Annotated in this window: 20 protein-coding genes (1 of these 20 only partly in view); 11 read left to right on the top strand and 9 right to left on the bottom strand. The window is 69.8% G+C overall.

Going from position 1 to position 52,225, the window contains the following annotated elements; translation table 11 throughout:
• From NE2_RS36910 to NE2_RS03540, 6 genes are all read left to right on the top strand, one after another.
• A partial coding sequence (locus NE2_RS36910) for a non-ribosomal peptide synthetase (protein ID WP_373862214.1) occupies window positions 1-12,702 on the top strand: 12,702 nt, incomplete at its 5' end.
• Window positions 12,648-35,915 (top strand): non-ribosomal peptide synthase/polyketide synthase, encoded by a 23,268-nt coding sequence (locus NE2_RS36905; protein WP_233429640.1) that lies wholly within the window; start codon window positions 12,648-12,650, stop codon window positions 35,913-35,915. The genes NE2_RS36910 and NE2_RS36905, both read left to right, overlap by 55 nt.
• 218 nt (window positions 35,916-36,133) lie before the next feature.
• The gene (locus tag NE2_RS03555; RefSeq protein WP_063023778.1) at window positions 36,134-36,901 is read left to right on the top strand and encodes an ABC transporter ATP-binding protein; all 768 of its coding nucleotides are present in this window, start codon (window positions 36,134-36,136) and stop codon (window positions 36,899-36,901) included.
• Window positions 36,886-38,463, top strand: coding sequence for a hypothetical protein (locus NE2_RS03550; protein ID WP_063023776.1), 1,578 nt, complete (start codon window positions 36,886-36,888; stop codon window positions 38,461-38,463). The genes NE2_RS03555 and NE2_RS03550 overlap by 16 nt, the downstream gene beginning before the upstream one ends.
• 324 nt (window positions 38,464-38,787) lie before the next feature.
• A complete protein-coding gene (locus NE2_RS03545; RefSeq protein ID WP_146165344.1) occupies window positions 38,788-39,171 on the top strand; it encodes an alpha/beta fold hydrolase in 384 nt (127 codons plus the stop codon).
• A 7-nt stretch (window positions 39,172-39,178) separates the two neighbouring features.
• Window positions 39,179-40,213, top strand: a complete 1,035-nt coding sequence (locus NE2_RS03540; protein ID WP_063023849.1) for a GlxA family transcriptional regulator — start codon at window positions 39,179-39,181, stop codon at window positions 40,211-40,213.
• Here NE2_RS03540 and NE2_RS03535 read toward each other — a convergent pair.
• Window positions 40,176-41,291 carry a GDSL-type esterase/lipase family protein gene (locus NE2_RS03535; RefSeq protein ID WP_063023772.1) on the bottom strand — a complete coding sequence of 372 codons (1,116 nt, stop codon included), beginning with the start codon at window positions 41,289-41,291 and terminating at the stop codon, window positions 40,176-40,178. The two genes, NE2_RS03540 and NE2_RS03535, sit on opposite strands and share 38 nt — an antisense overlap.
• A gap of 104 nt (window positions 41,292-41,395) precedes the next feature.
• Here NE2_RS03535 and NE2_RS03530 point away from each other — a divergent pair, with 104 nt between their 5' ends.
• On the top strand, window positions 41,396-41,878 hold the full coding sequence (locus NE2_RS03530) for a MarR family winged helix-turn-helix transcriptional regulator (protein ID WP_233429637.1): 483 nt from the start codon (window positions 41,396-41,398) through the stop codon (window positions 41,876-41,878).
• A gap of 183 nt (window positions 41,879-42,061) precedes the next feature.
• Window positions 42,062-43,810: an MFS transporter gene (locus NE2_RS03525; protein WP_084493734.1), complete on the top strand. Its 1,749-nt coding sequence runs from the start codon at window positions 42,062-42,064 to the stop codon at window positions 43,808-43,810.
• Between the two features lie 30 nt (window positions 43,811-43,840).
• On the opposite strand, the gene NE2_RS03520 is transcribed toward NE2_RS03525, so the two are convergent.
• From NE2_RS03520 to NE2_RS03490, 7 genes are all read right to left on the bottom strand, one after another.
• Entirely contained in the window at window positions 43,841-44,239 is a 399-nt protein-coding gene (locus NE2_RS03520; RefSeq protein ID WP_030517167.1) for an NUDIX hydrolase, read from the bottom strand.
• Window positions 44,240-44,283: 44 nt separating this feature from the next.
• Window positions 44,284-44,874, bottom strand: a complete 591-nt coding sequence (locus NE2_RS03515; protein WP_167356696.1) for a hypothetical protein — start codon at window positions 44,872-44,874, stop codon at window positions 44,284-44,286.
• A 31-nt stretch (window positions 44,875-44,905) separates the two neighbouring features.
• On the bottom strand, window positions 44,906-45,706 hold the full coding sequence (locus tag NE2_RS03510; protein ID WP_030517169.1) for a family 1 encapsulin nanocompartment shell protein: 801 nt from the start codon (window positions 45,704-45,706) through the stop codon (window positions 44,906-44,908).
• A complete protein-coding gene (locus tag NE2_RS03505) occupies window positions 45,703-46,755 on the bottom strand; it encodes a Dyp-type peroxidase (RefSeq protein WP_063014213.1) in 1,053 nt (350 codons plus the stop codon). Before NE2_RS03505 ends, NE2_RS03510 begins: the two co-directional genes overlap by 4 nt.
• Before the next feature lie 64 nt (window positions 46,756-46,819).
• Entirely contained in the window at window positions 46,820-47,146 is a 327-nt protein-coding gene (locus NE2_RS03500; protein ID WP_030517171.1) for a cupin domain-containing protein, read from the bottom strand.
• 133 nt (window positions 47,147-47,279) lie between these two features.
• Window positions 47,280-47,786, bottom strand: coding sequence for a dihydrofolate reductase (locus NE2_RS03495; RefSeq protein ID WP_063023766.1), 507 nt, complete (start codon window positions 47,784-47,786; stop codon window positions 47,280-47,282).
• Window positions 47,783-48,595 (bottom strand): thymidylate synthase, encoded by an 813-nt coding sequence (locus NE2_RS03490; RefSeq protein ID WP_030517173.1) that lies wholly within the window; start codon window positions 48,593-48,595, stop codon window positions 47,783-47,785. Before NE2_RS03490 ends, NE2_RS03495 begins: the two co-directional genes overlap by 4 nt.
• Window positions 48,596-48,666: 71 nt before the next feature.
• Here NE2_RS03490 and cobF point away from each other — a divergent pair, with 71 nt between their 5' ends.
• The 3 genes from cobF to NE2_RS03475 all read left to right on the top strand — a co-directional run bounded on the left by cobF (window position 48,667) and on the right by NE2_RS03475 (window position 51,529).
• On the top strand, window positions 48,667-49,419 hold the full coding sequence (cobF, locus tag NE2_RS03485; protein ID WP_063023845.1) for a precorrin-6A synthase (deacetylating): 753 nt from the start codon (window positions 48,667-48,669) through the stop codon (window positions 49,417-49,419).
• 131 nt (window positions 49,420-49,550) lie between these two features.
• Window positions 49,551-50,513 (top strand): DUF456 domain-containing protein, encoded by a 963-nt coding sequence (locus NE2_RS03480; protein WP_063023764.1) that lies wholly within the window; start codon window positions 49,551-49,553, stop codon window positions 50,511-50,513.
• A gap of 149 nt (window positions 50,514-50,662) precedes the next feature.
• Window positions 50,663-51,529 (top strand): Fpg/Nei family DNA glycosylase, encoded by an 867-nt coding sequence (locus NE2_RS03475; protein WP_030517176.1) that lies wholly within the window; start codon window positions 50,663-50,665, stop codon window positions 51,527-51,529.
• A gap of 1 nt (window position 51,530) precedes the next feature.
• Here NE2_RS03475 and NE2_RS03470 read toward each other — a convergent pair whose 3' ends face one another.
• On the bottom strand, window positions 51,531-52,225 hold the final stretch of the coding sequence (locus NE2_RS03470; protein ID WP_063023762.1) for a carboxylesterase/lipase family protein. 811 nt of this gene lie beyond the right edge of the window; only the last 695 of its 1,506 coding nucleotides appear in the window; the start codon falls outside the window, past its right edge; it ends in the stop codon at window positions 51,531-51,533.

Here is a 52,225-nt window from a genome sequence, read left to right as displayed (position 1 = left end):
CTGGTCGAGGCGGGCGTGGGCCCCGAGGCGCGGGTGGCGCTGGGACTGCGCCGCTCGACGGACCTGGTGGTCGCCATGTACGCGGTGCTCGAGGCCGGTGGCGGCTATGTGCCGCTGGACCTGGATCAGCCCGCCGACCGCATCGGCTACGTCCTCGACACCGCCGAACCGGTCTGCGTACTGACCACCTCGGTGAACGCGGCCGACCTCGAGGCCGGTGACCGTACGGTCCTGTGCCTGGACGAACTGGACCTCGCGGACTACTCCGACGAGCCGCTGACCGACGCGGACCGTCTCGCCCCGCTGCGTCCGTCGAATCCGGCGTACACGATCTTCACCTCCGGCTCGACCGGCCGCCCGAAGGGCGTGACCGTCCCGCATTCCGCGGTGGTGAACCAGATCCGCTGGATCACCGGCGAATACGGCATCGGCGCCGACGATGTGGTGCTGTTCAAAACGCCCGCCACCTTCGACGTCTCGGTGTGGGAGTTGTTCGCCCCCCTGTCGGTCGGTGGCCGGATGGTCGTGGCCACCCCCGACGGGCATCGCGATCCGCGTTATCTCGCCGATGTGATCGCCGCCGAACAGGTCACCATGACCTCGTTCGTGCCCTCGATGCTCACCGTCTTCTCCGGTGCGGTCGACAGTTCCGCGCTGGCGTCGCTGCGGGCGTTGTTCGTTGCCGGTGAGGCCTTCACCTCCGATGCCGTCGAGGCGTTCCGGCGGGTCGGCACGGCACAGCTGTACAACCTGTACGGCCCCACCGAATTCACCGTGCACGCCACCCACGCCGGGGTGGCCGACGGCGTCCGCGGGGCGGTGCCGATCGGTTTGCCGGTGTGGAACGCGCAGGCCTACGTGCTGGACGCGCGGCTACATCCGGTGCCGCCGGGTGTCGCGGGTGAGCTGTATCTGGCCGGCGATCAGCTGGCCCGCGGTTATCTCGGCCGTGCCGACCTGACCGCCGACCGGTTCGTCGCGAATCCGTTCGCCGACTACGGCTCCCGGATGTACCGCACCGGTGACCTGGTGCGCCGCGGGGCCGACGGTGCGATCGTGTACCTGGGCCGCACCGACTTCCAGGTGAAGGTGCGCGGTCTGCGCATCGAACTCGGGGAGATCGAATCCGCCCTCGTCGCACACGAATCCGTGGCCCAGGCGGTCGCGGTGGTGCGTTCGGACGCGCGCCTGGGCGATCAGCTCGTCGCCTACGTGGTGCCGGCCGGCGGCGTGGTGGACCTCGAGGTGCTGCGCGCACATCTGGCGCAGCTGCTGCCGTCGTACATGATTCCGGCCGCGATCGTCACGCTCGACGCGATGCCGCTGAACCCGAACGGCAAATTGGACCGGCGCGCGCTGCCGGAACCGGTGTTCGCGGCCCGCGAATTCCGGGCGCCGTCCACGCCGGTCGAGGAGATCGTGGCGGCGACCTTCGCCGACGTACTCGGTCTGGACACCAGCGAGCGTCCGGTCGGTGTGGACGACGACTTCTTCGATCTGGGCGGCAACTCGCTGATCGCCACCCAGGTGGTTGCGCGGCTGAGCGCCGCGCTGAACGCCGAGGTCGGCGTGCGCACGGTCTTCGAGGCGCCCACTGTGGCCGGCTTGGCCGCGCGCGTCGAATCCCAGGTGGGATCCGGTGTGCGCCAGGCACTGACGCCTCGCACGCGCCCGGAGTTCCCGCCGCTGTCGCTGGCACAGCAGCGGATGTGGTTCCTCAACCGCTTCGACACCGATTCGGCGACCAACAACATCCCGGCCGCTGTGCGGCTGACCGGCGAACTCGATATCGACGCGCTGCGTACCGCGATCGCGGACGTGGTGGCCCGGCACGAATCGCTGCGCACTATCTATCCGTCCCACGAGGGCCTGGCCTACCAGCAGATCCTGCCCTCGACCCGCGCCGTGCCCGACCTGGACGTGGTCGATACGACCGAGGCGGATCTGCTCGACGCGCTGACCGAATTCGTCGGCCGCGGTTTCGACGTGACCGCGGTGCCGCCGACCCGGTTGCGGCTGTACCGCGTCGGCGAGGCCGATCATGTGCTGGTCGTGGTGGTCCACCACATCGCCACCGACGGGTTCTCGATGACTCCGCTGGTGCGCGATCTGATGACCGCCTACCTGGCCCGCACCGCGGGATCGGAGCCCGGCTGGGCGCCGCTGCCCGTGCAGTACGCGGATTACGCGCTGTGGCAACGGGAATCGCTCGGCTCGGAGGACGATCCGCGGTCGGTCATCTCCGAACAACTCGGCTACTGGCACAACGCGCTCAACGGCCTGCCCGACGAATTGCGGCTGTCGACCCGCCCGCGGCCGGCCGTCGCCACCTACGAGGCCGGGACCTACCGCTTCCGGGTGCCGGGTGAGCTCGTCGACGGGCTGAGCCGGGTCGCCCAGGGACAGCAGAGCACGCTGTTCATGGTGGTGCACGGCGCCTTCGCCGCGTTGCTGGCGCGGTTGAGCGGCACCGATGACATCGCCGTAGGTATTCCGGTGGCCGGTCGCGGTGAGCGAGCCCTCGACGACCTCGTCGGCATGTTCGTCAACACCCTGGTCCTGCGCGCCCAGGTCGACCCGGGCGCGCGGTTCACCGAACTGCTGGCCCAGGTCCGCGAGCGCGACCTGTCGGCCTTCGCCCACGCCGACGTGCCGTTCGAGCGCCTGGTCGAGGTGCTCAACCCGGCCCGTTCGCAGGCCCGGCACCCGCTGTTCCAGGTGATGCTGTCCTTCCAGAACCTCGGCCGCACCGCCCTGGAACTGCCCGGGCTGACGGTCGCCGAACTCGGAATCGACGCGCAGACAGCGAAATTCGACCTGCAGCTGACGTTGAGCGAGGGGCCGGTCGGCGCCGGGGCCGCCGCCGGCGGTACCGGTGCGGACGCCGCGATGGACGCCGAGCTGGTCTTCGCGACCGATCTGTTCGACAAGGCGTTCGCGGAATCGTTCGCCCGTCGCTTCCTGCGCGTGCTGCAGGCCGTGGCCGCCGATCCGTCGGTCGCCGTGGGCGCCCTGCCGATTCTCGACGCCACCGAACACGCTCTGGTGCTGCGGCATTGGAACGACACCGAATTCCCCATCGACGCCGCCCTGCCGACGGTGTCCGACGATGCCGCCGCGACGCTGGTCTCGCTGTTCGAGGCACAGGTCGCGCGCACCCCGGACGCGACCGCGGTGATCTTCGAGGGGACGAGTCTGTCCTATGCCGAGTTCGCCGCCCGCGTGCGCAGGCTCGCCCGCTGGCTCGTCGACCAGGGGGTCGGACCCGAGTCGCTGGTCGCCCTGGGTATGCGACGTTCGATCGATCTGGTGGTCGGCATGTACGCCGTGGCCGCCGCCGGTGGCGCCTACGTGCCGCTGGATCCGGATCATCCGGCCGAGCGCACCGAGTACATCCTCGACACCGCCCGCCCGGTCTGCGTCTTGACCTCGGGTGCCGGCCTGCGCGAAAACGTCTCCACCGCAAGCGATATCGCACCCGAGGTGCGTATCGACCGGCTCGAGCTGTCCGGATATTCGGACGCGCCGCTCACCGATGCCGACCGGACCGCGCCGCTGCGTCCGGGCAATACCGCCTACGTGATCTTCACCTCCGGCTCCACCGGCCGCCCGAAGGGCGTGGCCGTTCCGCACACCGCGATCGTGAACCGCCTGGTGTGGATGCACGCCCAGTACGGCCTGGCCGCCGACGACGTGGTGCTGCAGAAGACACCGGCCACCTTCGACGTGTCGGTATGGGAGTTCTTCTGGCCCTTGCAGGTCGGCGCGCGCCTGGTGGTGGCCCGGCCGGACGGCCATCGCGATCCGGCCTATCTCGCCGAGGTCATCGTGCGCGAGGGCGTGACGGTCACACACTTCGTGCCGTCGATGCTCGCGGTCTTCGTCGCCGAGCCGGCCGCGGCCGAATGCACCGGTCTGCGCAACGTCTTCGCCTCGGGTGAGGCGCTGCCCGGCACCACCGCGCAGCAGTTGCGCCGCCTGACCGGCGCTCGCCTGCACAACCTCTACGGCCCGACCGAGGCCGCGGTCGACGTCACCTATCACGAGGTCGTCGACGCGGACGTGGCGTCGGTGCCGATCGGTGCGCCGGTGTTCAACACCCAGGTCTACGTGCTGGACGCGCGGCTGCAGCCGGTTCCGGTGGGTGTCGCGGGTGAGCTGTATCTGGCGGGCGCCCAGCTGGCGCGCGGATATGTGGCCCGCCCGGATCTGTCCGCGGACCGCTTCGTGGCCAATCCCTTCGGGGGCGGTGCGCGCATGTACCGCACCGGCGACCTGGTGGTCTGGACCGAGGCCGGTGAGCTCGAGTATCTGGGCCGCACCGACTTCCAGGTGAAGGTGCGCGGCCTGCGCATCGAGCTGGGTGAGATCGAATCCGCGCTGACCGCCGTCGCATCGGTGGGTCAGGCCGTGGTGGTGGTGCGCTCCGACGATCGCACGGGCGACCAGCTGGTCGCCTACCTGATCGCCGCGCCGGGCGCCGAGATCGCGGTGGACGCCGTGAAATCCGCACTGGCCGAACAACTTCCGGCGTACATGGTGCCGGCGGCCTTCGTGGTGCTCGACAGCTTCCCGCTCAACGCCTCCGGCAAGTTGGATCGCAAGGCGCTGCCGGCGCCGACGTTCGCGGCCAAGGTGTTCCGCGCGCCCAGCACCTCGGTGGAACAGTCCGTCGCCGATGTGATCGCCGAGATTCTCGGCCTGGACCGGGTGGGCCTGGACGACGACTTCTTCGAACTGGGCGGCAACTCGCTGCTCGCCACCCAGGTCGCGGCCCGGCTGGGCGCGGCGCTCGACACCGAGGTCGGGGTCCGCACCCTGTTCGAGTCCTCCACGGTGGCGGCCCTGGCCGCGCGCTTGGAAACCCAAGCGGGACAGGGCGGGCGGCTCGCGCTGACCGCGCAGCCGCGGCCCGAGCCCGTCGCGCTGCCGGACGGTGAGACCGCGCAGCTGGTGCCGCTCTCCCCGGCCCAGCAGCGGATGTGGTTCCTCAACCGGTTCGACAACCGCACCGCGGTGAACAACATCCCGGTCGCGATCCGGCTGACCGGCGCGCTGGACCGCGAGGCCTTCGCCGCGGCCGTGCGTGACGTGGTCGCGCGGCACGAATCGCTGCGCACCGTGTACCCGGAGGTGGCCGGTGACGGCTACCAGCGGGTGCTGTCCGCGCACGCCGCCGGTGTCGAACTCGCCGTCGAATCGTTGGACGCCGGCGAATTGCCCTCGCGCGTGGCGGAATTGGTCAACGTCTTCTTCGACGTGACCGCCGAGGTCCCGTTCCGGGCCACCCTGCTCGAGCTCGGCCCGCGCGACCACGTGGTCGTGCTGGTCATGCACCACATCGCCGGGGACGGCTTCTCGCTGCGCCCGCTGCTGCGCGATGTGGTCGCCGCCTACTCCGAGCGCTCGCGCGGCGAGTCCCCGCAGTGGGCGCCGCTGCCGGTGCAGTACGCCGACTACGCGCTGTGGCAGCGCGAGGTGCTCGGCGCCGAGGACGATCCGGAATCGGTCGCCGCCCGCCAGATCGCCTACTGGTCCGAGCAATTGCGCGATCTGCCCGAGCAGATCGAACTGCCGGCCGATCGTCCGCGCCCGGAGATCGCCACCAATGCCGGTGCGACACACGAGTTCTCGGTCGACGCCGATCTGCACGCGCGGCTCACCGACTACGCGCGCGCCCACGGCGTGACGCTGTTCATGCTGATGCACGCGGCCCTGGCCACCTGGGCGGCGCGGTTGTCGGGCAGTACCGACATCGCCATCGGCACGCCGATCGCGGGCCGCGGTGAACGCGCGCTCGACGATCTGATCGGCATGTTCGTCAACACGCTGGTGCTGCGCACTCCGGTGCGCCCGGACGCGACGTTCGCCGAACTGCTCACCGAGGTGCGCCGGACCGACCTGGCGGCCTTCGCCAACGCCGACGTGCCGTTCGAGCGGCTGGTCGACGTGCTCAGCCCGGTGCGTTCCCAGGCGCATCACCCGCTGTTCCAGGTGGCGTTGACCTTCGAGGCCACCGGACAGCGCGACGCCACCACGGCCGCCCTGCCCGGCCTGGATCTCGCGGTCGTCGACGCCGATCCGGGAATGGCGAAATTCGATATCCAGCTGACCGTCGGCGACGCCGCCGACGGCGCCGGGCTGGCGCTGTCGTGGACCTACGCCACCGATCTGTTCGATCCGGAGACCGTCGCCGCCTTCTCCGACCGCCTGCTGCGGATCCTGCGCAGCGTCACCGAGGGCAGCTCCACCGCGGACAGTGTCACCAAGACCGTGGCCGCCGCCACGGTGGTGGGCGATATCGATCTGCTCGGCGAGGGCGAACGGCTGGACGTCTCGCAGCGCTGGGTCTCGGCGGGTGCGGACGGCGGCACCGGGCGGTTCGCGGACCGGGCCGTGACGCTGTCGGATCTGTTCGACGCCGCGGTTGCCGAGCACGGCGACCGGGTGGCGGCGAAGTTCGGCGCCGACCAGCTCACCTACGAGGAGCTGGATCGGCGCGCGAACCAGTTGGCGCGCAGGCTGATCGCCGACGGCGCCGGCCCCGAGACATTGGTCGCGGTGGTGCTGCCGCGCTCGCTGGATCTGGTCGTGGCTCTGCTGGCGGTCGTGAAGTCCGGCGCGGGTTATGTGCCGATCGATCCGAGCTATCCGGCCGAACGCATCGCCTACGTGCTCGCGGATTCGCGTCCGGCCGGGGTGATCGTGGACGGCAGCACCGAGGTGGAGCTGCCGACCGGCCTGCCGACCGTGCTGATGGACGGATTCGGCGCGGAGACACCGGAATTGGTGGACGCGGGCGAGGGCCCGATCACCGATGCCGATCGCAACGCCCCGCTGTCGGCCAGCAATATCGCCTACGTCATCTACACCTCCGGCTCGACCGGACGCCCCAAGGGCGTGGCGGTCGCGCACCGCAACGTCGTGCGGCTGTTCGCCAATACCGATCGCGAATTCGGCTTCGGCGCCGAGGACGTGTGGACGATGTTCCACTCCTTCGCCTTCGACTTCTCGGTGTGGGAGATCTGGGGCCCGCTGCTGTTCGGCGGCACGCTGGTCGTGGTCGACTACTACACCTCGCGCTCGCCCGAGCAGTTCCTGGAACTGCTGCGACGCGAACGCGTGACGGTGCTCAACCAGACCCCGTCGGCGTTCTATCAGCTGGCCGAAGCCGATCGCCTGGCCGGTGGGCAGCCGCTGGCCCTGCGCTACGTGGTCTTCGGCGGTGAGGCGCTCGAGCTGCGCCGGCTCGCGGACTGGGTGGCCCGCCACGGCGACACCGCGCCGCGACTGGTCAACATGTACGGCATCACCGAGACCACTGTGCACGTCTCGCACCGGGTGCTCGACGCCGAAACCATCGCCGCGGCAACGGGTTCGGTGGTCGGCCGTGCCATCGCCGGACTGCGGGTGTACGTCCTCGACGACCGGCTGCATCCGGTTCCCGTCGGCGTCGCCGGCGAGATGTATGTCGCGGGTCCGCAATTGGCGCGCGGCTACCTGGGCCGCCCGGATCTGACCGCCGCCCGCTTCGTCGCCGATCCGCTGGGCGAGCCCGGAACGCTGCTGTACCGCTCCGGTGACGTGGCGCGCTGGAACCGCTTCGGGGAACTGGAATATCTGGGCCGCGCCGACGACCAGGTCAAGGTGCGCGGCTTCCGCATCGAACTCGGCGAGATCGAGGCCGCGGTGCTGGCGCAGCCGGGGATCGCGCAGGCCGCGGTCGTCGTGCGCGAGGACCAGCCGGGCGACCAGCGCATCGTCGCCTATGTGGTGCCTCCGGCCGGTCGGACCGAACCGGCGCTGGACGTCGTGCGCGACGGTGCGGCCGAACGGCTGCCCGCGTACATGGTGCCCTCGGCATTCGTGGTGCTGGACCGCATTCCACTGACCGTGAACGGCAAACTGGACCGGCGCGCTCTGCCCGCCCCCGCGGTGCAGTCGCGCGCCTTCCGGGCCGCGGAGACCCCGGTGCAGGAGATCGTGGCCGCGGTCTTCGCCGAGGTGCTCGACGTGGAACGGGTCGGGCTCGACGACGACTTCTTCGAGCTCGGCGGCAACTCGCTCATCGCCACCCGCGTCGTCTCCCGCGTCGGGGCGGCGCTGGGGACAACGGTGGGTGTGCGCGCGCTGTTCGAGGCCTCGACCGTGGAGTCGCTGGCCGCACGGCTGGAAACCCACACCGGCGGCGAGGCGCGCCCGCGCCTGATCGCGCGCCCGCGCGCCGCCGCGGAACCGGTGCCGCTGTCGTTCGCGCAGCAGCGCATGTGGTTCCTGAACCAGTACGACACCTCCTCGGCGGCCTACAACCTGCCGCTGGTGGTCCGGCTGTCCGGTGAACTCGACACGGCCGCACTGGAATTGGCCGTCTTCGACGTGGTGCGCCGGCACGAGTCGCTGCGCACCCGCTATCCGGAGCACGGCGGCACGCCGATGCAACTGGTGGTGCCGGCCGAGCAGATCGTGCTGGATCTGCGCGCCTACCCGGTCTCGGACGCCGATCTGACCACCGCGGTGACGGATTTCGCCTCCGCGGGATTCGATGTCGCCGAACAGGTTCCGCTGCGCGCCCGGCTGTTCCAGGTGCACAGCGACGAACACGTGCTGGTCGTGGTCGTACACCACATCGCCGCGGACGGGTTCTCGATGACCCCGCTGGCGCGCGACGTGATGACCGCCTACACCGCCCGCACCCAGGGCAGCGCCCCCGGCTGGGCGCCGCTCGAGGTGCAGTACGCCGATTTCGCGATCTGGCAGCGCGAGGTGCTGGGCTCGGAGGACGATCCGCAGTCGCTGCTGGCCCGCCAGGTCGACTACTGGCAGCGCTCGCTGTCCGGAATTCCGGAAGAGCTGGCCCTGCCCGCCGACCGCCCGCGCCCGGCGATCGCCTCGCTGCGCGGCGCCGAACTGCATCGCACCCTGACTCCGGAACTGATCGGCGCGCTGGAAGGCGTTGCGCGCGAACAGGGTTCGTCGCTGTTCATGGTGATGCACGCCGCCCTGGCGGTGCTGCTGGGACATCTGTCGGGCACCGACGACATCGCCGTCGGCACCCCGATCGCCGGCCGCGGTGAGGCCGCGCTCGACGATCTGGTCGGCATGTTCGTCAACACCCTGGTGTTGCGGACCGGCATCGACCCCGACGAGTCGTTCACCGGACTGCTGGAGCGGGTCCGCCACACCGACCTCGAGGCCTTCGGCAATGCCGACGTGCCGTTCGAGCGGCTGGTGGAACTGCTGGCGCCGGAGCGCTCGCAGGCCCGCAACCCGCTGTTCCAGGTGATGCTGGCCTTCCAGAACCTCGACCGCGCGAGCCTCGAGCTGCCGGGCCTGACCGTGTCCACGGTCGAGCGGGAGGAGAACATCGCCCGCTTCGACCTGCAGTTCACGCTGTCGGAACGGGTCGGCGACGCCGACGGCGCGGCCGCCAACGGCATGGCGTTGAACCTCGTCTACGCCACCGATCTGTTCGACGAGCAGACCGCCTCCGAGATCGCCGATCGCTGGATCCGGGTGCTGCGGGCGGTCGCCACCGATCCGCGCATCGCCGTCGGCGCGGTCGACATCCTCGAGGCCTCCGAGCGCGCCGACCTGCTCGCGCGCACGGGCGGCCCGGCGGTCGCGGCGTCGACCCTGCCGCAGATGCTGGCCGAGGCCGCGACCCGCGACCCGCAGGCTCCCGCGGTGATCGCCGACGGGCGCACCCTCACCTACCGCGAACTCGACGAGCGGTCGAATCGCCTGGCGCGCTTGCTGATCGAGCGCGGAATCGGGACCGAGGACCTGGTCGCGGTGGCCGTACCGCGCTCGGCCGAGAGCTATCTGGCCGAATGGGCGGTGACCAAGTCGGGTGCGGCGTTCGTGCCGATCGACCCCGCGTACCCGGCCGACCGCATCGATCACATGGTCACCGATTCGGGTTCGCCCGTCGGCCTGACCGTGGCCGCGGTGCGCGATGATCTGCCGGAGTCGGTGGACTGGCTGGTTCTCGACGAGATCGAGATCGACGGCTACGACGCCGCCGCGATCACCGACGCCGATCGGGTCCGCCCGCTGCGCGTCGACCATCCGGCCTACGTCATCTACACCTCCGGTTCCACCGGTGTGCCCAAGGGCGTGGTGGTCACCCATGCGGGTCTGGCGAACTTCCGCGCCGAACAGAACGAGCGCTACCGGCTCGACTCCGATTCGCGCGCACTGCATTTCGCCTCGCCCAGCTTCGACGCCTCGATCCTGGAATTCCTGCTCGCCGTCGGTGCGGGCGGTGCGCTGGTCGTGGTGCCGCCGGGTACCTACGGCGGCAGCGAACTCGGTGAGCTGATCGCCCGCGAGGGCGTCACCCACGCCCTGATCACCCCGTCGGTGCTGGCCACCCTCGATCCGGCCGATCTGGCCGGGATGCGGGTCGTCATCGCCGGTGGTGAGGCGGTCACCGCCGAGCAGGTCGCCAAGTGGTCGGTGACCCCCGACGGGTCGCCGCGCCGGTTCCACAACGCCTACGGTCCGACCGAGGCGACCATCGCCACCAACATCAGCGATCCGCTGGCCGCGGGCGATCCGGTCACCATCGGCGGTCCGATCCGCGGTATGCAGTCGCTGGTCCTCGACGCCCGGTTGCGGCCGGTTCCGGTGGGTGTCGCGGGTGAGCTGTATCTGTCCGGTGTGCAGCTGGCCCGCGGCTATCACGCGCGGGCGAGCCTGACCGCCGAGCGCTTCGTGGCCAACCCCTACGAGCCCGGACAGCGGATGTACCGCACCGGTGACGTGGTGCGGTGGAACCACACCGGTGAGGTCGAATACGTCGGCCGCTCCGACTTCCAGGTCAAGGTGCGCGGCTTCCGCATCGAACTCGGCGAGATCGACGCCGCGCTCACCGCCCACGACGCCGTCGACTTCGCGGTGACCGTGGGCCACACCCGCGGCGCGGGCGCCACCTCGCTGGTGTCGTATGTCGTCGCGGTCCCGGGTGAGCCGATCGATGTCGCCGATGTGACGGCCCACCTGGAACAGCGGCTGCCCGGCTACATGGTGCCCTCGTCGATCATGGTCATCGACCGGGTGCCGCTGACCCCGGCAGGCAAGCTGGATCGCAAGGCGCTGCCGGAGCCGGAGTTCGCCACCGACACCGCCTTCCGCGCGCCGCGGACCCCGGTCGAGCAGGCCATCGCCGAGGTGTTCGCCGAGGTGCTGGGCATCGAACGCGTCGGAATCGACGATTCGTTCTTCGCGCTGGGTGGTGACTCGATCGTCTCCATTCAGCTGGTGTCGCGGGCCAAGGCGCGCGGCGTGGTGTTCAGCCCGCGCGACGTGTTCGAACAGCGCACTGTGTCCGGACTGGCGATGGTCGCCGAATCCGCTGCCGGACAGGGTGATTCGGTGCCCGTGCTGGCCGAGCTGCCGGGTGGCGGTGTCGGCACCATGCCGCTGACTCCGGTGGCCCGGTTCATGGTGGAGCGGTCCGGTTCGTTCGGCCGGTTCCATCAGGCGCTGGCCCTGGAACTGCCGATCGGCATCGACCGGGCCGGATTGCTCGCCACCGTCGCCGCCGTCGTGGACCGCCACGACATGCTGCGGGCGCGGCTGCGCCGGCATGCGGGTGCGGAATGGATCGTGGAGACCGCCGCGCCGGGCGCCGTCGATATCGAATCACTGCTCGATCACACCGAATTCGACGCCGCCGCAACCGATTCGGAGCTGTTCGAGATCGCGACCGCGGCCCTGGACGCGAGCCTGGACCGGCTCGATCCGGAGGCCGGGGTGGTCGTGCGCTTCGCCTGGCTGGAGCCCTCGGCCGCCGACCGGACCGGACGCCTGATCGTGGTCGCCCACCATCTCGTCATCGACGGTGTGTCCTGGCGCATCCTGGTGCCCGACTTCGTCACCGCCTGGGGACAGCTCTCGGCCGGGCAGACGCCGGAGCTGGCCGCACCACCGACCAGTATGCGCACCTGGTCGCATGCGCTCGAGCGGGCGGCCGCCGAGCGCGACGACGAACTCGACTGGTGGCGTGCGGTCGTCGACGGTCCGGACCCACTGCTCACCGAGCGGCCGTTCGATCCCGCCGTCGATGTGGCCGGGGTCGCGGGCAAGGTCGAGGTCGAGGTCTCGCCCGAGGTCACCAAGGCCCTGCTGACCGCCGTGCCGGCGCTCTACCACGGTGGAATCAACGACGGCCTGCTGGCCGCGCTGGTGCTCGCCGTCGCGAAATGGCGTGCCGCGCACGCCGGTTCGGACGACCGGGCCGACAGTGCGCTGGTGCGCCTCGAGGGCCACGGCCGCGAAGAGGATGTCGTGCCGGGCGCGGATCTGTCCCGCACGGTCGGCTGGTTCACCGCGATCTTCCCGGTCCGCTTCGACCTGTCGGGGCTCGACATCGACGCGGCGCTGACCGGTGGCCCGGCGATGGGCCGGGTCGTGAAGGCGGTCAAGGAACAGCTGCTGGCCGTGCCCGACAAGGGCCTCGGCTACGGCATGCTGCGCTACCTGAACCCGCGCACCGCCGACCGGCTGCCCGAGCAGATGCCGGGCCAGGTCAGCTTCAACTACCTGGGCCGGGTCTCCGACAACGCGGTGCCCGAGGCGCTGCGCGGTTCGGCTGGATTCCCGCCCCGGAACTCGGCGAACTGGCCGGCGACTACGACGCGGACATGCCGGCGATGGCGCCGCTGGACATCAACGCCATCGTGGTCGGCGACCGGCTGACCGCGCGGATCGGTTATCCGACCACGCTGCTCGACGCCGACGCCGTGCGCGAATTCGGGCAGCTGTGGACGCGGGCGCTGGAAGCCGTTGCGCGGCACGCGGAATCGGCCGGTGCGGGTGGGCACACCCCGTCGGACTTCCCGCTGGTGCGCGTCGACCAGAGCGATATCGACGGCTGGGAGCGGCGTTTCGGCGAGATCTCTCAGGTGTGGCCGCTGTCCTCGCTACAGGCCGGTTTGCTGTTCCACGCCGAACTGGCCGCCGCCTCCGTCGACGTCTACACCGGTCAGGCCGTCCTCGACCTCACCGGCCGCGTCGATCCGGCCCGCTTGCGCAGTGCCGCACAGGCTCTGATCGATCGGTACGAGACGCTGCGCACGGCCTTCGTCACCGACGCACAGGGCCATCCGGTGCAGGTCGTGCTGGACGGCGTGCGGGCGACCTGGGCCGAACACGACCGCCGCGAGACCGGCGAGGCCGCCGATCTGATCGAGGCCGACCGGACCCGCCGCTTCGACCTGGCCGCGCCGCCGCTGATCCGGTTCACCCTGATCCGGGTCGCCGAGCAGCGCTGGTCGCTGGTCGTCTCGAACCACCACATCCTGCTCGACGGCTGGTCGATGCCGCTGCTCATGCGGGATCTGCTGGTGCTCTACGCCACGCACGCCGACTCCGGCGCGCTGCCCGCGGTGCGCTCCTACCGGCACTTCCTGGAATGGGTTGCCCAGCAGGATCATTCGGCCTCGCTGGCAGCCTGGACGGATGCCCTCGCCGGCATCTCCGAGCCGACCCTGCTGGCGCGCCCCGACGCCGGCCGCGAGATCACGGCGCTGTCGGACGAGTACGTCTTCGAACTCGACACCGCGCAGACCGCGCGGCTGACCGAATTCGCCGCGCGCCTCGGCGTCACCGCCAACACCGTGCTGCAGACGGCCTGGGGCATCGTCCTGGGCCGCATGACCGGCCGCGACGACGTGGTGTTCGGCACCACCGTCTCGGGCCGCCCGCCGGAGCTGGCCGGGGTCGAATCCATGGTCGGTCTGTTCATCAACACCGTGCCGGTACGGGTGCGCCTGGATGCCGCCGAATCCGCCGAGCAGCTGCTCACGCGGGTGCAGGGTGAGCAGGCGGATCTGCTCGACCACCACTACCTCGGCCTGGCCGATATCCAGGACGCGATCGGCGTCGGCGGACTGTTCGACACCCTGGTGGTGTTCGAGTCCTATCCGGTGGATGCCGAGGGCATTCAGCGCCAGGCCGCCGACATCGACGGTATGGCGGTGGCCGGACTCGAGGCCACCGACGCCACCCACTACCCGCTGAGCCTGATCGCCTCGCTGGGTTCCACCCTGCGGATCCGGGCCGGTTATCTTCGCGATCTGTTCGACGAGAACGCGGTGCGCCGCATCGCCGACCGGCTGCTGCGGGTGCTCACCACCATCGTGGGCGAGCCCGCGATCGGCGCCGGCGATATCGAACTGCTCGAGCCCGCCGAACGCGAACTCGTGGTGTCGCAATGGAATTCGACCGACCACGAGGTCGACGGCTCGGCCACCCTGGTCTCGCTGTTCGAGGCGCAGGTCGAACGCACGCCCGACGCCACCGCGGTGAGCTTCGAGGGGACAGGTCTGTCCTACGCCGACTTCGCGGCCCGGGTGCACGCACTGGCCCGCTGGCTGATCGAGCGCGGCGTCGGCCCGGACACCTTCGTGGCACTCGGTATGCGGCGTTCGATCGATCTGGTGGTCGGCATGTACGCCGTGGCCGCCGCCGGTGGCGCCTATGTGCCGCTGGATCCGGATCATCCGGCCGAGCGCACCGAATACATCCTGGCCACCGCGGACCCGGTCTGCGTGCTGACCTCCGGCGACGACCTCGAGATCGACACCGCGCAGGTGCGCATCGATCTGCTGGACCTGTCGGGCTACTCGATCGACCCGATCGCCGACACCGAGCGCCGCGGCCCGCTGCGCCCGGCCAACACCGCGTACGTGATCTTCACCTCCGGTTCCACCGGCCGCCCCAAGGGCGTCGCGGTGCCGCACGCGGCGATCGTCAACCGGCTGGTGTGGATGCAGGCCGAATACGGTCTCACGCCCGCCGACGTGGTGCTGCAGAAGACACCCGCGACCTTCGACGTGTCGGTGTGGGAGTTCTTCTGGCCCTTGCAGATCGGCGCGCGGCTGGTGGTGGCGCGGCCCGATGGCCATCGCGATCCGGCCTATCTGGCCGAGGTGATCGTCGGCGAAGGCGTCACCGTCACGCACTTCGTGCCGTCGATGCTTGCGGTCTTCGTCGCCGAGGCGGCGGCCGCGCAATGCACCACCCTGCGTCTGGTGTTCGCCTCCGGCGAGGCGCTGGCGCCCAAGTCGGCGCAGCGTCTGCGCGAGCTCACCGGCGCCGCGCTGCACAACCTGTACGGCCCCACCGAGGCCGCGGTCGACGTCACCTATCACGAGGTGACCGATGCCGATGTCGATTCCGTGCCGATCGGCCGCCCGGTCTTCAACACCCGTGTCTACGTGCTGGATTCGCGCCTGCGGCCGGTTCCGGTGGGTGTCGCGGGTGAGCTGTATCTGGCGGGCGCCCAGCTCGCGCACGGCTATGTGACGCGGCCGGATCTGAGTTCGGACCGGTTCGTGGCCAACCCCTTCTCGGCGGGCGAGCGGATGTACCGCACCGGTGACCTGGTGGCCTGGAACGAACAGGGTGAACTGGATTATTTGGGCCGCACCGACTTCCAGGTGAAGTTGCGCGGCCTGCGCATCGAGCTCGGCGAGATCGAGACGGCGCTGACCGGGCTCGACGAGATCGACCGGGCCGTCGTGGTGGTCCGCGGCGACCAGCACACCGGCGATCAGCTGGTGGCGTATGTCGTTGCCACGCCGGGCCTTCCGGTCGACGCCGAAGCGGTGCGCGAGGAACTGGGCCGGCAGCTGCCGGGCTACATGGTGCCCGCGCTGGTGATGGTGCTCGACGAATTCCCGCTCAACGCGTCCGGCAAGCTGGACCGCAAGGCGCTGCCCGCCCCGGTGTTCGAGGTGGCGGTGTTCCGCGCGCCGGTCACCCCGGTGGAGCAGATCGTCGCGGGCACCTTCGCCGAGGTGCTCGGCGTGGACCGGGTCGGTCTGGACGACGACTTCTTCGCCCTCGGCGGCAACTCGCTGATCGCCACCCAGGTGGCGGCCCGGTTGTCGTCGGCCCTGGACACCCAGCTGGGTGTGCGCGAGATCTTCGAGGCCTCCACCGTCGCCGGCCTGGCGGCGCGGGCCGAAACCCGTTCCGGCGCCGGTGGTCGCGCGGCGCTGGTGCCGCAGCACCGGCCCGAGTTGGTGCCGCTGTCGCTGGCGCAGCAGCGGATGTGGTTCCTCAACCGCTTCGATCCCGAATCCGCTGTGGACAACATCCCGGCCGCGGTGCGGCTGTCGGGCCTGCTGGACCGGCAGGCACTGCAGATCGCGGTCGCCGATGTGCTGGCGCGCCACGAATCGCTGCGCACCCGCTACCCCGAGGTGGACGGGACCGCGTACCAGGAGATCGTGCCGACCTCGAAGGTCATCCCCGATCTCACGCCGATCGACGTCACCGAAGCCGAACTGCCGCAACGGATTTCGGAGCTGGTCGGCACCGGTTTCGATGTCACCGTCGAGGTGCCGTTCCGGGCCCGGCTGTTCGAGGTCAGCCCGACCGAACACGTGCTGGCCCTGGTGGTGCACCACATCTCCGCCGACGGCTTCTCGATGGGTCCGCTGACCCGCGACGTGATGACCGCCTACGGTGCGCGCGTCGAGGGCGGCGAACCGGCCTGGGCGCCGCTGCCGGTGCAGTACACCGACTTCGCGCTCTGGCAGCGCGAGGTGCTCGGCCGCGAGGACGATCCGGAATCGGTGATCGCGGACCAGATCGACTACTGGCGCGACGCGCTGCGCGGACTGCCTGAACAGCTCGATCTGCCCGCCGACCGGCCGCGTCCGGCGGTCGCCTCCGGCCGCGGCGCGACGCACACCTTCCACATCGACGCCGACGTGCACGCCCGCCTGGCCGAATTGGCCCGCACCCGCGGGGCGACCATGTTCATGGTCACCCACGCGGCGCTGGCACTGGTGCTGTCGCGGCTGAGCGGGGAGGCCGATATCGCCATCGGCACGCCGGTGGCCGGCCGCGGTGAGCGCGCGCTCGACGATCTGATCGGCATGTTCGTCAACACCCTGGTGTTGCGGACCGAGATCGACGGCGGTGCGAGCTTCACCGATCTGCTGCAGTCGGTGCGCAGCACGGACATCGCCGCGTTCGGACATGCGGATCTGCCGTTCGAGCGGCTGGTGGAGATTCTGAATCCGGCGCGTTCGCAGGCGCGGCATCCGCTGTTCCAGGTGATGCTGTCGTTCCAGAACACCGGCCGCAGCGCCCTGGAACTGCCGGGACTGACGGTCAGCGGTGTGGAACTGCCGATCGATACCGCGAAGTTCGATCTGCAGCTGGTGCTCACCGAGGAGACCGCCGAGACGGCCGACGGCGCCACCGCTGCCGGCGGTATCAGTGCCGAATTCGTCTACGCCACAGATCTTTTCGACAACGACACGATCGCCGGCTTCGCCGATCGCCTGGTGCGGGTGCTGACCGCCGTGGTCGCCGAACCGGCGGCCCGGGTGGGCGACATCGATCTGCTCGCTCCCGCCGAGGCGGCGCGCGAACTGCGTGGCTGGAACAACACGGCACGTCATCTGCCGGTGCGCCGTGAAGGCGCCGCCACCCTGCTGGCCGATTTCCACGCCCAGGTCGAACAGACCCCGGACGCGGTCGCGGTGGTCGACCCCGAGGCCGGCGTCACGCTGACCTACGCCGAGTTCGCGGCGCGGGCCCGGCGACTCGGCCGGTATCTGGTCGAGGCCGGTGTGGGCCCGGATGCCCGGGTGGCACTGGGCATGCGGCGTTCGCTCGACCTCGTGGTGGCCGCCTACGCGGTGCTGGAGGCCGGTGGCGCCTACGTGCCGCTGGATCTGGACCAGCCGGGTGAGCGCATTCGCTACGTGGTCGACACCGCCGCACCGATCGCCGTGCTCACCACCGCACGCGACGGCGCGGACATCGACCGCGCGCTCGAGGGTGCGGCGACCGCCGTGCGCATCGACGAGCTGGATCTGTCCGGCTTCGCGGACGGCGAACTCGACGACACCGAACGGCGTACCCCGCTGCGGCCGGAGCACCTCGCCTACGTGATCTTCACCTCCGGTTCCACCGGACGGCCGAAGGGTGTGGCGGTCTCGCAGGCCGCGGTGGTGAACCAGATTCGCTGGATCACCACCGAATACGGCATCGGCGCGGGTGAGGTGGTGCTGTTCAAGACGCCGCCGACCTTCGACGTGTCGGTGTGGGAGCTGTTCGGCGCGACCGCCACCGGCGCGCGCCTGGTGATCGCCGCGCCGGACGGCCATCGCGATCCCGGCTATCTCGCCGAGGTGATCGCGGCCCAGCAGGTCACGATGACCTCGTTCGTGCCGTCCATGCTGTCGGTGTTCTCCGACAGCGTGCACGCCGGGACCGCGGCCGAGGTGTCCTCGCTGCGCACCCTGCTCATCGCGGGTGAGGCGTTCACCGCCGACGCCGCGCAGGCCTACCGCCGCATCGGCACCGCCGAACTGCACAACCTGTACGGCCCCACCGAGTTCACCGTGCACGCCACCGCCATGCCGGTCGCCGCGGATATAGCGGGAGCCGTGCCGATCGGCCTGCCGGTGTGGAACGCGCAGGCCTACATCCTGGACGCGCGGCTGCATCCGGTTCCGGCCGGAGTCGCCGGTGAGCTGTATCTGGCCGGCGCTCAGCTGGCGCGCGGCTACTTCGGCCGCACCGACCTGACCGCGGACCGCTTCGTCGCGAATCCGTTCGGCGGCAGCGGTTCCCGCATGTACCGCACCGGTGACCTGGTGCGCCGCGGCGCCGACGGGGCCATCGAATATCTGGGCCGCACCGACTTCCAGGTGAAGGTGCGCGGTCTGCGCATCGAGCTCGGCGAGATCGAATCCGCGCTCACCGCACAGGATTCGGTCGCGCAGGCGGTGGCCGTGGTGCGCTCCGACGAGCGGATCGGCGAGCAGCTGGTGGGCTATATCGTGCCCGCCGCCGGCGCCGGAGAGGTCGATCTCGACGCGATCCGCGCGCAACTGGCGGCGCGGCTGCCCTCCTATATGGTTCCGGCCGCGATCGTCGTGCTCGACGCCCTGCCGCTGAGCGCGAACGGCAAGCTGGACCGGCGCGCGCTGCCCGCACCGGAATTCGAGGCACGGGAGTTCCGCGCCCCGACCACACCGGTCGAGGAGATCGTCGCCGCCACCATCGCCGAGGTGCTGGGCATCGACACCGAGGCCCGGCCGGTCGGTCTCGACGACGACTTCTTCGAACTGGGCGGCAACTCGCTGATCGCCACCCAGGTGGTGGCCCGCCTGGGCCAGGCGCTGAACACCCGCATCCCGGTGCGGACCCTGTTCGAGGCGCCGACCGTGGCGGCGCTCGCCGCCCGGCTGGAGACCCACGCCGGGTCCGGTGGCCGCCGCGCCCTGGTGGCGGGACCGCGACCGGAGGAGATTCCGCTCTCGCTGGCACAGCAGCGGATGTGGTTCCTCAACCGCTTCGACACCGCCAGCGCGGTCAACAACATCCCGATGGCGGTCCGGCTCACCGGCGCGCTCGACGTCGACGCCCTGCGCGAGGCCGTCGCGGATGTGATCGAACGCCACGAGGTGCTGCGCACGGTCTACCCGGAAACCTCCGAGGGCCAGGGGGTGCAGGTGATCCTGCCCGCCGACCGCGACGCGGTGGAACTGGACGCCGAACCGGTGACCGAGGCGCAACTGCCCGAGCGGGTGCGCGAACTGGTTCTCACCGGCTTCGACGTCACCGCCGCGGTTCCGGTGCGCGCCAAGCTGTTCCGGGTCGAACATGCGAGCGGCAACGGCGCGGGTGAACCGGCGCCGGACTACGTGCTGGTCTTCGTCGTCCACCACATCTCCGGTGACGGCTGGTCGGTGCGGCCGCTGGCCCGCGATGTGATGCTCGCCTACGCGGCGCGCTCGCAGGGCGCCGCGCCGGGCTGGGCGCCGCTGCCGGTGCAGTACGCCGATTACGCCCTGTGGCAGCGGGAAACGCTCGGTTCCGAGGACGATCCGGAATCGCTGATCGCCCAGCAGGTGTCGTACTGGTCGCGGCATCTGGCCGGTCTGCCCGACCAGCTGGATCTGCCCGCCGACCGTCCGCGACCCGCGGTCGCCACGTATCGCGGCGGCGTGCACGAGTTCTCACTCGACGCCGAGCTGGTGCGCCGGCTCAACGCGCTGGCCCGCACCCACGGCGCCAGTCTGTTCATGGTCACGCACGCGGCCTTCGCGGCACTGCTGGCGCGGTTGTCCGGCAGTGACGATCTGGCTATCGGCACCGCGGTCGCGGGCCGAGGCGAGGCCGCGCTCGACGATGCCATCGGCATGTTCGTCAACACGCTGGTGCTGCGCAGCAGTGTCGATCCGGCGATGTCGTTCACCGAATTGCTCGCGCGCACCAAGGAATCCGATCTCGCCGCGTTCGGACATGCGGATCTGCCGTTCGAGCGGCTGGTGGAGATTCTGAATCCGGCGCGTTCGCAGGCGCGGCATCCGCTGTTCCAGGTGATGCTGTCGTTCCAGAACACCGGTGGGGCCTCGTTCGCGCTGCCGGATCTGGAGGTCAGCGGCCTGCCGCTGGATGTGCTGACCGCGAAATTCGATCTGCACCTGAACCTCACCGAGCGCTTCGCCGCCGACGGTTCCGCCGAAGGTATGTCGGCCGAATTGGCTTACGCCACCGACATGTTCGATGCCCGGACGGTCGCGGCCATCGCCGATCGCCTGGTCCGGATGCTGGACGCGGTGACCGCGGACCCCGCCGCCGCGCTCGGCGATATCGACCTGCTCGACACCGTCGAGCGGCGCACCATCGTCGACAACTGGAACGCCACCGCCTACGACGTCGACCGCGTCGTTCTCGGCCGGGCGGCCGGTACCGTCGCGCTGACGCTGGCCTCGATGTTCGATCGGCAGGTCGAACTCGATCCCGACGAGCCGGCGCTGACGTTCGAGGGGACAACTCTGTCCTACGGCGAACTCGCGGCCCGGGTGAACCGGCTCGCCCGCTACCTGATCGAGCAGGGCGTGGGCCCGGATTCGCTGGTGGCGCTGCATATGCGGCGTTCGCTGGAACTGGTCATCGGCATGTACGCGGTGACGGTCGCCGGCGGCGGCTATGTGCCGCTGGACCCCGACCACCCGGCCGAGCGCACCGAATACGTGCTGGCGACCGCGAACCCGGTCTGCGTGCTGACCACCGCGGACAGCCCGCTCGCGGCGCGGCCGGACGTGCCGGTCGTCGCGATCGACGGCCTGGAGTTGACCGCGTACGCCGACGATCCGGTGGCCGATGCCGACCGCGTCGCCCCGCTGCGTCCCGCGCACACCGCCTACGTGATCTTCACCTCCGGTTCCACCGGGCGGCCGAAGGGCGTGGCCGTCAGCCATGCCGCGATCGTGAACCGCCTGGCCTGGATGCAGGACGAGTACGACCTCTACCTCGACGATGTCGTGCTGCAGAAGACGCCCGCCACCTTCGACGTGTCGGTGTGGGAGTTCTTCTGGCCGCTGCAGGTCGGCGCGCGCCTGGTCGTCGCCAAGCCCGACGGCCACCGCGATCCGGCCTATCTGGCGGAACTGATCGACGCCGAGCGCATCACCACCGTGCACTTCGTGCCGTCGATGCTGTCGGTCTTCGTCGCCGCGCTGGACGCCTCCGGCGCCGACTGCACCACGCTGCGCCGGGTGTTCGCCTCCGGTGAGGCGCTGCCGGCGGTCACCGCCCAGCGCCTGATCGAGCTGACCGGCGCCCGGCTGCACAACCTCTACGGCCCGACCGAGGCCGCCGTCGACGTCACCTATCACGAGGTGACCGAGGCCGACACGGTCGCGGTGCCGATCGGCCGTCCGGTGTGGAACACCCGTGTCTACGTGCTCGATTCGCGGCTGCACCCGGTCGCCACCGGCGTCGCGGGTGAGCTGTACCTGGCCGGTGACCAGCTGGCCCGCGGCTATGTCGCGCGCGCCGATCTGACCTCGGATCGGTTCGTGGCCAACCCGTTCGGTAACAGTGAGCGGATGTACCGCACCGGTGACCTGGTGCGCTGGAGTGCCGGCGGCGAACTGGAGTACCTGGGCCGCACCGACTTCCAGGTGAAGTTGCGCGGTCTGCGCATCGAACTCGGCGAGATCGAATCGGCACTGGTGGCGGTCGACGCCGTCGCCCAGGCCGTGGTGGTCGTGCGCTCCGACGACCGGCTCGGCGATCAGCTGGTCGCCTACGTGGTGCCCGCGACCGGCGCCATCGTCGACCCCGACGCGGTGCGCACCGAACTCGGCGAGGCGCTGCCCGGCTACATGGTGCCCTCGGCCTTCGTGGTGCTGGACGCCTTCCCGCTCAACGCCTCCGGCAAGCTCGACCGCAAGGCGCTGCCGGCGCCGGTGTTCGAGGCCCGGCAGTTCCGCGCCCCGGCCACCCCGATCGAGGAGATCGTGGCCGGCACGTTCAGCGATGTGCTGGGTGTGCCCCGGGTCGGTCTCGACGACGACTTCTTCGAACTGGGCGGCAACTCGCTGATCGCCACCCAGGTGACCGCGCGCCTGGGCGCCGCGCTCGACACCCAGCTGGCGGTGCGCGACCTGTTCGAGGCGTCGACCGTCGCCGCCCTGGCCGCGCGCCTGGAGCAGGGCGCCGGATCCGGCCGGACGCGGCCGAAGCTGGTGGCCGGGCAACGGCCGCAACGGATTCCGCTCTCGCCGGCGCAGCAGCGCTACTGGTTCCTCAACCAGTTCGACACCACCACCTCCGCGGTGGACAACATTCCGCTCGCGGTGCGGCTGTCGGGCGCGCTCGACGTCGCGGCCATGGAACGCGCGCTCGGCGACGTCCTGGCCCGGCACGAGGTGCTGCGCACCACCTACCCGCGCTCGGCGGACGGACCGCACCAGGTGATCCTGCCCGCGACCGATACCGCGCCCCCGCTGGAGCCGGTGGCGGTGGCCGAGGACGAATTGCTCGACCGCATCATCGAATTCGCGATGACCACCTTCGACGTCACCGCCGAGGTGCCGCTGAAGGTCGCGCTGTTCCGGATCACCGGCGGGGACCAGTCGGCCGAGGAACACGTCCTCGCCTTCACCGTCCATCACGTCGCCGCCGACGGCTCCTCGATGGGACCGCTGGCCCGGGATCTGATGGCGGCCTACGCCGCACGCGTGCAGGGTGAGGCGCCGCAGTGGACGCCGCTGCCCGTGCAGTACGCCGACTACGCGCTGTGGCAGCGCGAGGTGCTCGGATCCGAGGAGGATCCGGAATCGCTGGCCGCCCAGCAGGTCGCCTACTGGACCGCCGCCCTCGGCGGACTGCCGGATCAGCTGGAACTGCCGACCGACCGCCCGCGTCCGCCGGCCCAGTCGTTCCAGGGCAAGGCGATTCGCTTCGAGATCGACCCGCAGCGCCACGCCCGCCTGCACGAGTTGGCGCGCGCCAACAACGCCTCGCTGTTCATGGTCGTGCACGCGGCGCTGGCCGTGCTGCTCTCACGCCTGTCGGGCACCGACGACATCGCCGTCGGCACCCCGATCGCCGGGCGTGGTGAGCGCGAACTCGACGATCTGATCGGCATGTTCGTCAACACGCTGGTGTTCCGTACCCGCATCGACGGCAACGCGAGCTTCGCCGAACTGCTCGCCGATGTGCGCGAGCGCGACCTCGAGGCCTTCACCAACGCCGACGTGCCGTTCGAGCGGCTGGTCGAGGTGCTCAACCCGGTGCGGTCCACGGCGCGCAACCCGCTGTTCCAGGTGGGCCTGTCGTTCCAGAACCTGGCCGAGACCGCGCTGGAGCTGCCCGGTCTGTCGGTGAGCGCGGTGAATTTCGATTCCCAGCTGGCCAAGACCGATCTGCACGTGACGCTCTACGACCGCTACGCCGAGGACGGTTCGCCGGCCGAGATCATCACCGAATTCGGTTATGCCATCGACCTTTTCGACGAGTCGACGGTGCAGGGCTTCGCGGACCGGTTCGTCCGGGTCCTCGATGCCGTGATCGCGGACGTGTCCGGCCCGGTCGGTGATATCGACCTGCTCGATCCCGCCGAGAACGAGCGCATCCTGCGGCAGTGGAACGAGACCGCTCATCCGATCGACACCGAGGCGACCCTGGTGTCGCTGCTCGATGCGACGGTCGCCGCCGACCCGACCGCGGTCGCGCTGGTGGTCGACACCGAGGCCACCGGGACGGCGCAGCAGGTGCTGACCTACGGCGACCTCGACGCGCGGGTGAATCGCCTGGCGCGCTACCTAGTGGAATGCGGGATCGGCACCGAGGACCGGGTGGCGTTGGCACTGGGCCGGTCGGTGGAGCTGATCGTCGCGATGTACGCGGTGGCCAAGACCGGTGCGGCCTACGTGCCGATCGACCCGGGCCAGCCCGCCGAACGCATCGACTACATCCTCGAGACGGCGGCCCCCGCCTGTGTGCTGACCACCTCGGCCACCGTCGCGGCGACCGCCGACGAGGACGGGGAGAGCGCGCTGCGCTGGACTCCGCAGCGTCCGGTGATCGAACTCGACGGACTCGAGCTCTCCGGTTATTCGGCGGCGCCGATCACCGCGGGGGAGCGGTTGCGGGAACTCACCGCGGCCAACGCCGCGTACGTGATCTTCACCTCCGGCTCCACCGGCCGCCCCAAGGGCGTGGTGGTGTCGCACGGCGCGATCGTCAACCAGTTGCGCTGGGAGATCGCCGAATTCGGCCTCGGCGCCGGTGATTCGGTGCTGCTCAAGACCGCGGCGACCTTCGACCTGTCGGTGTGGGAGTTCTGGACCGCCGCCGCCTGCGGTGGCCGCCTCGTGGTGGCCGCGCCCGAGGGGCATCGCGATCCGGCCTACCTCAACGAGCTGATGCTCGGCACCGCCGTCACCACGCTGCATGTGGTGCCGTCGATGCTGGACGCCCTGCTCACCGAGAGCGAAGGCATGCTCAGCTCGTCGCTGAAGCGGGTGCTCGCCATCGGTGAGGCGCTGCCGGCCGCGACCGCGCAGCGTTTCCTGGAGACCGCCGAGGCCGCGCTGTTCAACCTGTACGGCCCGACCGAGGCCGCGGTCTCGATCACCAGCCATCGCGTCACCACCGCCGACCGCCAGTCGGTGTCGATCGGCGCGCCGGAGTGGAACAGCCGGGTGTACGTGCTGGATTCGCGGCTGCGGCCCGTTCCGGTGGGTGTGCCGGGTGAGCTGTACCTGGCCGGTGCGCAGCTCGCGCGCGGCTACTTCGGGCGCGCGGATCTGACCGCGGACCGGTTCGTCGCCGATCCGTTCGGGGCGCCGGGCACGCGGATGTACCGCACCGGTGACCTGGTGGCGTGGACCGACCGAGGTGAACTGGACTACAGGGGTCGCACCGACTTCCAGGTGAAGATCCGCGGTTTCCGTATCGAACTCGGCGAGATCGAGGCGGTGCTGCTGCGGCAGCCGGTCGTGACCGCGACCGCCGTTGTCGCGCACGCGGATCCGAATCTGGGCGATCGCCTGGTCGCCTACGTGGTCGGCACCGCCGAACTGGACAAGCAGTCGCTGCAGGCCGCACTCGCCGAACAGCTGCCGTCCTACATGGTGCCGTCGGTGTTCATGCAGCTGGACGCGCTGCCGCTGAACGCCAACGGCAAACTGGACCGCGCCGCACTGCCCGAACCGGTCTTCGAGAAGGCCGTCTTCCGCGCGCCGGTGACCCCGATCGAGCAGATCGTGGCCAACACCTTCGCCGATGTGCTGCGCAAGGAATCCGGCACGATGGGCCGCGACGACGACTTCTTCGCGTGGGGCGGCAACTCGCTGCTCGCCACGCAGGTCGCCGCGCGCCTGGGCGAGGCCCTGAACACCCGGGTGCCGGTGCGCCTGCTGTTCGAGGCCTCCACGGTCGCCGCGCTCGCCACCCGCGTGGAGCACCACGCCGACGCCGGCGGCCGCCGCGCGCTGACCGCCGCGCCGCGACCGCCGCGGATCCCGCTGTCGCTGGCGCAGCAGCGGATGTGGTTCCTCAACCGCTTCGACACCGCCTCGGCCGCCTACAACGTGCCGATCGCGGTGCGGCTGAGCGGTGCGCTGGACGTGTCGGCGCTGCGGGCCGCGATGGCGGATCTGGTGGCGCGCCACGAGATTCTGCGGACCGTGTACCCGCAGACCGACCAGGGCCCGGTGCAGGTGATCCTGCCCGCGACCCAGGCGATTCCGGAGCTCGAACTGCGCGTGGTCGATGCCGCCGCGGTGGAGTCCGAGGTGGTCGCGCTGATCAACACCAGCTTCGACGTCACCACCGAGGTGCCGGTGCGGGTCGCGCTGTTCGAGGTCCGTCCCGACACCGAAACCGCAAGCGGCACCGCCGAATACGTGCTGGCCATGGTCGTGCACCACATCTCCGGCGACGGTTCGTCGGTGGGCCCGCTGACTCGCGATCTGATGACCGCCTACGCCGCCCGCGCGGCCGGGCTGACGCCGAACTGGGCCCCGCTGGAGGTTCAGTACGCCGACTACAGCATCTGGCAGCGCGAACTGCTGGGCAGTGAGGACGATCCGGATTCGCTGGCCTCCAAGCAGGTCGCGTACTGGAAGCAGGCGCTGGCCGAGCTGCCCGATCAGCTCGATCTGCCGTCGGACCGCCCGCGTCCGGCCGTGCAGAGCTTCGCCGGCGGCAAGGTCGAGGTGCGCATCGATGCCGAACTGCATCGGGCGCTGATCGACCTGGCCCGCACCGAGGGCGCGACGCTGTTCATGGTCGTGCACACCGCGCTGGCGGTCCTGCTGTCGCGGCTGTCGGGCTCCGACGACATCGCCATCGGCACCCCGATGGCCGGTCGCGGCGAGGCCGTGCTCGACGATCTGATCGGCATGTTCGTCAACACCCTGGTGTTCCGGACCCAGGTCGATGCCGGTGCCGGCTTCACCGAACTGCTGGGGCGGCAGCGCGATATCGACATCCAGGCCTTCGCCAACGCGGACGTGCCGTTCGAGCGGCTGGTCGAGGTGCTCAACCCGGTGCGCTCCACCGCGCGGCATCCGTTGTTCCAGGTGGGTCTGTCGTTCCAGAACCTGGCGCAGGCTACGCTGGAGCTGCCGGGCCTGCGGGTCAGCGGACTGGACTTCGATACCCAGCTCTCGCAGTTCGACCTGCACCTGATCGCCACCGACCGTTACAGCGACACCGGTGCGCCCGAGGGCATCACCGGATTCTTCACCTACGCGACCGACCTGTTCGACCACAACACGGTGGCGGGCTTCGTGGATCGGTTCGTGCGGATGCTGGGCGCGATCGTGACCGCACCGCATACCGCGGTCGGCGATATCGATCTGCTCGACGCCGCCGAACGCGGTGCGCTGATCTCCGCCCGCAATGCCACCGAGCACCCGGTGGACCGGTCGGCGACGCTGGCCTCGCTGCTGGACGCGACGGTCGAGACCTACTCCGAGCGCGACGCCCTGGTCGGCGCCGACGGCGCCCGGGTGACCTACGCCGAACTCGACCGGCGGGTGAACGTGCTGGCACGGCACCTGATTTCGCTCGGTGTCGGACCGGAGTCGCGGGTCGCGCTGGCGATGCGCCGCTCGGTCGATCTGGTGCTCGCCATGTACGCGGTCACGGTGGCCGGCGGCGCCTATGTGCCGGTGGATCCGGATCAGCCGGCCGAACGCACCGGCTACATCCTCGACACCGCCGACGTGGTGTGTGTCCTCACCGATGCCGACGCCGGATTCGAGACCGATGTCGCGCCGGTGATCCGGGTCGACGACATCGACACCGCGGGTGACGATTCGCCGATCGAGGACGACGAGCGGGTCGCGCCGTTGCTGCCGCAGCACACCGCCTACGTCATCTTCACCTCCGGTTCCACCGGGCGGCCGAAGGGTGTGGCGGTCCCGCACGCCGCGGTGGTCAACCAGTTGCTGTGGAAGATCGCCGAATTCGGCCTGGGCGCCGAGGATTCGGTGCTGCTGAAGACCGCGGCCACCTTCGACCTGTCGGTCTGGGAGTTCTGGACCGCGGCCGTCTCCGGTGGACGCCTGGTGATCGCGGCGCCGGACGGCCACCGCGACCCGGCCTACCTCAACGAGCTGATGGCCCGCGAAGCGGTCACCACGCTGCACGTGGTGCCCTCGATGCTGGACGCGCTGCTCACCGAATCCGATGGGACGCTGACGAATTCGCTGCGTCGCGTGCTGGCGATCGGTGAGGCGCTGCCGGGGGCGACCGCGCAGCGGTTCCGCCGCGACAACGCCGGCGAACTGTTCAACCTGTACGGCCCTACCGAGGCCGCGGTCTCGATCACGAGCCATCGCGTCACCGCGGACGAACAGCAGTCGGTGTCGATCGGTGCGCCGGAGTGGAACAGCCAGGTCTACGTGCTGGATTCACGTCTGCACCCGGTGCCGGACGGCGTCTCCGGTGAGCTGTATCTGGCCGGTGCGCAGCTGGCCCGCGGCTACTTCGCGCGGCCGGATCTGACCGCGGACCGGTTCGTGGCCAACCCCTTCCAGCCGGGCGCCCGGATGTACCGCACCGGTGACCTGGTGAGCTGGAATGCCCAGGGCGAACTGGAATATCAGGGCCGCACCGACTTCCAGGTCAAGATCCGCGGCTTCCGTATCGAACTCGGCGAGATCGAGTCGGCGCTGCTCGGCCTGGACGAGGTCGCGCAGGTCGCGGTGCTGGCGAAGTCGGACCCGCGCATCGGCGACCGGCTGGTGGCGTATCTGGTCCCGGCCGGCGACAACCTCGACATCGACGCGGTGAAGGCGGCACTGAGCGCGGCGCTGCCGTCGTACATGGTGCCCTCGGCCTTCGTCGAACTGGACGCGTTGCCGCTGAACATCAACGGCAAACTCGACCGGCGCGCGCTGCCCGAACCGGAATTCGAGACCACCGCTTTCCGGGCGCCCTCGACACCGATCGAAGAGGCGGTCGCCTCGGTGTACACCGATGTGCTGTCGGTCGAGCGCGTCGGCGCCGACGACGACTTCTTCGCCCTCGGCGGTAACTCGCTGCTGGCCACTCAGGTCGCCGCGCGCCTCGGTGCGCTGCTCGACACCCGGGTGCCGGTGCGGGCGCTGTTCGAATCCTCGACGGTGGCCGGGCTGGCCGCCAAGGTCGAACAGCAGGCCGGTGCCGGCGGTCGCCCGCCGCTGACGGCGGGACCGCGCCCCGAGCACATCCCGCTGTCGCTGGCGCAGAACCGCATGTGGTTCCTCAACCAGTTCGACACCACCTCGTCGGTGGACAACATCCCGGTGGCGATCCGGCTCTCCGGCGCGCTGGATGTGTCCGCGCTGCGCGAGGCGGTCGCCGATCTCATCGCACGCCACGAGATCCTGCGGACGGTCTACCCCGAGACCGCTGCCGGTCCGGTGCAGCGGGTGCTGTCGCCGGCCGAGGTGGCGATCGATCTCGAGCCGGTGCGGATCGAGGAGTCCGGCGTGGTCGAGGCCGTCACCGCCGCGGTGACGACCGGCTTCGACGTGACCACGCAGATTCCGTTCCACATCCGTCTGTTCCAGGTCACCGACACCGACTTCGTGCTGGTCTTCGTCGCGCACCACATCGCGGCCGACGGCTGGTCGATGGGCCCGCTGACCCGGGATCTGATGGTGGCCTACGCCTCGCGCGCCGAGGGTGCGGCACCGGCGTGGGCGCCGATGCCGGTGCAGTACGCCGACTTCAGCATCTGGCAGCGCAATCTGCTCGGCTCCGAGGACGATCCGGAGAGCCTGCTCAGCGCCCAGGCCGACTACTGGCGGCAGGCGCTGGCCGGAATTCCGGACGAGCTGAACCTGCCCGCGGACCGGCCGCGGCCGACCGTGCAGTCGTTCCAGGGCGGGCGGGTGCTGTTCCCGATCGGTACCGAGCTCTACGAGGGACTGCAGCGCACCGCGCGCGAGCAGAACGCGACGCTGTTCATGGTCGTGCACACCGCACTCGCACTGTTCCTGGCGCGGATGTCGGGGACCGACGACATCGCGATCGGCACCCCGATCGCGGGCCGTGGCGAGGCCGAACTCGACGATCTGATCGGCATGTTCGTCAACACGCTGGTGCTGCGCACCCACGTGCGCGGCGAGCTGACCTTCGGTGAGCTGCTGAGCCACGCCAAGGACGCGGACCTGCAGGCCTTCGCGCACGCGGACATCCCGTTCGAGCGGCTGGTCGAACTGCTCAATCCGGAGCGCTCCACCGCGCGGCATCCGCTGTTCCAGGTGGCGCTGTCGTTCGAGAACCTGCCCGAGAGCACGTTCGAGCTGCCCGGATTGCACGTCTCGGCACTCGATTTCGACGTCGACACCGCGAAATTCGATCTGTCGCTGACGGTTCGCGAATCCGACGACGATCGCAACGGCATGTACGCCGAATTCTCCTTCGCGCGTGATCTTTTCGACGAGGCCACGGTGGAGGTCTTCGCGCAGCGGTTCACCCGTCTGCTCGAGGCGATCGTCGGGCAGCCGCAGACCCCGGTCGGCGATCTGTCGCTGCTTGCCGCCGAGGAGTACGAGCTGCTCACCCACGTCCACGGCGACGAGGTGATGGCGACCGGGCTGCTGCCGGATCTGATGAGCCACGGCGTCCGGCTCGGCCGCGATCGAATCGCGGTGCGCTACAACGGTGAATCGATCACCTACGGCGAACTCGACGACCGGTCCTCGCGCCTGGCGCGGGTGCTGATCGAACGCGGTGTCGGACCCGAGCAACTGGTCGCGGTCTCCTTCCCGCGTTCCTACGAGATGGTGCTGGCCGTTCTGGCCGTCACCAAGGCCGGTGCCGCGCACGTGCCGGTGGATCCGAACTATCCCGAGGATCGGGTGCGGCATATGCTCACCGATTCCGGTGCGCTGCTGGGCATCACCGGTTCGGCGTATGTCGGCGATCTGCCCGGCGACGTGGAATGGCTGGTCCTCGACGATCCCTCGACCGACGAGCTGTGCGCCGCGCAGTCGGCGGCGCCGGTGACCGACGCCGACCGGCATACTCCGTTGCGGATGGCGCATCCGGCCTATGTCATCTACACCTCGGGCTCGACCGGTAAGCCCAAGGGCGTCACCGTGACCCACGCCGGTCTCGGTGGCCTGGCGGATGTGGCGACGAGCCTGTACGGCCTGGAGCCGCAGCATCGGTTCCTGCACATCTGCTCGCCCAGCTTCGACCCGTCGGTGCTGGAGTGGGTGTGCGCGTTCTACATCGGCGCCACGCTGGTGATCACGCCGCCGCAGATCATCGGTGGCCCGGAGCTGGCGGAACTGCTGCGCACCGAGCAGGTCACCCACACCATCATCACGCCCGCGGTGCTGGGCACGATGGATCCGGCCGACCAGGAGCAGTTGCTGGTGACGTCGGTGGGTGGCGATGTGACCACGCCGGAACTGCTGGCGAAGTGGCAGCCGGGGCGCAAGTACTTCAACGCCTACGGTCCGACCGAGACGACGATCATCTCCTCGTACGCGCGGTTGTTCCCGGGCAACCACATCACCATCGGCACCCCGGTGCACGGTATGTCGGCTCTGGTGCTCGACGCCCGCATGAACCCGGTGCCGCCGGGGGTGGCCGGTGAGCTGTTCCTCTCCGGTGGTGCGGTGGCCCGCGGCTACCAGCATCGGCCGGGGCTGACCGCGGAGCGGTTCGTCGCCAACCCGTGGGGTGCGCCCGGAACCCGGATGTACCGCACCGGTGACGTGGTGCGGTGGTACGCGGAACCGGATGTGCGCGCCGGCAATATCGCCCGCCCGGAGGTGCCGTGGGAGCTCGATTACGTCGGCCGCACCGACTTCCAGGTGAAGATCCGCGGTTTCCGCATCGAACTCGGTGAGATCGACGCGGTGCTCGGCCGGCACCCGGATGTCGAATTCGCGATCACCATCGGCCGCGAAACCGCGGCCGGTGCGACGATTCTGGTGTCCTACGTGCTGGGTGTTCCGGGACGTGCGGTCGACCCCGCGGCCGTGACCGACCATGTGGCCGCGGTGCTGCCGCCGCATATGGTGCCCTCGGCGATCGTGGTCCTGGACGAGATTCCACTGACCCCGGTCGGCAAGCTCGACCGCAAGGCGCTGCCGGAACCCCAGCTCGCGCCGCGCGAGTTCCGGGCGCCGACCAGTGCGCTCGAGGCGACCATCGCCGAGGTGTTCGCCGAGGTGCTGGGCGTCGATCAGGTCGGACTCGACGATTCGTTCTTCGCGCTCGGCGGTGATTCGATCCTGTCGATCCAGCTGGTCTCGCGGGCCAAGGCGCGCGGTGTGCTCTTCACGCCGCGGCAGGTCTTCGAACGGCGCAGCGTGGCCGCGCTGGCGGAGATCGCCACCCGCGCGGGTGAGGCCGAGCAGCAGGTGCTCGCCGAAATGCCCGGTGGCGGTGTCGGCGAGATCCCGCTGACGCCGATCATGGCCTCGATCCTCGGCACCGGATCGTCGTATCAGCGGTTCTCGCAGGCCATGGCGCTGCGACTGCCCGACGACACCGACCAGGAGACGCTGGTCGCGACCGTCGCCGCGATCGTCGATCACCACGATGTGCTGCGGACCCGGTTGCGGCGCAACGAATCCGCCGCCGTGGACAGCCGGGACGGGTGGACCTTCGAGGCCCTGGAACAGGGCGCGATCGACGTCGATGCCCTGGTGCATCGGATCGACCTGCCCGGTGACATCTCCGACGCGGAACTGTCACGCCGGGCGAGCGTCGAATACGACGCCGCGCTGGGCCGCCTCGATCCGGCGAATGCGGTGATGACGCAGTTCCTGTGGTTCGCCTTCACCGGTGCCGGCTCATCTCGCCGGGACGTGCTCGTGATCGTCGCCCACCACTTCGTGGTCGACGGTGTGTCGTGGCGCATCCTCATCCCGGATCTCGCGGTGGCCTGGTCGCAGCTGAGGTCGGATCAGGCCGTGGCGCTGCCCGCGAACGGCACGTCCATGCGCCGCTGGGCGCACGCCCTGGTCGACGCGGCGGCCGCGCGAGCCACGGAACTGCCGTTCTGGCAGCAGATTGCGGCGTCCGAGGATCCGGTGCTGGGTGAGCGGGCCTTCGACCCGGCGGTCGACACCTTCGACACCGTCGATCGGGTCGAGGTGCTGTTGCCGGCCGAGGTGACCGATGCGGTGCTGACCGGCGTGCCGGACAAGTACCGGGCCGGTGTCGACGACGGCCTGCTGTCGGCGCTCGCGCTGGCGGTCAGCACCTGGCGCGGTGACGCCGCGGGCGGCGCCGCGCTGGTGAAGCTCGAGGGACACGGCCGCGAGGAGAGTGTGGTCCCGGGCGCCGATCTGTCGCGGACGGTGGGCTGGTTCACCAATGCCTATCCGGTGCGGCTGGATCTGGGCCACGCCGACGTCGCTGCCGCCCTGCGTGGTGGAAAAGCCTTGGGCGACATCGTGAAATCGGTGAAGGAGCAGTTGCTCGCGGTGCCGGACAAGGGCATCGGATACGGCCTGCTGCGCTACCTGAACCCGGAGACCGGTGCGGAGCTGGCGGCCGGTACCGCGCCTCAGATCAGCTTCAACTATCTGGGACGCGCGGATACCGGTGCGGGCCCGCGGAACGCGGAGACCGCCGAAACCGCCTCGGAGCCGGTCGGTTTCGACTGGGCGCCGGTGGCGGATCTGGGACAGCTGGATGCCGACATGGATCCGGATATGCCCGCCAACGCCGCGATCGACATCAACGCGATCGTCACCGACGGGCCGGAGGGCGCGCAGCTGTCCGCATCCTTCGCGTTCCCGACCGGGCTGTTCGGCAAGCAGCGCGTGCAGGAGTTCGCGGATCTGTGGGTGGCGGCGCTGACCGCGCTCGCCGACCACGTCCGGCAGCCGGAGGCGGGCGGTCTGACGCCGTCCGATCTGCCGCTGGTCGAGGTCGCGCAGTCCGAGATCGACGAGTGGGAACGGCAGTATCCGGGGCTCTCGGACGTCTGGCCGCTCTCGCCGCTGCAGTCGGGTCTGCTGTTCCACGCGATGATGACTCAGCAGACCGTGGACGTCTACACCATGCAGGCCGTGGTGGATCTCGGCGGCGCGGTCGACGAGGACCGGCTGCGCGCGGCCGGTCAGGGAATCCTGGACCGCTATCCGAACCTGCGTGCCGCCTTCGTCACCGACGCCGGCGGCCGGGCGGTCCAGTTGATCTCGGATCGCGTCGAGGTGCCGTGGCATACCGTCGATCTGACGGATCTGCCGCAGCAGCAGCGGATTCCGGAGTTGAAGCGCCTGCTCGAAGAGGATCGGGCCACGCACTTCGACATGTCGCGGGCGCCGCTGCTGCGGTTCACGCTGTACCGGACCGACACGGCCGGAGCGACGGGCCCGGCGGCGGCAGCGAGCGTAACCACGGAGGGACCCGCGGAGGCCGCCGAAGATACCGCGACCTTCCATCTGGCGATCACGACCCACCACATCCTGGTGGACGGCTGGTCGATGCCGCTGCTCATGCGCGATCTGCTGGTGCTCTACGCGGTGCGCGGTGATACCGCCGCACTGCCGCGGGTGTCCTCGTACCGGAACTTCCTGAGCTGGCTGGCCGGGCGCGACCGCGAGGAATCGCTGCGCACCTGGTCGCGGGCACTGGCCGGTGCGGACGAGCCGACCCAGCTCGCACCCGCGGCGCGCGGACCCGAGCACTACGAGATCGAGAAGTTCGTCGCCGAGGTCGACGAGGCTCGCACGCGCCGGATCACCAAGTACGCCGCCGAGGTCGGGGTCACGGTGAATACGCTGGTGCAGGCCGCGTGGGGCATTCTGCTCGGCCGGCTCACCGGCCGCGACGACGTGGTGTTCGGTGCGACGGTCTCCGGCCGCCCGCCGGAGCTGACCGGGGTCGAATCCATGGTCGGCCTGTTCATCAACACGCTGCCCGTGCGCGTCGGCGTGGACGACCGCTCGTCGGTCGGTGAGTTGCTGCAGGGCCTGCAGCGCGATCAGGCCGATCTGCTCGACCACCACTACGTGGGCCTCACCGATATCCAGCGGATCGCCGGCGCCGGAGCGCAATTCGACACGCTGCTGGTGTTCGAGTCGTATCCGATGGATACCGATGCGATCGCCGCGGCGAGCTCGATCGACGGCATGTCGGTGACCGGTGTCGGCACCAACGACGCGACCCACTACCCGCTGACCCTGCTGGTGACCGCCGAATCGACGATCGAGGTGACCTGGAAGTACCTGACCAGTCGCTTCACCGCCGAGGAAGTGCACACTCTCGCCGAGCGGCTGGACCGGGTGCTGGACGCGCTGACCGGCGATCCGGCGGCCGCGGTCGGCGATATCGACATCCTCGATGCCGACGAGCGGGCGCGGATCCTGGCCGGCGCGGCGGTGACCGCCGAACCGGTCGCCGAACCCGGCCGGGTCGGCAGCCGGACGGTCGCCAAGGCGCTCGGCGATGTGGTCGAGGAGGATCCGCAGGCTCCCGCGCTGCTGTCCGGCGACGCCGAAATCGCCTATCACGAGGTGGATTCGCGGTCGTCGAAGCTGGCCCGGGTGCTGATCGGACGCGGCGTCGGCCCGGGCGACATCGTCGCGGTGGCCCTGCCGCATTCGGTGGATGCCGTGGTGGCGCTGTGGGCGATCCAGAAGGCCGGCGCCGCGGCGCTGTTCGCCGACGGCCTGTCCTTCGGGGAGATCGTCGCGGCGGGCGCCGGCTGGGGTATCGCCCTGGAGCCGGCGGCCAAGTCGGTGCGGTGGCTGGTCCCGACCGATCCGAAGGTGCGCGCGGAAATCGATGCGGCACAGGCACATCCGGTGTCCTACGCCGACCGCATCCGGCCCCTGCAGGACGAGCATCCGGCCTTCGTGGTGCGGGCGGCCGACGGCACCCTGCGCACGCTGACCCAGGAGCAGGCCCTCGACCACGCCGACACCCTGCGCGCCGACCACGAGATCGACTACGAGTCGACCACGTACACCACGGCGACGGCGGGTCCGGCAGCGCTGGCGGAATTCCTGACCTCCGCGACCGCGGGCGCACTCTCGGTCCTGCCCAGCGGTGATATCTCCGGTGACCTGGCCGAGGGCGAGGTCAGCCACTGGTTCACCGTGGCGGGTGAGGCGACCGACGAACCCGACGGCGAAGTGCGGGTGATCGAGTCGGAGTGAGCCGGAAGGCCGGTGCACGGGGTGCGGTTGCATCTCGGCACCGGCTTTTCGCATCCGCCACTGCTGAACTCGGGCAGCGCTCAGAGGAAGCGTTCGCTGCGCCTTGCCAACGGGTAGGACCGTGAGCGCCGACGTAGAGTCGAGACAGTTCACAGCACGGACGGCCGGGGCGGCTTCCGTCGCGTGGGCCGTGGAGCGGCTCTGCAGAGGAGGGGGACATGGAGACAACCACCGCACCCGCGCTGGAGTTGAGCGGGCTGTACAAGCGGTTCGGTGGGCCGTGGGTGGTCGACGGGGTGAGTTTGGCGGTGCCGCCGGGGTCGTTCTTCGGGCTGGTTGGGCCCAACGGCGCCGGGAAGACCACCACGTTGTCCATGGCCGTCGGATTGTTGCGGCCCGATGCCGGGCAGGCGCGGATCTTCGGCGCCGACGTGTGGGCGGACCCGGTGCGCGCCAAGACGATCGTCGGCGTATTGCCGGACGGTCTCGCGCTCCCGGAGCGGCTCACCGGACGTGAATTGCTCACCTACACCGGGCTTCTGCGCGGTCTGCCGCCGGCGACAGTGGCCGAGCGGGCGCAGGAACTGCTCGCGGTCCTCGAGCTGATCGAGGCGGAAAACACTCTGGTCGTGGACTATTCGGCCGGTATGCGCAAGAAGATCGGGCTCGCCACCGCACTGCTGCACGGACCCAAGCTGTTGGTGCTCGACGAACCGTTCGAGGCGGTGGATCCGGTGTCCGCCAGCACTATTCGCACGATTCTGCGGCGGTTCGTCACCGCTGGTGGCTCCGTGGTGCTGTCGAGTCATGTGATGGCGTTGGTGGAAAACCTGTGCGATCACCTCGCCGTCATCGACAAGGGGAGGGTAGTCGCCGCCGGTTCGGTCGCCGAGGTGCGGGGTGAGGGCAGCCTCGAGGAGGCGTTCGTCCGGCTGGTGGGCGGGCGCATCGGGGGAGACGAGGGCCTGTCGTGGTTGGCGTCCTGATCCGTATGCGCTGGCGGCTGACCGTCCGCGCGATGAACAACGGACGGGCTGCGGTCGGCTTCTGGATCGGTCTGGTCTTCGGGATACTCGCGGCCGTCGCCACCGCGGTGGTGATGGCATCGGCCGGCCACGCGTGGGATACCCGCGCGGCGATCAATGTGGCCGCGACGCTGTACGCGGTGTGGACGCTCGGCTGGCTGGCCGGCCCGATCATCACCGGCAGCAGCGACGAAACACTGCAGCCCGAACACTTCCGGCTGCTGCCGATGAGCTATCGCCAATTGGCGATCGGTCTCGCGGCGGTCGCCTTCACCGGGCCGGCCGGTGCGGTCAATCTGATCGCCTTCGCCGGACTGGTCGCGCTCGCAGCACAATTGGGGGTGGTACCGACCCTGTTCGCGGTGGCCGGGATGTGCCTGCAACTGATCTTCGTGGTGCTGCTCTCCCTCGCGGTACTCGCGTGGATCGGCGCCGCGATGCGTTCGCGCCGCGGTCGCGATCTCGGTGTCGTGCTGGCGGGCCTGACCGGCCTCGCCTACTACCCCCTGCAACTGCTGGTGTCCTATCTAGGGCCGCGCCTGGAGCACGTGTCGCCAGGCCTGGGCGCGACCTTGCGAATCCTGCCCTCGGGATGGGCGCCCTACGCGGTCCAGGCGGCCGAGGAAGGTCACTGGTGGTTCGGCGTCGGGGCCCTGGCGGGACTCGCCGCGCTGTCGGCGCTGCTGTGGCAGGCGTGGGCGGTACTGCTGCGCCGGCGTCTCACCACCACGGCCGCGCCCGCCGGACCCGTTCGCGCACAGGCGGGTTCGGGACGCCTCGACCGGCTGGTCCGCCCGACACCGGTCGGCGCGGTGGTACTCAAGGAATTGCGCACCTGGTCGCGCGACGGCCGGCGGCGAGCGGCGCTGCTACCGCTGATGCTCATCGGCGTGGTCCTGCCGATCTTCCTCGGACTGCAGAACGGTGGCGCGAGCCTGCCTTTCGCGGGCGTGTTCGTGGTGTGGATGGCCGCGATGGCCAGCGCCGACATGTACGCCTTCGACGGCACCGCCCTCTGGCACACCCTGGTCATTCCGGGTGCCGTGCGCGCCGACGTCCGCGGCCGCATGATCGCCTGGCTGCTGGTGGTCGGCCCACTCGCCGTGGTGCTCACACTCGTGCTCCCGGGTGCGGCCGGGCGCCCGCAGATGTATCCGTGGGCGGTATCGACGCTGCCGGTGGTGGTGGGCGTCGGCGTGGCGGCGTCGATGTTCCTGTCGGTCTACGCCGCGTATCCGCTTCCGCAGCAACGCGGTAACCCCTTCGCCGGCAATTCCGGTAATCCGGGATGTGCGCGGGCGCTCGTCCAATTGGCGGTCGGCTTCGGTCAGCTCGTGGTGAACCTGCCGGTGCTCGGCTTGCTCGCGCTGGGCGCCTATCTCCACAACGCGCTCGTGCAATGGTCGGCGCTGCCGGTCGGAATCGTCCTGGGTGCCGGCGCCGCACTGCTCGGCGCACAGGTGGCCACCCGCCGCGTCGAAGCCCGCGGGCCGGAACTGCTGGCCGAGGTGAAACCGCGCTGAACTCCTCCGGGAGATTCGCCGAAATCTGACGATTTCGGCCGCGCCCCTGACCCTTCCGGCCGTCGCCATCGACCGGCCCGGATTCCTGGCGTTCCATTTCAGCAGGCCGCATGTGCGACCGGATGCTCCCACTGGAAGGAACGATGATGACCGAGTACGTGACGCTCGAACACGGACGGCTCGCCTGCGATGTGGTCGGGGACGGCCCGCTGGTGGTGCTGTCGCGCGGCATGGGCACCCTGCGCCAGGACTTCCGCTTGCTGCTCGCACCACCTCGCCGACGTGGAGAGCATGCTGCGCCGGCCCGGCCGGTTTGCGGAGTTCATGAAGACCGGACAGACCACTCCCGCCGACGCGCATGCCCGATTGGCTGAGGTCCGCTGTCCCGCCCTGGTGATCATGGGTTCGGCCGACCCGGATTTCGCCGATCCCGAGGCCGAGGCGAAGGCGATCGTCGCCGCGGCGCCGGACGGTGTGGGTCGCGTCGTCATGATCGAGAACGGGGGACACTACCCGCATGCGCAATCGGCGGATGATGTCGCGGCAGCGATCATTCCGTTCCTGGCCGGTGCGCGGCGCGGGACGAGAGCGCCGAGGTCGGGCGCGCCGTGTGATGTGCGTGCCCTGGTGCGCCCCTGCCGGATGCGCGGGGGAGTCCCGCCACGGTTGGCCGTCGACCGTGGCGGCCGCTCCGCCCGGCTGCGATGATGGCGAAATGCCCGCGCCGCGCACTGTCGTCTTCGTCGTCTACGAGGGCATGCAGCTGGTCGAATTGGCCGGGCCGATGGACGTTTTCGGCGCTGTCAACACGATGGGCGCCGAAACCGCCTACCGACTCCTCACGGCGTCGCCGCACGGCCGGCCGATCGAGGCCGACGGCGGCCTGACCCTCGGGGTCGGACATTCGCTGCACGACCTCGCCTCCTCCGCCGCGGAGATCGACACCCTGGTGGTCGTCGGCGGCCGGATCTCCGGGCCGGTTTCGGCGGAGGTGGTTCGCGAATTACCCGTCCTCGCACGGAAATCCCGTCGGGTCACCTCGGTGTGTTCCGGCGCGCTGCTGCTCGCCGCGGCCGGCCTGCTCGACGGCTACCGAGCCACGACCCACTGGGGTGCGGCCGATCTACTGGCCCGCTCGTATCCTCGCGTCGTCGTCGAACCCGACCGCATCTATGTCCACGATCGCAACCGCTGGACCTCGGCGGGTGTCTCCGCCGGCATCGACCTCGCGCTGGCCCTCGTGGAGGACGACCACGGCCGGGAGATGGCTCAGCAGGTCGCTCGCGCTTTCGTCGTCTTCACCCGGCGCTCCGGCGGTCAGACACAATTCAGCGCCCAATTGCGCATGCAGCCGGCGCGCACCCCCGCGATCCGCGCCGTCCAGCAATGGCTGCCCGATCACCTCGCCGGCGATCTGGCGGTGTCCGCGCTGGCTCGGCGCGCGGGCATGAGCGAACGTCATTTCGCCCGCGCCTTCCGTGCCGAAACCGGAAGTACCCCAGCGGCGTTCGTCGCCGAACTGCGCCTGGAAGCGGCCCGGCGCCTGCTGGAGTCCACCGAACTCACCGTTACCGCCATCGCCGGCGTGGTCGGCTACCGCCACGGCGAAACGCTGCACCGAGCCTTCGTCCGCCGCCTCGCCACCACGCCCGAGGCCTACCGCCGGCAGTACGCCGACGCCGGCCTCGGCACGCCGGCGGCAGAGCCGGTCGTCAGCGCAGCCCGGGGATCCGCATCGTCTCCGCCATGATGCGAGCGCCCTCGTCGTTGAGGTGCAGGCCGTCGCCGCTGTCGAGATCCGGGCGAATGAAGTCGGGCCGCTCGGGATCCGCGACGGCGGCCGCCACATCGAAGACGGCGTCGAAAACCGTTGTGGCCCGCAGCCATTCGTTGACGACGACGCGCACCGGCAGCGCCGGAGCCACATTCACCTCCGGATAGATCACCCCGGCGAAGGGGCCGATCGTGTTGGCGTAGATCGGCAGTCCGGCGGCATGTGCCCGCGCGGCGAGTTCGGTGTACCCGGCGATCAGATCGTCGGCAGCGGCCACCTCGCCCAGCCCGATGTCGTTGATGCCGAGATTGACCACCACATGGGTGACGCCCGGTACGGCGAGTACGTCGCGGTCGAACCGAGCCAGGGCGCGTTCGCCGACCTCGTCGGTGAGCAACTGGTTGCCGCCGATGCCCTGGTTGACCACCCAGCCGCGGGTCAGCATCGAATTCAGCGCGTCGACGGAGCGGCGATTCGCGCCGAGTGTGGTCCCGGCGCCGTCGAACCAGGAGTCACCGAAAGCCACCACGACGGGGGTGTCCGCCTCGGCGAACACGTCGACACCGGTGACGTAGAAGCGCGAGGCGACCTCCTCCACTCCGGAGAGGTCCGGATCGGCGGTGTGATCACCGCCGACCACGGCGGCGATCTCCATCGGCTGATGCGAGAAGGTGGCGAGTCCGGTCGTCCCGGGCAGATACAGGCTCAGCAGGAGATCGTCACCGCCGTTCACCGCGAGATCGACGGTGTCGCTGAGCACTTCGACACCCGCCGGGATACGCACCGTGTCCACCCCGTCGAAACGCAGCACGGTATCGGTTTCGGTGATCGTGGCGAATCCGTTCTTGCGCAGGGCAATTCGAGCCGCGCCGATCTCCAGTGTGTCGCGTCCGTACCGATTGCTCAATCGCACCCGAAGCCGTCGGCCGCCACCGGCCATGTGTAGCACCTGGCGCACGGTCTGATCGGTGAACCCCCGGGGTTCGGTCAACTGGAACTGCTCGTAGGGGCTGATGATCGCGGAGCGGAATCCGGCGAGCCAGGTGCTGGTCATGACATCTCCATTTAGTTGACGTGAGGAATATCCTCGCAGCAATAATATGAAAAATATTCCTCATGTCAACTATCCGCACGGCAACTGTGGGTTAGGCTGACGGCGTGGAGCACACGCACGACGCCGACGTCTTCGACGACCCGCGCCTGACCGATATCGGGATGCTGTTCGAGGCGACCAACGGGATCCGCCGCAAACTCGAGCCGAGTTGGACGGCGAACGGGCTGTCGCTGCTGGATTTCGCCGCGCTCATGCGGCTGAGCCGCTCGCCCGGCCGCCGGCTGCGGATGACCGATCTGGCCGATCAGGCACAACTGTCGACCAGTGGCGTCACCCGTCTGGTGGACCGGCTCGAGCGCAACGGATTCGCCCGGCGTCAGCCCGATCCGAACGATCGCCGCAGCTCCTACGCCGCCCTCACCGCCGCCGGCGCGACCCGGCTGGCGAAGGTTCTGCCGGAATATCTGAAGATCCTCGACACCTGGTTCTACGGTCAGCTCACCCCGGAGCAGTGCGAGGCACTGATCAGCGGCCTGCGGATCATCCGTGACGCCACCTTCCCGGAGGCGGGCCGGATCTCCGAGTGACATCTCGGCCCCGAGCTGTCGATCAGCCGCCGACCGATCCGCAGCCGCATAGCCGAATGCTCGCGTTCACCGCACGGTCCGGTATCGCCCGGTCCCTATTGCCGAGATTCGCCCGGTTCGGCTCGTAGACTCGACCGATACGAGTTACTTCCCAGCGACACCGGTCGACGACGGGAGCGGCGCATGGCTGATCACGTTCGAACAGACGCTGAACTCGGTTCGCCACCCACCGGTGCCAGACGGTGGTACGCCCTCGCGGTCCTCGCGCTGGGGCTTGCGATGGTGACGCTGGACGGCACCGTCGTCGGTGTGTCGCTGCCGACGATCACCGGTGATCTCGGACTCGATTTCACCCAGGCACAGTGGGTCTTCTGCGTGTACTCGGTGGTGCTCGCGGTTCTGCTGATCGTTGTCGGCCGGATCGGTGACCGGTACGGCCGGCGCGTGATCTTCGTGCTCGGGGTGCTGATCTTCGTCGGCGGCAGTCTGTTGTCCGCCTCCGCGGATTCGGCGAGCCCGCTCATCTGGGGCCGGATCGTGCAGGGGATCGGCGGTGCGGCCGTCGTGGCGGGATCACTGGGTACGGTTGCGGCGATGTTCCACGGGCGCGCGCGCGTCATCGCGTTCACCGCGTGGGTGGTCGCTCCGGCCGCCGCGGCGGTCGTCGGGGCGGCACTGGGCGGGTGGTTCATCGACTCCTTCACCTGGCCGTGGATCTTCCTGATCAACGTGCCGATCGCGGTGGTCGTGCTGCTCGGGACCGTTCTCGTGCCCGAAACCCGCATCGGCGGTTCGGCCACCGGACCGGATGTTGACGGTTGGCTGCTCAGTACGGCCGGGTTCGCGCTGGTGATCTTCGCCCTCATCGAGGGCGAGCGTTACGGCTGGGTGCGGCCGCGGCGGGAGTTCACCGTGTTCGGGGTGACCTGGTCGACGCAATCGGCGAGTTCGCCCATACCGTTCGTGCTCGCTGTAGGCGTGTTGCTGCTGGTGCTGTTCGTCTTCTGGGAAAGACACCGGGTGAAGGTGGAACATGCCGCGCTGGTGGACTTCTCGCATCTGCGCGATCCCCGGCACTGGGGTGACGGCGCGGCCCTGCTGATCGCGGCGGCACAGTTCGGAGTGCTCTTCGTGCTGCCGCTGTACCTGGTGAACTGTCTCGGGTTGTCCACGCTGCGAACGAGTTCGATTCTCGTGGTGCTGACCGGCTGCGCGCTGATCTCGGCGATCCTGACCGCCGGGCCGCTGCGGGCGGTACCTCCGCTGTGGCTGATCCGGATCGGCTTGGCGATCGCGTTGCTCGCGATGGCGGTGACCGCGCTGGCATTGACCTCGACTATTCCGGCGTGGGCCCCGACCGTGCTACTCGCCTGCTACGGAATCGGACTCGGGCTGGCCTCCGCCCCGTTGACGGCGAATATCCGGCGCACCGGCGCGGGTGCCGTGGCATCGGATCCGGGATCGATCACCGCGGCCACGGCCCGGCCCGCCGGTGCCGCGCTCGGCGTGGCGGTCCTCGGCAGTATCCTCTCGATCGGTCTCGGCCACTTCCTGCCCGATCGGCTGAGCTACGTCCCCGGCCTGACCGCGCGGGCCGCCGGCGCCGTGGGTGCGGCCACCCGCGATTCGGCGGGCGACGCGATCGTCGGACTGCGCACCCAGCACGCGCCGACCGCGGTCACCGACGCGCTGGCCAACGGCTTCGCCGACGCGACTCGGGTGGCGCTGCTCGGCGTCGCGGTCGTGCTGCTGCTGGCCTTCGTGGTGGCCACGCGCATCCCGCCCGAGGCCCAGCAGATCGACACCGAGCAGATCGATGCCGAACCGCCCGGTGCGGTGGCCCGCCACCGGGTCACCGAGCAGCCGGGCGAGTCGCGCCGGATCACCGATGAGGAGGGCGCCGCGCCGGTCGAACGCGGCGAAGCGACATAGCGACCCCGGCGGACGACGTTCCCCTCCGGATCACCAGTCGATCAGATCGAGTTCGTGCAGGCGCCGAAAGACCAGCATCGAGCCGGGCGCGACATGCGGCATGGCCGCGTACTCGCCGACGGTGAAATAACGCAGTTCGGCGATCTCGCTGGTCGGCGTCGGTTCGCCGGTGAGGTCCGCGGTGAAGCAGGTCATGTGCAGCGCGGTACCGGGCGTGTGGCCGTACGCCTCACATTCGAAGACGCCGAGCTCGTCGTGGGCCGCCACGTCGACACCGAGCTCCTCGCGCACCTCGCGGTACAACGCCTGCACCGGTGATTCGCCGGGGTCGATCTTCCCGCCCGCCATGTAGAACACCTCTTTGCCGGTCGAACGTGCCTGCAGCAGACGGCGATTCCGGATGTGCGCGAGTGCGGCGGTGCGAATCATAAAGGGAGCCTTCACGATACGATCGGTGCGGGCGGGTGTGGAGCTCACCGGGCGGCAGGCGCGAGCTTCCAGTGTTCGTGCAGGGCCGCGGCGATCTCGGGCAGCAGGGTGACCGGGATCCGCTGCTCGCGCAGGATCCGGCGAATCTCGGCGACCTGTTCGCGCTTGCGATGTTCGTAGGCGTTGGAGACCGGATGCCGCACCGGCGGAATGCTGAGCAGTACCAGTTCGTCGTGCGGTTCGTCGCCGCCGGTCAGATCCAGCGCGAGCGACCAGCGGGCGCGCTCGTCGAGCGCGAACCGCCCGGCCACCACCCGATCCCACTCCAGCCGCGATTCGGCCCACGGGGTGCGCCGGTAGATCGCGCGGTCGGTGAGAACGACGACATCGCGACCGAACAGCGCCACCAGCAGCGCGATACCCGCCACAGCGCCGGCCAGCAGTCCCGTGAAGATCCGGTTCACTCCGAACAGGGCCACCACGGCACCGCAGATCACCAGCACCGACAGCGCGGCGAGCGCACTGTAGGTGAGGGTGCGGCGGCCGGTGACGACACCGGCCCGCACCGCCCGGACCGGTCCGCGGGACCGTCGGGAGATGTCGGGTCCGGATACAGGGGGGACGTCGTCGCTCATGATGACACCTCGGAGATCGCTCGCGTCGGACTCAGCCGCGCAGCGGGACGGCGGCCTCGGCGGTGTAGACCAGGAAGGTCAGGCTTTCCTGGAAGTACAGTTGCACGCTCTCCGCGTCGTGGGACAGGTAGCCGATCGACAGGTCCTGACCCAGCTGCAGATCGAAGTCGCCGCCGCGGGTGGTGAGCACGAAGGCACCGTCGATGGCGGGCGCCCAGATGATCTCGCCCTCGGGGATCAGCCGCTCGATATGTGTGCGGATCGGATGGCCGTGGTCGGAGGTCTCGCTCACCGCGGTGTACAGATCGGCGCTCAGCAGCACCGAATACGGCCCGTCGACACCGGCGAGGCGCAACTTGCTCAGTGCCTGTGCGATGGCCTCCGGGATGAGTCGCGGATCGCTCGGCGCGGTGACGGGGGTGTTCGACACGGCCGCGCGGATGCCGGTGATACCGGCGGCGGGGTAGCCCTCGAAGACGGCGCGGTCCTCGGCGAACGCGATCTTGCGCGCGGCGTCCTTGACCGGATCCAGATCCGCGTCCTGTGCGCCGCGCTCGACGTTGTCGAGTTCCTCGCGCGAGAGGGTGAACGGCACGCGCAGCTCGACCAGCGGCGCCACCAGGCGCTGGCGAGCCTGGACGCCCTGATCGGGTGCGTCGATGAGGGTGGTGCGTCCCAATCCGACCGCGGAATAGTCGGTGCCGTGCGGGCCGGACAGATCCACCACCCGGCGACCGGCGATATGACGCCGGAAGGTGCGCGTCGCCTCCTCCTCGATGGCCGACCACGCCTCGGAGGTGATCGGCGCGAGTTCACGGTGCAGATTGTTCATTGAGGGATCCTTTTCAACGTGCCGATACCGAGGGAGCCGTCGCCGGAAGACGCGGCCGCGGGCAGCTCGGCGATTCCGGCTGCCTCGAGTTCCAGGTCCTGCTCCGAAGCCGCCTCCTGCGCGGGGGCGTCCGGAAGGTCGTCGAAGAAATCGTTGGCCGGGGTGAAGAACAGGGTGCCGGTGATCGCGGTGGAGAAATCGAGAATGCGGTCGTAGGGCGCCTCGTCGCTGCCGAGGAACATGCGGACCAGCATCCGCTCGGTGACATCCGGGGTAGCGGCGTAAGCGATGTAATACGTGCCGAATTCGCCCTCGCGGACGCTGCCGAATGGCATGTTGGCACGCAGGATCTGGCGCTCGGTGCCGTCCGGATCGATCAGGGTGTTCACCGCGACATGGGAATCCGCCGGCTTGTCCTCGTCGGACAGCTCCAGATCCTCGAGTTTGGTACGGCCGATGACGAGTTGCTGCTCCTCGACCGTCAGCGAACTCCACGCCTCCAGATCGTGCAGATATTTCTGGACGATGACATAACTACCGCCGGCGAACTCGGGATCCTCATCGCCGATGAGAGCGGCGGCGACGGCGGCGGGACCCTCGGGATTCTCGGTGCCGTCGACGAAGCCGAGCAGGTCACGCTGTTCGAAATAGCGGAACCCGGTCGTCTCGTCGATGATCGTGGCCGCACCCTTCAACCGGGAGCCGATCAGCATCGCCAATTCGAAACAGGCGTCCGGCAATTCGCCCTTGATGTGAAACAGCAGATCGCCCGGTGTGGCCGGTGCCTGATGCTTCTCCCCGGCGTAGCCCGGAAATTCGTGCAGCTGCGCGGGTTTCGGACCGGCGAACAGCCGATCCCAGGCGGCGGAACCGATACTCGTCACGCAGGACAGCCGCGTTTCCGGCACCCGGAACCCGATCGAGCGCCGCAGTCCCGCCAGATCGGCGAGAAGGTCGCGCACCACCGGCTCACCGCCCTCGTCGATCGTCGCGACGAGGAAGATCGCGGCGCGCGAAAGCGGATCGAGGATCGGCTGCGGCTCACCCATGATCAACAGGGTACGGTGCCGGGCCGACCGCGCGTGCGGACGGCCCGACCTCGCGAGACCGGCCTCACTTCGCGACGGTCAGCAGGAATACCGCGTCGTCGATGGCCTTCACACTGTGCCGTGCCGAGGGAATGACGAGCAGATCGCCGGGCGAGCCCTTCCACTCGTTGGTGCCGCAGATCAGAATCAGGGTTCCGGTCAGGACCTGCAGGGTGGCTTCGCCGTGAGTTTCGTGCTCGGCCAGGCTCTGGCCGGCGGTCAGCGCGATGAGGGTCTGGCGCAGGCTGTGGGTGTGGCCGCCGTAGAGGGTTTGCGAACTGCGTCCACTCGTGGCGGACGCGGCCAGCTTCAGCTGCTGGCGAGCCGCCGCCGTCAGCGATTTCTTGTCCATGATCTGCCTCTCGCGGTTCAGCCGGGATCGGGGCTGTGGTCACAGGCTGGATATCGCTGAGTATGCCGGACCCACCTCGCGCGGTCGGCCGTTTCGCCGATGCGATTCGGGTTCGATACCTGCCGGGCGCGATTCAGCCGACGGAGGCGGGGGCGGTGTCGCGGGCGAAGCGCCGGATCCGGTAGCGCAGCCCCGACCGCGACTGCGACCAGGGCGCGTCCTCCACCTGCCAGTCGCCCGCGATCGCGGGTGCGTAGGCGTCGCCCGGGATATCGGCGTCGATTTCGGTGATCATCAGATCGGTCGCGTAATCCATTGCCTGCCGGTAGATTTCGCCGCCACCGATGATCCACACGGTCTCCGCGGCGGCCAGTGCGATGGCGCTCGCCACCGAATCGGCGCGTTCGGCGCCCGCTGCCGACCACTGTGATTGCCGCGTGATCACGATATTGCGCCGTCCGGGCAGCGGCCGGAAACGCGCGGGCAGCGAATCCCAGGTGCGCCGGCCCATCAGTACCGGATGATCGGCGGTGACCATTTTGAAATGCGCCACATCCTCGGGCACTCGCCACGGAATCGCGTTGTCCGCGCCGATCACGCCCGCCCGGGTCTGCGCCCAGATCAGCCCGATGCGGTTCATACCGCCACCGGTGCCTTGATCGCCGGATGATGGCGGTAGTCGAGCACTTCCACGTCGTCGAAGGTGTAGTCGAACAGGCTCGGCGCGGGCCGCAGATGCAACCGCGGGAACGGATACGGCTCGCGGCTCAGCTGTTCGCGAACCTGCGTCAGGTGGTTGTCGTAGATGTGGCAGTCGCCGCCGGTCCAGATGAAATCGCCGGGCTCCAATTCGGTCTGCTGCGCGACCATCTGAGTCAGCAGCGCGTAGCTCGCGATATTGAACGGCACCCCGAGAAACAGGTCGGCGCTGCGCTGATACAGCTGGCAGGACAGTTTTCCGTCCGCGACGTGGAATTGGAAGAACGCGTGGCACGGGGCCAGCGCCATCTTGTCCAGGTCCGCCACGTTCCACGCCGAGACGATGATCCGCCGGGAATCGGGATCGGTGCGCAGCGTCTGCAGGACCTGCGCTATCTGGTCGATGTGGGTGCCGTCCGGAGTGGGCCAGCTGCGCCACTGAACCCCGTAGACCGGCCCGAGTTCACCGTGCGCGTCGGCCCATTCGTCCCAGATCGTGACACCGTGCTCGTGCAGCCAGCGGATATTGGAATCGCCGCGCAGGAACCACAGCAATTCGTAGACGATCGATTTCAGATGCACCTTTTTCGTGGTGATCAGCGGGAAGCCGGCGGAGAGGTCGTAACGCAGCTGATGTCCGAAAATCGAACGCGTACCCGTCCCGGTGCGGTCGGATTTCGGCGTACCGCGCTCGAGTACCAGCCGCAGCAGATCCTCGTACTGGGTGTCGTTTCCGGGCGCGCCGTCCATATCCGCAAGCCTAGCCTTCGGGTGACCACCGCCCTCATCGCGTGGTGGTCCGCTGGCTAGCCTGGGGCACCGTGCGCATGCTCTATGTGATCGGAATCGGCGCCGGGGATCCCCGGCAGGTGACCGTGCAGGCGGTCGAGGCGATTCGGCAGGTCGACACGTTCTTCGTCATCGGCAAGGGGGAGGCCAAGCGGGAACTGACCGAGGTCCGCGCCGCGATCCTGGCCGCACACGCCGATCCGGAACATCGCGTGGTGGCCATCGCCGATCCGCCGCGCGAACGCACGGTCGAGGGCGCCGCCGACTATCGCGAGGTGGTCGAGGACTGGCATCGCCGCCGCGCCGAACTGCTGGCCGAGGCGTTCGATGCCACCGCGGGGGTCGGCGGCATTCTGGTCTGGGGCGATCCCTCGCTCTACGACAGCACCCTGCGGATGGTGCAGCGAGTGCTGGACGCGGGAACGCGATTCGAGTACACGGTGATCCCGGGCGTCACCAGTGCCCAGGCCCTGGCGGCGGCCCATCGCATCGTGCTGCACGAGATCGGCGAACCGGTGCACATCACCACCGGTCGCCGGGTGCGCGCCGAGGGCGTGGCGGCCGACGGGCCGACGCTGGTGATGCTCGACGGCGAGTGTTCGTTCACGCAGGTGCCGGGCGACGATCTGCACATCTGGTGGGGCGCCTACCTGGGGATGGCGGACGAGACGTTGATCGAGGGGCCGCTGCGCGCGGTGGAGGATCGAATCGTGCGGCGCCGCAACGAACTTCGGGAGGCGAAGGGGTGGGTGATGGACATATACCTTTTGCGCAGAATCGGTTAGCCGCCCGACGTTCCGTGTACATGTCCGAAATAGCTCCAAAATTGCTGTGGAATAAATCGATACGAATGTGATCCACGCCACCGGCCGGTTCGAATCACTGTCAATCGATCGAAATCCGACTGGAGGTTTTCATGGCAGGGCAGCATTCGGCGGCATCGGGACAGTGGTGCCGGCGCGTTGGTTCCTCGCTCGTCCTCGGCGCGTTGCCACTGACCGTGGCACTGTGGCAGACGGGCGTGGCAGGGGCGGCCGCGCCGACCACCGATTCGGGTGTGGCACCGGCCACGGGGATGCTGCCGGACGCCGGAACCGTCGCCGCCGGCGTGTCGAACGCGGCGGATGCGGTGGCACGCGCGGTCGCGCAGACCAACCCCTGGCAGTTCCAGCCGAGCGCGGCGACCGACCCGGCCGTGCCGCCGTTCGCCGCGCCGATCGCGGATCCGGAACCGAATGCCACCACCGCCGACGCCACCGCGCCGGCCGCCGCGCCCGCCCCCGGCTCCATCTCGTCGAACCGTAACGCCGCGAACAGCACTCGGGCGGTGCCCGATCTCACCGCCCCGGCGATGGTGAATCCGGGCGCACTGCATCTGCCCGATCTCGCCCATCCGGCACCGCCGGTGGCGCCGATCAAGGCGCCCGAGGGCACCATCCGGATCGGTTCGGTCGTGACGCCGCGGCCCGACTTCATCGATCCGCAGCTGACCGGGCAGATCAACGATTCCGCCGCGCAGGCCGAGGCCGGGCTGGCGCAGACCATGGACTCCGCCGGATTCGAGCCGTCGCGTTCGGATCGCATCGCCGCGGACACCCTCGGCGGCGCGGTGATCGGGTCCAGCGTGGGCAATATCGTCAGCAGCCCCATCGCGAGCACCAGCGCGATGGTCGGCGCGGTCGCCGGTCTGATCGCCGGGATCCCGTTCCTGCCGGCCGGCCTGGTCGTCATGCCGGTCGTCGGCGCCGCCATCGGTTACGCGGTGATCGCGGCGCCGGCCGCTGCCGCGGGTGCCGCGATCGGCGCCGGAGTGGGCGCGATCGAGGGTGCGGTCGCCCCCGGTGTGGCCACGCCGCAGCAGGGGCCCGCCCAGATGTGACGCGAGTCGCGTGCCGCGGTGATCGAATCGCGTGCCGTGAGGCCGGCGGCCGCGTTCTCCCGGTGGGAACGCGGCCGTTCGCATCGGCCGGGTCTCCGCTCGCCGTGTGAAAGCGGCCGGTTGTCGGTGGACGCCGGTAGGCTGCGGGAATGCCCGAGTTGCCGGAGATCATGGCGCTCGAACAGTTTCTGGTCGAGCATGCCGTAGGCGCGGTTGTCGGGCGGGTCGACGTCGCGGCGCTGAGTGTGCTGAAAACGTTCGATCCGCCGGTGACCGCGCTGTCGGGGCGCGACGTCACCGGTGCCGGGCACTGGGGTAAACATCTGGGCCTCGACTGCGACGGCCTGTGGTTGATCACGCATCTGTCCCGCGGCGGCTGGCTGCGCTGGATCGACGAACCGGGCGCCGCGCCGCCGAAACCGGGTAAAGGCCCGCTCGCACTGCGGGTCCACTTCTTCACCCGCGAGGGCGCGACACCCGCCTTCGATCTCACCGAGGCGGGCACCAAGAAGCGGCTCGCGGTCTGGATCACCGAGGATCCGCAGTCGGTGCCGGGCATCGCCCGACTGGGCCCCGACGCGCTCGAGATCTCCGAGGACGGCTTCGCCGAACTCCTCGCCGGCACCTCGCAACGGTTGAAGACCGTGCTGGCCGATCAAACCGTGCTGGCGGGCATCGGCAACGCCTACTCCGACGAGATCCTGCACGCCGCCCGGCTCTCGCCCTTCGCCACCGCGTCCACGCTCGGCGCGGACAAGGTAGCCGAGTTGTACCGGGCCATGCGCGAAATCCTCACCGACGCGATCACCCGCTCCGTGGGCCAGGACGCGGCCCGGCTCAAGGGGGAGAAGCGCTCCGGCATGCAGGTGCACGCGCGGACCGGACTGCCGTGCCCGGTCTGCGGTGACACCGTGCGGGAGGTCGCCTACGCCGACAAATCGTTCCAGTACTGCCCGACCTGTCAGACCGGCGGCAAGATCCTCGCCGACCGGCGCATGTCCCGGCTGCTGAAGTAGGTCAGACCGGCGCGGGAACCCGGACTCCTTGCCAGGCAAGGCGTTTCGCACGATCCGGATCGACCTCCACCCGAGCCGGGCTGTCGATGATGCGGGTGCTGCGGCGCTGCTCGGTGTACTGCGGCCAGGACGGAAGCGGCTCGCCCTTGCGGGCGAACGAGAGCCAGTTGTCCTGGAATTCGCGCTGCACCGCGAGGAAGTCCCGATAGCCGCCGGCCGCGGTGAGCCCGCGCCCGATGGGGCTGTCCACCCCGCCGAACACCGGGATCAGATCGAGGGCGTGGGTGGCGCCGAAACCGGCCAGCTGGACCGCGCGCGGCGCGTAGTCGAGCCGATAGGCGTAGGTCGGGGCGTGGCGGCTGTGGCCCTCGAGCACCTCCACGGTGGGCCGCCAGAAGACGAAGTCGCCGCCCATGCGCACGGCGGCCCGCCGCGACGGATACCCGGGATAGGCTGCCACGACCCGCTTTTCGAGGTCGGCGTCGCCGCATCGCGACAGCGCCACGTGCAGTTGTTCGGCGGTGGTGGGCAGGGAGCGATCGAAGCGTTTGAACAGGGTCGCCTCGTCGCGGTTGGTGCCGATGATCAGCGGGACGGCGTGAGCGCGCCCGGCGGCGATGGCCTCGATCGGATCCGTCGGCAGGAAGTCGCCGTCGACGACGGGGGCGGCGGGGAAGCTGCCCGGCTGCCGCCACA

The sequence above is a fragment of the Nocardia elegans NBRC 108235 genome (genome assembly GCF_001612845.1).
Classification (GTDB): Bacteria; Actinomycetota; Actinomycetes; order Mycobacteriales; family Mycobacteriaceae; genus Nocardia; species Nocardia nova.
This window is presented reverse-complemented; position numbering and strand designations above follow the sequence as displayed.

Coding starts and splice junctions, on each gene's coding strand:
- NE2_RS36905 (WP_233429640.1), top strand. CDS start 12,648: ATGCCGGCGATGGCGCCGCTGGACATCAACGCCATCGTGGTCGGCGAC.
- NE2_RS03555 (WP_063023778.1), top strand. CDS start 36,134: ATGGAGACAACCACCGCACCCGCGCTGGAGTTGAGCGGGCTGTACAAG.
- NE2_RS03545 (WP_146165344.1), top strand. CDS start 38,788: ATGAAGACCGGACAGACCACTCCCGCCGACGCGCATGCCCGATTGGCT.
- NE2_RS03540 (WP_063023849.1), top strand. CDS start 39,179: ATGCCCGCGCCGCGCACTGTCGTCTTCGTCGTCTACGAGGGCATGCAG.
- NE2_RS03535 (WP_063023772.1), bottom strand. CDS start 41,291: ATGACCAGCACCTGGCTCGCCGGATTCCGCTCCGCGATCATCAGCCCC.
- NE2_RS03525 (WP_084493734.1), top strand. CDS start 42,062: ATGGCTGATCACGTTCGAACAGACGCTGAACTCGGTTCGCCACCCACC.
- NE2_RS03520 (WP_030517167.1), bottom strand. CDS start 44,239: ATGATTCGCACCGCCGCACTCGCGCACATCCGGAATCGCCGTCTGCTG.
- NE2_RS03515 (WP_167356696.1), bottom strand. CDS start 44,874: ATGAGCGACGACGTCCCCCCTGTATCCGGACCCGACATCTCCCGACGG.
- NE2_RS03510 (WP_030517169.1), bottom strand. CDS start 45,706: ATGAACAATCTGCACCGTGAACTCGCGCCGATCACCTCCGAGGCGTGG.
- NE2_RS03505 (WP_063014213.1), bottom strand. CDS start 46,755: ATGGGTGAGCCGCAGCCGATCCTCGATCCGCTTTCGCGCGCCGCGATC.
- NE2_RS03500 (WP_030517171.1), bottom strand. CDS start 47,146: ATGGACAAGAAATCGCTGACGGCGGCGGCTCGCCAGCAGCTGAAGCTG.
- NE2_RS03495 (WP_063023766.1), bottom strand. CDS start 47,786: ATGAACCGCATCGGGCTGATCTGGGCGCAGACCCGGGCGGGCGTGATC.
- NE2_RS03490 (WP_030517173.1), bottom strand. CDS start 48,595: ATGGACGGCGCGCCCGGAAACGACACCCAGTACGAGGATCTGCTGCGG.
- NE2_RS03480 (WP_063023764.1), top strand. CDS start 49,551: ATGGCAGGGCAGCATTCGGCGGCATCGGGACAGTGGTGCCGGCGCGTT.
- NE2_RS03475 (WP_030517176.1), top strand. CDS start 50,663: ATGCCCGAGTTGCCGGAGATCATGGCGCTCGAACAGTTTCTGGTCGAG.